Origin of the sequence: Streptomyces sp. SJL17-4 (assembly GCF_036826855.1) — a bacterium.
Taxonomy (GTDB): Bacteria; Actinomycetota; Actinomycetes; order Streptomycetales; family Streptomycetaceae; genus Streptomyces.
Genome location: NZ_CP104578.1, coordinates 8,454,537 through 8,512,207, shown reverse-complemented (window position 1 = coordinate 8,512,207; position 57,671 = coordinate 8,454,537). Strand labels below are relative to the sequence as shown.

At 72.0% G+C, this 57,671-nt stretch carries 5 protein-coding genes (2 of these 5 cut by a window edge); all 5 read right to left on the bottom strand.

Annotated elements, in window-relative coordinates; all coding sequences use genetic code 11:
- A protein-coding gene (locus N5875_RS38060; RefSeq protein WP_338499014.1) for an amino acid adenylation domain-containing protein crosses the window boundary here: on the bottom strand, nucleotides 1-6,150 show its 5' end (the start). Its footprint begins 10,842 nt before the window's first position; only the first 6,150 of its 16,992 coding nucleotides appear in the window; the start codon lies at nucleotides 6,148-6,150; its stop codon lies beyond the left edge, outside the window.
- On the bottom strand, nucleotides 6,150-15,953 hold the full coding sequence (locus tag N5875_RS38055; protein ID WP_338499013.1) for an amino acid adenylation domain-containing protein: 9,804 nt from the start codon (nucleotides 15,951-15,953) through the stop codon (nucleotides 6,150-6,152). The genes N5875_RS38060 and N5875_RS38055 overlap by 1 nt, the downstream gene beginning before the upstream one ends.
- Nucleotides 15,950-35,302 (bottom strand): non-ribosomal peptide synthase/polyketide synthase, encoded by a 19,353-nt coding sequence (locus tag N5875_RS38050; RefSeq protein WP_338499011.1) that lies wholly within the window; start codon nucleotides 35,300-35,302, stop codon nucleotides 15,950-15,952. Before N5875_RS38050 ends, N5875_RS38055 begins: the two co-directional genes overlap by 4 nt.
- Nucleotides 35,303-35,834: 532 nt before the next feature.
- Nucleotides 35,835-55,070, bottom strand: a complete 19,236-nt coding sequence (locus tag N5875_RS38045; protein WP_338499009.1) for a non-ribosomal peptide synthase/polyketide synthase — start codon at nucleotides 55,068-55,070, stop codon at nucleotides 35,835-35,837.
- Nucleotides 55,070-57,671, bottom strand: partial view of an amino acid adenylation domain-containing protein gene (locus N5875_RS38040; RefSeq protein WP_338499008.1) — the final stretch only. It continues 10,298 nt past the right edge of the window; 2,602 of the gene's 12,900 nt are visible here — the last part of the coding sequence; its start codon lies beyond the right edge, outside the window; the stop codon is at nucleotides 55,070-55,072. The genes N5875_RS38045 and N5875_RS38040 overlap by 1 nt, the downstream gene beginning before the upstream one ends.

The following is a 57,671-nucleotide window of genomic DNA, read 5'->3' as shown; positions in this document are numbered from 1 at the left end:
CACGTTCAGCGGCAGCGCGTCGAGGACCACGATCGCCGACGGGACCATGTACGACGGCAGGTCGTTGGCTGCGAAGTCGGCGATACGGGTGGGGAGTTCGGCGGCGGTGGCAGTTGAGGGCGTGGTGTCATTCGGGACGACGTAGGCGACCAGGCGCTTGTCCCCGGGCACGTCCTCGCGGGCGATGACGGCTGCCTGGGCGACCTCGGGGTGCGCGGCGATCGCCGACTGGACCTCTCCGAGCTCGATGCGGAAGCCCCGGATCTTGACCTGCTCGTCCGCGCGACCGAGGTACTCGATCTGACCCTCCGCGTTCCAGCGGACCACGTCACCCGTGCGATAGAGACGACCGCCGTCGGACGAGAACGGGTCGGCCACGAAACGCTCACCCGTCAGCTCGGGACGACCCAGGTAACCGCGGGCCAGGCCCGCACCCGCGATGTACAGCTCACCCACCACACCGGCCGGGACCGGCGACAGGGTGCCGTCCAGGACGTACACGCGGGCATTGGAGATCGGGCGGCCGATCGGGACGATCCCGTCCACCTCGGCGTCCGCGTACCAGGCCGTGGAGTAGACCGTGGCCTCGGTCGGACCATAGATGTTGGCGACCCGGACGCCCGGGATCGCCGTACGGATGCCGGCGACAGCGTCCGCAGTGAGCGCCTCACCCGCCAGGACAACGGTCCTGGGGCGGGCGTGGATCTCGCCCGCAGCCACCATCTGGGCGAAGGCCGACGGAACACCGCTGACCAGACTGACGTCACCGACCGGCGCGTCCGCGTCGGCCAGGGCCAGAAGGTCGCGGACCACTTCCACCGTGCCGCCGGAGACCATCGGGCCGAAGAGCTCGAAGACCGAGACGTCGAAGTTGAAGGACGTGGAGACGAGAACGCGTCGGAAGTCCTCTCCGCCGAACTCCGCCGCCGCCCAGCCGAGGAGCCCCGCCACCGATCGGTGCTCGACCACGACGCCCTTCGGGCGGCCGGTGGAGCCGGAGGTGTAGATGACGTAGGCCGGGTGCTCCGGGCGGATACGCGTCCCCAGGGGGCCGGTCGGGAGGGCGGTCAGGTCCAGCTCGTCGATGGCCACGACGGTCGTCGTGTCCGACTGCGGGATCACGGATGCCATACCCGTCGAGGTCAGGACCACGGTCGGCTTCGCGTCGCCCAGCATGTACGCGATCCGGTCGGCCGGGTAAGCCGGGTCGATCGGGAGGTACGCGCCTCCGGACTTCAGCACCGCGAGCAGCGCCACCACCGTGTCGATGCCACGCTCCAGGCAGACACCGACGAACGACTCCGGACCCACACCCTGAGCCACCAGGTGACGGGCCAGCTGGTTCGCGCGGGCGTCCAGGGACGCGTACGAGACCTCCGCACCGCCCGAGACCACCGCCACCGCCTCCGGCGTCCGTACCACCTGCGCCTCGAACAGCTCAGGCAGCGAACCCGCCGGCATCTCGACCGCCGTGTCGTTCCACTCGGTGAGGACCTGGCGCAGGCCTGCCTCGTCCAGGACCTGGACGGAGCCGAGCGGCACGTCCTCGTCGTGGTCGAGGGCCGATTCGAGGGCCGTGACCAGGTTCTCCGCGGCCGTGCGGACGAACTCGCCGACCACACGGGGGTCGATCGGGGCGACCGCGTCGACGGCCAGCGTGAACAGGTCGCCGTTGTCGTTGACCGAGACCATCAGGGGGAAGTTGGTGCGCTCGCGGGTGAAGACCGCGCGCATGCCCTCCATGCCCTCGTGGCGGCGCTTGTCCGCGCGCTGCTCGGCGCTGCGGCCGGGGTTGTGGCGGAAGTTGAACAGGGCGGTGAACAGCGGCGTGTCGCCGGTGACGCCGCTGGCGCGCTGCGCCACGACGAGCGGGGCGTGCTCGTGCTCGAGGAGCTCGGCGAGCTGGCCGCGCATGGCGGCGACGGCCGCTCGGACGCCGGTGGCGTCGGTGCGGACGCGTACGGGCAGGGTGTTCATGTACGGGCCGGGGACCTGGTCGGCGCCCTCGCCCGCGTTCATGCGGCCGAAGAGGACGGTGCCGAAGACGACGTCTTCGCGGCCGCTGACGGCGGCGAGGACGCGGGACCAGGCGACGTGCATGACGGTCGCGGGGCTCGCGCCGAGCCGACGGGAGACTTCGCGGAGCCGTACCGTCAGCTCCGGATCGAACGGCACCACTTCGCGTATCGCTCCGGCGCCGTCACCACGGACGTCGGCGATGCCGAAGGGGGCGGTGGGCTCGGTGACGTCGCCGAGGAGGTCGGCGAAGTAGCGCTCGTGCTCGGCGCGCGCGACGGCGCCCCGGGTCTGGGCGACGAAGTTCCGGAACGGCATCGGGGCGGCCAGTTCCCGGCCCCGGCCGGCCAGGATCGCCTGGACCTCGTGGAACACGATCTCCAGCGCGGTGTGGTCACGGACGACGTGGTGCGCCCGCAGCAGACCGAGCCAGCGGCCGGTGCCCGGGACCTGCGCCGCGTGCATCCGCAACAGCGGGGCCTGCGTCAGGTCCATGCGCAGACCGCCGGCCGCGAGGAGTTGCTCCGTGGGGTCGCCGCCCTCGGGGTCGAGGACGACGTCGGTGACGGGCAGGGTGGCGTGGCGCCACACGACCTGGACCGGCTCGCGCAGGCCCTCCCAGACGATGGAGGTGCGGTAGATGTCGTGCCGGTCGACGACCTGCTGGAGGGCGTCCGCGAAGGCGTCGAGCCGGTCACGGGCGTCGAACTCGAGGACGGTCGGCATGACGTAGGCGTCGTCGCCGCCGTCGGCGAGGAGGTGGTGGAAGAGCAGACCCTCCTGGAGCGGGGCCAGCGGGTAGATGTCCGCGATGTTGGGCGCTCCGCCGTCGACGGAGGAGACGATGGCGGCCAGTTCATCGGTGGTGAGGTCGACGAGCGGCAGCATGTCGGGGGTGATCGCGGTGATCGCGGTCGCGTCGGCCGGGATCAGGTTGGCCGGGACGGTCACCTGGACCGCGCCCGCCGAGGCGGCGAGGCCGGCCGGGGTCGGAGCCTGGAAGAACGAGCGGACCGAGACGGAGACACCGCGCTTCTGCAGGAGGGCGACGAGGCGGATGGCCAGCAGGGACTGGCCGCCGAGGACGAAGAAGTCCTCGTCCACGCCCACGCTTTCGAGACCGAGGACCTCGGCGAACGCGGCGCAGAGGATCTCCTCGCGGGCGTTCGAGGGACCACGGACCGCCGCGCTCGTGTCGTGCTCCGGAGCGGGCAGTGCCTTGCGGTCGAGCTTGCCGTTCGCGGTCAGCGGCAGCGCGTCCAGAACGACGACCGCCGACGGAACCATGTAATCAGGCAGGCGGTGAGCGGTGAACTCGGTGATGGGGACGGTCGGTTCGTCGGAGACGACGACGTACGCGACCAGGCGGCGGTCGCCGGGAATGTCCTCCCGTACGACCACGGCGGCCTGTGCGACCTGCGGGTGCGCGGCGACCGCTGCCTGGACCTCGCCCAGTTCGATGCGGAAGCCGCGGACCTTGACCTGGTCGTCGGTACGGCCCAGGAAGACCAACTGGCCGTCCGCCGTCCACTTCACCCGGTCGCCCGACCGGTACATCCGCTCGCCCGAGGCCGAGAAGGGGGAGGCGACGAACCGCTCCGCCGTCTGGACCGGACGATTCACGTAACCGCGCGCCAGACCCGTACCCGACACATACAGCTCACCGGCCACACCGACCGGAACCTCACGCAAGGACTCGTCGAGAACGAACACCCGGGCGTTCGGGACCGGCCTGCCGACCACGACGTCCGCGGACGTGGACAGGCGCGCGATCGAGGTGTCGACCGTCGCCTCCGTCGGGCCGTAGAAGTTGAAACCCTCCACACCCTCCAGAGCACGCAACCGCTCCCATAGTGCGGTCGGAGTGGCCTCGCCACCGACGCCGATACGGGAGGGGTGCTGGTCGGCGTCGAACAGGCCCTGGTCCATCAGGACCTGGAGATACGAGGGGGTGATCTCGGTGAAGTCGATACGGGAAGCGGTCATCCAGGCGACCAGACGACCCGCGTCCAGCCACGTGTCCGCGTCCACGACATGCAGCTCATGACCCGAGAACAGCGCCGAGAGCTGGTTCCACGACGCGTCGAAGGAAACCGACGTGGTCAGAGCGACCTTCAGCGGTGCGCCGTCCGTCGTCGCGAACACCGACCGGCCGTGGCTCTCGCACAGACCCACGACACCGCCATGGGTGACGACCACGCCCTTCGGACGGCCCGTCGAACCCGAGGTGTAGATGACGTACGCCGGGTGCTCCGGACGGACCGTCACATCCAGCGGCCCCTCCCCCGCACTCTCCAGCGCCGAGGTGACCTGCGGGTCGTCCAGGAGGACCACTGTCGCGTCCGAGACCGGCAGCACGCCCGCCGTCGCCGACGACGCCAGGACCACGACCGGCGACGCGTCCCCGACCATGTACGCGATCCGCTCCGCCGGATACCCAGGATCCAGCGGCAGATACGCGCCACCAGCCTTCAGCACGGCCAAGAGCGCGACGATCAGATCGGCGCCCCGCTCCAGGCACACACCGACCAGCGACTCCGTACCCACACCGTGAGCGGCGAGGTAACGGGCCAGGCGGCCGGCGCGACGGTCCAGCTCCCCATACGACAGGGACTCCCCCGCCGCCACCACAGCGACCGCGTCCGGCGTCCGCTCCACCTGCACCGCGAACAGCTCCGGCAGCGAACCCGCCACCACCTCCACAGCCGTGTCGTTCCACTCCGCCAGCCGCCGGCGATCGGACACGTCCAGGACCTCGACCTCACTCAGCCGCGACCCCGGAGCCAGCACCAGCATCTCCAGGGCCTTCGCCCAACGCGCCACCAGCCGTTCGGCCGTCTCCACGTCGAACAGGTCCGCCGACGCCACCACCGAACCACGCAGACCCGCCGGCGCACCCGCCCCGTCGAAGACCTCCGTGACAGAGGCGTCCAGGTCGAACTTCGCGGCGGACTCGCTGGTGGCCGGGCCGTTGTGGGTGACGGTTTCGGTCGGAGCCTGTGCGTCGCGGGCCTGGGCCGGGGCGTTGCCGGTGCCCGTGCCGGGCAGGTCGAGGACGGCCTCGCCGGTGTTCTGGACCTTCAGCATCACCTGGAAGAGCGGGTGCCGGGACAGGGAGCGGGCCGGGGCGAGTTCCTCGACGAGCTTCTCGAACGGCACCTCCTGGTGCTCGAAGGCCGCCCAGCCCGCCTTCCGTACCCGGGCGAGGAGTTCGGTGAAGGTCGGGTCGCCCGACACGTCCGTGCGCAGGACGAGGGAGTTGATGAAGAAGCCGACGAGGTCGTCGAGGGCGACGTCCGTACGGCCGGCGACCGTCGTGCCGATCGGGATGTCGGTGCCCGCGCCGAGGCGGGAGAGGACGGCCGCGAGGGCGGCCTGGAGCACCATGAAGGGGGTCACGCCCTCGGCCTTGGCGAGCTCGGCGAGGCGCGCGTGGACCGGGGCGGGCACGGTGAGCGGGACCTTGTGGCCGCGGTGCGAGGGAAGTGCGGGACGGGAGCGGTCGGTGGGGAGCTCCAGATCCTCCGGGATGTCGGCCAGCACGCCGCGCCAGTAGGCCATCTGCGTGGACAGCACGCTGTCCGGGTCGTTCTCGTCGCCGAGCATCTCGCGCTGCCAGAGCGTGTAGTCGGCGTACTGGACCGGCAGCGGCTCCCAGTCGGGGGCCTGGCCGGCGGCGCGGGCCGCGTAGGCGACGGAGAGGTCGCGGGCCAGCGGGCGCTTGGACCAGCCGTCGCTGGCGATGTGGTGCGTCACCAGGACGAGCACCTGCTCGCCGCCGCCGGTGGAGAACAGCGAGGCACGGATCGGTATCTCGGCGGACAGGTCGAAGGTGTGCCCGAGGACGGCGGCGATCGCGCCGTCGAGCTCGGCGGGGGCGACCTCGGCCACCGTCAGCGACCAGTCGAGGTCGGCCGGCTTCAGGATGTGCTGGTACGGCTCGCCGTCGGCGACCCGGTAGACCGTGCGCAGGACCTCGTGGCGGCCGATCACGTCCCGCAGGGCGGCGCCGAGCGCCGTCCCGTCGGTCTCGGCGGACAGGCGCAGCACGACCGGGATGTTGTACGTGGAACTCGGGCCCTCGGACTGGCTGAGGAACCACAACCGCCGCTGCGCGAAGGACAACGGGATCATCAGGACTCCTCCTGGTTACGCATGGGCCGCAACGCCGGCCGTGCTGTCTTCTGGTGGGCTAGTTGTTGTGCGAGTGCTGCCACGGTCGATGCCTCGAGGAGCACGCGGAGCGGGACCTCGACGCCGAGTTCGGCGCGGATCCTGCTGGTCAGGCGGACGGCGAGCAGGGAGTGGCCGCCGAGGGCGAAGAAGTCGTCGTCGACGCCGACTTCGGGGAGCCCCAGGAGTTCGGCGAAGGCCGCGCAGAGGATCTCCTCCTGGCGGTTGGCCGGCCCGCGTCCTGCCGAGGCTGAGTGCTCGGGGGCGGGGAGGTTCTTGCGGTCGAGCTTGCCGTTGGCGGTCAGCGGGAGCGCGTCGAGGACGACGACCGCGGACGGGACCATGTAGTCGGGAAGCCTGCTGCCGACGAACTGTCTTACGGGTTCCGCGAGTTGTTCGGGGACTTCGGGGTCGGTGGGGACGACGTAGGCGACGAGGCGGGTATCTCCCGGGGTGTCCTCCCGGGCGATGACCGCCGCCTGGGCAACCTCGCGATGCGCCGTGACGACGGCTTCGACCTCGCCCGGCTCGATACGGAAACCACGGACCTTGACCTGCTCGTCCGCACGGCCCAGGTACTCCAGGAGACCGTCCTTGGTCCAGCGGGCCATGTCACCCGTGCGGTACATCCGCTCGGCGGGCTCGAAGGGGTTGGCCACGAAACGCTCGGCCGTCAGGGCGGGGCGCTTGACGTAGCCGCGGGCGAGCTGGATGCCGGCGATGTAGAGCTCGCCGGCGACACCCGGGGCGACGGGGCGCATACGCCCGTCGAGGACATACAGGCGGGTGTTGGCGATCGGGCGACCGATCGGCACCGTGTCCCCGACACTCTGACCTGCCGAGATCTCGTACACGCAGCAGCCGACGACCGTCTCCGTCGGACCGTACTCGTTCACGATCACCGACTGCGGAGCCCGGGCCAGCCAGTCACGGACGACCGTGCCCGACAGGGCCTCGCCACCGACGACCCATGTACGGGACGCCTGCGCCGCCTGCTCGGTGGTGAGCATCTCCGAGAGGAGCGGGAGATGGGCCGGGACCGCCTTGACCAGACCGAACGTCTCCGACGCCTTCACCAGACTGGCGAGGCCCTCGGCGCCGCCCTGCTCGTCGGCCACGACCGCCGAGCCGGCGACCAGGGGCACCAGGACACTGGTCACCGTCAGGTCGAACGCGAGCGACGAGTGCAGCGGCGCACCACCGTCGGTGTTGTTCATGCCGTACGCGTCGACTGCCCAGGTCACGTAGTTCGCCAGGCCCTCGTGGGTGACGGCCACGCCCTTCGGGCGGCCCGTCGAACCCGACGTGTAGATCACATACGCGACCGACTCGGGCTGCACCTTGACTTGGGGTGTCTCTGCCGGAGCTGCTGATAGCTGCATGCTCATGAGCGGGCTGTCCAGGGCCACGAAACGGTTCCGGCCCGCCGGGAGATCATCGAGGATCTCCTCCGTCGTCAGCGTCAGGACCGCACCGCTGTCGGCCAGCATGAAACCGATCCGCTCCGCCGGATACTCCGGATCGATCGGCAGATAGGCCGCACCGGCACGCCACGACGCCAGGAACGCGACCACCGCGTCGACCCCACGCGGCAGGCAGACGCCGACCACCGACTCCGCACCGACGCCCTGACCGATCAGGTACTGCGCCAGACGATTCACCCGGACGTCCAGCTCCGCGAACGAAACCCCCGTCCCGTCGGCGACGACAGCCACCGCATCCGGAGTCCTCGCCACCTGCGCCGCGAACAGCTCCGGCACCAACACCGAACCCAGGTCCCTCGCAGTGTCGTTCCACTCCACCAGCACCCGACGACGCTCGTCGGAATCGAGGACGTCGAGGTCGCTGAGGCGGGTCTGGGGTTCGGTGACCAGGTGCCCGAGTGCACGGGTCAGTCGCGCGCTCAGGGACTCGGCCGTGTCCGGGTCGAAGAGGTCGGCCGCTGCGATCACCGAGCCCCGGACGCCCGTCGGGGTGCCGTGGCCGTCGAAGGTCTCGGAGAGCCGGACCTCCAGGTCGAACTTGGCGACCGTCTTCGCGACCGGGAATCCGCCGGCCTGTACGCCGGGGAGGTCGAGGACGGCGTCGGCGTTGTTCTGCAGGTCCAGCTGGACCTGGAACAACGGGTGCCGGGCCATCGAACGGCTCGGCGCCAGCTCCTCCACCAGCCGCTCGAACGGCACCTCCTGATGCGCCAGCGCCGAAAGACTGACCTCCCGCACCCGCCCCAGGACCTCACGGAACGTCGGATCACCCGACAGGTCCGTACGGATCACAAGGGTGTTGATGAAGAAGCCCACCAGGTCGTCCAGGGCCTCATCCGTACGGCCGGCGTTCGCCGAACCGATCGGGATGTCCGTACCCGCACCCAGCTTCGACAGCAGCATCGCGAGAGCGGACTGCAGAACCATGAAGGGAGTCACCCCCTCGGCTCGCGCCACCTCGACCAGACGCGCGTGGACCTCGGCCGGAATCTCCACCGGCACCCGATGCCCACGATGCGACGCCACCGCCGCACGCGAACGGTCGAATGGCAGCTCCAGCTCCTCCGGAGAACCCGCCAACGCGTCACGCCAGTAGATCATCTGACGAGCCATCACACTGTCAGGGTCGTTCTCGTCACCGAGCAGCTCGCGCTGCCACAACGCGTAGTCCGCGTACTGGACCGGCAGCGGCTCCCACGTCGGCGTCTCTCCGGCGCTTCGCGCCGCGTACGCCGTGGACAGGTCCCGGGCCAGCGGAGCTATCGACCATCCGTCACCCGCGATGTGGTGCAGCACCACGACCAGCACCCGCGCATCGGGACCGGCCTCGAAGAGCGTGGCTCCTATGGGGAGCTCACGGGTGAGGTCGAACTCCCGGGCGGTCGCCTTCGCGATGGCCGCGTCGAGATCGTCGGACGCAACGGTGACGCGCTCCAACTGCCATTCGGTGTACGCGGGTTCGACGATGCTCTGGTACGGCTCGCCGTTCTCGGCCGTCGGGAAGACGGTCCGCAGGACCTCGTGCCGGCCGACCACGTCACGGAAGGCCAGAGCGAGCGCATCCCCGTCGATGCCGCCGTCCAGGCGGAGGGCGAACGGGATGTTGTAGGTCGCGCTGGGGCCCTCCAGCCGGCCGATGAACCACAGGCGCTGCTGGGCGAAGGACAGCGGAACCCGTTCCGGCCGCTCCCCCGCCGCCAGCGCGAGCCTGGCACGACCCGCACCGTCGAGACCGGCCGCGAGACCGGCCACCGTCGGCGTGTCGAACAGGGCGCGGAGCGGAACCTCGACACCGAGGACCGTACGCACCCGGCTGATCAGACGAACCGCGAGGAGCGAGTGGCCGCCGAGGGCGAAGAAGTCGTCGTCCACACCGACCTCGGGCAGTCCGAGGACCTGGGCGAAGACTCCGCACAGGAGCTCCTCGCGGAGCGTGGCCGGGCCACGGCCGGCGGTTCCCGTCGCGTACTCGGGGGCTGGGAGGGCCTTGCGGTCGAGTTTGCCGTTGACGTTCAGAGGCAAGGCGTCGAGGACCACGATCGCCGACGGGACCATGTAGGAAGGGAGGCGCCCGCCCGCGAAGTTGGTTATTTGGGTGGGGAGTTCGGCGGCGGTGGTGGTGGCAGTTGAGGGCGTGGTGTCGTTGGGGACGACGTAGGCGACCAGGCGCTTGTCCCCGGGCACGTCCTCGCGGGCGATGACGGCCGTCTGGGCGACCTCGGGGTGCGCGGCGATCGCCGACTGGACCTCTCCGAGTTCGATGCGGAAGCCCCGGATCTTGACCTGCTCGTCCGCGCGACCGAGGTACTCGATCTGACCCTCCGCGTTCCAGCGGACCACGTCACCCGTGCGGTAGAGACGACCGCCGTCGGACGAGAACGGGTCCGCGACGAAACGCTCACCCGTCAGCTCGGGACGACCCAGGTAACCGCGGGCCAGGCCCGCACCCGCGATGTACAGCTCACCCACCACACCGGCCGGGACCGGGGCAAGGGTGCCGTCCAGGACGTAGACCCGAGCGTTGGAGATGGGGCGGCCGATCGGGACCGCGCCTTCGGTGCCCGCGTCCGTACCCGCGTACCAGCCCGTCGTGTAGACCGTGGCCTCGGTGGGGCCGTAGATGTTGGCGACCCGGGCGCCGGGGATGGTCGTGCGGATGCCGGCGACGGTGTCCGCCGTGAGGGCTTCGCCCGCCAGGACAACGGTCCTGGGGCGGGCTTGGATCTCGCCTGCGGCCACCATCTGGGCGAAGGCCGAGGGCACGCCGCTGACCAGGCTGACGTCACCGACCGGGGTGTCGGTGTCGGCCAGGGCGAGGAGGTCGCGGACCACTTCCACCGTGCCGCCGGAGACCAGCGGGCCGAAGAGCTCGAAGACCGAGACGTCGAAGTTGAACGACGTGGAGACCAGGACCCGGCGGAAGTCCTCTCCGCCGAACTCCGCCGCCGCCCAGCCGAGGAGTCCCGCCACCGATCGGTGCTCGACCACGACGCCCTTCGGGCGGCCGGTGGAGCCGGAGGTGTAGATGACGTAGGCCGGGTGCTCCGGGCGGATACGCGTGCCCAGGGGGCCGGTCGGGAGAGTGGTCAGGTCGACCTCGTCCAGGACCACGACGGTCGTCGCGTCCGACTGCGGGATGGCCGCCGACGTGCTCGTCGAGGTCAGCAGCGCCGTCGGCTTGGCGTCCGCGAGCATGTACGCGATGCGGTCGGCCGGGTAAGCCGGGTCGATCGGAAGGTACGCGCCGCCCGACTTCAGCACCGCGAGCAGCGCCACGACCGACTCGATGCCACGCTCCAGGCACACTCCGACGAACGACTCCGGGCCTACGCCCTGGGCTACCAGGTGACGGGCCAGCTGGTTCGCGCGGGCGTCGAGGTCCGCGTACGAGACCTCCGCACCACCCGAGACCACCGCCACCGCCTCCGACGTCCGCGCGACCTGCGCCTCGAAGAGACCGACCACGGTGGCGTCGCCGGGGAAGTCGACCGTCGAGTCGTTCCACTCGGTCAGCACCTGGCGCAGCTTCGTCTCGTCCAGGACCTGGACGGAGCGGAGCGGGACGTCCTCGTCGTGGTCAAGGGCGGATTCGAGGGCGGTGACCAGGTTTCCGGCCGCCGTGCGGACGAACTCGCCGACTCCGCGCGGGTCGATCGGCGCGACCGCGTCCACGGCGACCCAGAGGCCGTCGCCGTTGTCGTCTACCGAGACGAGCAGGGGGTAGTTGGTGCGCTCGTGGGAGAAGACGGTCTTGATGCCGTCGAGCTGCTCGTTGCGCGGGTTCTGGGGCTGCTTCTCGGGATGCGCCTGGTCTTCGGTCGTGCTGTTCGCCTTGTTGTGGCGGTAGTTGAAGAGGGCCGTGAAGAGCGGGGCGCCGGTCGGCATGCCGCTGGCCTGCTGTGCCACGGTGAGCGGGACGTGCTCGTGCTCCAGGAGCTCGGCCAGTTGGCCGCGCATCGCGGTGACGGCCTCGAGAACGCCGAGGCGGTCCGTACGGACCCGGACCGGGAGCGTGTTGAGGAACGGGCCGGGGACCCGGTCGGAGCCGGCGCCGGCGTTCATCCGGCCGAAGAGGATCGTCCCGAAGACGACGTCCTCGCGGCCGCTGACCGCGGCGAGGACGCGCGCCCACGCCAGGTGCAGGAGGGTGGCGGGGCTGGCGCCGAGGCAGCGGGAGACCCGCCGGATCCGGTCCGTCAGCCCGTCGCCGAAGGGGACGACCTGGCGCGTCGAGTCGGCACCGTCGCCTCGTACGTCCGCAACGCCGAAGGCGGCCGTCGGTTCGGTGACGTCACCGAGGAGGTCGGCGAAGTAGCGCTCGTGTTCCGAGCGGTCGGCGGCACCACCGCGTGTCTGCGCCACGAAGGTGCGGAACGGCAGCGGGTCCGGGAGGTCCGCGCCCCGGCCCTCCAGGAACGCCCGCACCTCCTCCATGAGGATGTCGAGAGCTGTGTGGTCGCGGACCATGTGGTGGACCCGCACCAGGGCCAGCCACCGTTCTCCGCCGGGGACGGCGGCCGTGTGGATCCGGATCAGGGGGGCTTCACCGAGGTCCATCGCGTAGCCGCCGGCGGCGACGAGGGCGGCGACCGGGTCGGTGCCGTCCGCGTCGAGAGCGACGTCGGTGACGGGCAGGGTGGCGTGGCGCCACACGACCTGGACCGGCTCGCGCAGGCCCTCCCACACGATCGACGTGCGGAAGATGTCGTGCCGGTCCAGGACGTTCTGCAGCGCGTCGAGGAAGGCGTCGAGCCGGGCGCGGGTGTCGAACTCGGCGACCGTCGGCAGGACGTAGGCGTCGTCCCCGCCCTCGGCGAGGAGGCGGTGGAAGAGCAGGCCTTCCTGGAGCGGGGCCAGCGGGTAGATGTCGGCGATGTTCGCCGCGCCGCCCGTGACCGTGGCGGCCACGGCCGCGATCTCGTCGGGGGTGAGGTCGACGAGCGGCAGCATGCCCGGCGTGATCTCGGTGGCGTCGGCGGGGATGAGGTTCTCGGGGGCGGCGATCTGCTCGGCGCCCGCCGAGGCCGCGAGACCGGCCGGGGTCGGCGTCTGGAACAGCGCCCGCGCGGAGACCGTGACGCCCTGTCGACGCAGCAGCTCGACAAGGCGGATCGCGAGGAGCGAGTGGCCACCGAGGCGGAAGAAGTCGTCGTCCACGCCGACGCCGACGCCGGTTCCGGATCCGGTTCCGGATCCGGTGCCGGTGCCGGTGCCGGTGCCGGTGCCGGTGCCGGTGCCGGTGCCGGCCGCGTCGAGGCCCAGGACCTCGGCGAAGGCCGCGCAGACGATCTCCTCGCGGGCGTTGGACGGGGCGCGTCCGCCGCCGGTGGCGTACTCCGGTGCGGGCAGGGCCTTGCGGTCGAGCTTGCCGTTGGCGGTCAGCGGCAGGGCGTCCAGGACGACGACCGCCGAGGGGACCATGTGGCCGGGCAGTCGCTGCGCCGCGAACTGGCTGATCTTGCGCGAGAGTTCGGCGCGGGAGGCGTCATCGTGGGCGTCGGTTTCGAGGTCGGTCGAGAGGACCACGTAGGCGACGAGGCGGGTGTCGCCGGGGGTGTCCTCGCGGGCGACGACCGCGGCCTGGTCGACCAGCGGGTGGGCGGCGATCACGCCCTGGACCTCGCCGGGTTCGATGCGGTAGCCGCGGATCTTGACCTGGTCGTCGGCGCGGCCGAGGAAGACCACCTGGCCGTCCGCGGTCCACTTCGCGCGGTCGCCCGTGCGGTACATCCGCTCGCCGGTCTCGTACGGGTTGGCGACGAAACGCTCGGCGGTCAGCGCCTCCCGGCCCACGTATCCGCGGGCGAGGCCGGCGCCGGAGACGTACAGGTCCGCAGTCACGCCGACCGGGACCGGCTGGAGACGGGAATCGAGCAGGTAGAAGCGGGTGTTGGCGATCGGTGTGCCGACCGGGACGGTTCCGTCGGCGATCGCCTCGGCGGTGAGCCGGGTGGTCGCGATGCCGATGGTGGTCTCGGTGGGGCCGTAGTGGTTGTGGACCGCGCGCTCGCCCGCTGCGGCGAGCAGCTCGCGCAGCCAGACCGTCGAAGCGGCCTCACCGCCGAGGACCACGGACTGCGCGGGCAGTACGGCCTCGATACCGGAGGCCGTCAGGGCGGCCAGGTGCGAGGGGACGGCCTTGAAGTGGTCGATCTCGTGGTCGGTGAGGTAGGCGGCGACGGCGTGAGGATCGGTGACCGCTGCCTCGTCGAGGATGTGGAGTTCGCCGCCGGTGGTGAGGCTGGCGAAGACGACGGTGTTGCCGAGGTCGGTGGCCTGGGCCTGGAGGAGTGCGTACCGGGCGCCCTCGTCTCCGAAGCCGAGGCGGTCGGGGATGGAGGCGGTGTAGTTGGCCAGGCCGCCGTGGGTGACGGCGACGCCCTTGGGCCGGCCGGTCGAACCCGAGGTGTAGATCACGTACGCCAGGGACCGCGGGTCGACAGGACGCTCGGGGCGGCCGGTCGGGGCGGCGGCGAGCTGCATCTCCACGAACGTTCCGTCGAGGGCCACCAGGCGCGAGCGGCCGGCGGGCAGTTCGTCGAAGAGGTCCTCGGTGGTCAGGACCAGCGCGGCACGGCTGTCGCGAAGGATGTACGCGATCCGGTCCGTGGGCTGCGCCGGGTCGAGGGGCAGGTAGGCGGCTCCTGCCTTCCACGTGCCGAGGATGGTCGCGATCATGTCGGCGCCGCGCGGCAGGCACAGGCCCACGACCGCCTCGGCGCCGATGCCCTGGCCGGTGAGGTAGTGGGCGATGCGGTTGGCCCGGGCGTCCAGTTCGGCGTACGTGATGTCCGTGCCGTCGGCGGTGAGCGCCACGGCGTCGGGGGTGCGGTCCGCCCACTGCTCGAAGAGCTCGTGCACCGGGGTGGCGGGCTCGTCGGAGGAGGTGGCGTTCCAGTCGGTCAGCACCCGGCGGCGCTCGTCCTCGGCGAGGATCCGGATCGAGGCGAGCGTACGGCCGGGGTCGGCGGTCGCCTGGTCGAGGACCTGTCCGAGGCGGGCGGCGAGGCGGGCGGCCGAGGCCACGTCGAACAGGTCGGCGGCGACCGTGAGCGAGCCGCGCAGGCCCGCCGGGGCGCCCTTCGCGTCGTAGAGCTCGCGGACGGAGACGTCGAGGTCGAACTTGGCGGCCCTGGTGCCGGCTTCGCGACCGTCGGCCGTGGTCGTGGCGGCGGGAGCGGCCGTGGTCGTGGCCGGGTCGATGACGGTCCGCTGGTTGTTCTGGACGGTCAGCATGACCTGGAAGAGGGGGTGGCGTGCGAGGGAGCGGGCCGGGGCGAGCTCCTCGACGAGCTTCTCGAACGGCACGTCCTGGTACTTGAAGGCGGACAGGACGGTCCTGCGGACCTGGGCGAGCACCTCGCGGAACGTGGGGTCGCCGGACAGGTCGGTGCGCAGGACGAGGGTATTGACGAAGAAGCCGACGAGGTCGTCCAGGGCCTCGTCCGTACGGCCCGCGACCGCCGTGCCGACGGGGATGTCGGTGCCCGCGCCGAGCTTGGAGAGCAGGGTGGCCAGGGCGGCCTGGAGGACCATGAACGTGGTCACGCCCTCCGCCCGCGCCACCGCGGCGAGCCGCTGGTGCACCTCGGCGGGGACGCTCAGCGGGACGATGTGCCCCCGGTGGGAGGCCACCGGCGGCCGGGGACGGTCCGTGGGGAGCTCCAGCTCCTCGGGAACGTCCGCGAGCGCCTCGCGCCAGTAGGAGGTCTGCCGGGACATCACGCTGTCGGGGTCGTTCCCGTCGCCGAGCAGCTGACGCTGCCAGAGCGCGTAGTCGGCGTACTGGACCGGCAGCGGCTCCCAGGCGGGAGCCCGGCCCGCGGCGCGGGCCTCGTAGGCGGTCGTCAGGTCCCGGGTGAGCGGGCCCTCCGACCAGCCGTCGCTTGCGATGTGGTGCATCACCACGACGAGGACCTGCTCGTCCGGCGTCCGGAACAGCTGTGCCCTGACGGACAGTTCGGCGCCGAGGTCGAACGCGTACCGCCCGGCCTCGTCGATCGCCCCGGACAGCTCCGCCTGGGCGACCTCGGTCACCGTCAGCGCCCAGTCCAGCTCGTCGGGGGTGAGGATCCGCTGGTACGGCTCGCCGTCGACGAGGTCGAAGACGGTGCGCAGGACCTCGTGGCGGCCGATGACGTCCCGCAGGGCGGCGCCGAGCGCGTCGGGGCGCACGTCGGCCGGCAGTCGCAGGACGACCGGGACGTTGTAGGTCGCGCTCGGGCCTTCCAGCCGGCTGATGAACCACAGCCGCCGCTGCGCGAAGGACAACGGGATCATCGGGACTCCTCCTGGTTGCGGCGCATCGGCTGCAACGCCGGGCGGGTTGTTTGCGCGGGTCGGGACTGTTCGGGCCGCTCGGACTGTTCGGCGTGTTCGTCGTGTTCGTCGGGGTGCCCGAGTTGGGCGGCGAGGCCCGCCACCGTGGGCGCGTCGAAGAGCGCGGCGATCTCCACCTCGACGCCGAGCACCGTCCTGATCCGGTTGACCAGGCGGACGGCGAGGAGGGAGTGGCCGCCGAGGGCGAAGAAGTCGTCGTGCACGCCGACCTCAGGGACACCCAGGACCTGGGCGAACGCCTCGCAGAGGACCTCTTCCTCGCGGCTCTCGGGGCCTCGGCCCGAGCCCGCCGCATCGGCGTAGTCCGGTGCGGGGAGGCTCTTGCGGTCGAGCTTGCCGTTGGCGGTCAGCGGGAGCGCGTCGAGGACGACCACCGCGGACGGGACCATGTACTCGGGGAGCCGCTGGGCCGCCGCGTCGCGGACGGCTCGCGCCAGGCCTTCGTCGGTCTCGTCGGGGTCGGTGGGGATGACGTAGGCGACGAGGCGGGTGTCTCCCGGGGTGTCCTCCCGTGCGATGACCGCCGCCTGGGCGACCTCGCGATGCGCCGTGACGACGGCTTCGACCTCGCCCGGCTCGATACGGAAGCCGCGGACCTTGACCTGCTCGTCCGCACGGCCCAGGTATTCCAGGAGGCCGTCCGTGGTCCAGCGGGCCATGTCGCCCGTGCGGTACATCCGCTCGGCGGGCTCGAAGGGGTTGGCCACGAAACGCTCGGCCGTCAGACCGGGGCGCTTGACGTAGCCGCGGGCGAGCTGGGTACCGGCGATGTAGAGCTCGCCGGCGACACCCGGGGCGACCGGACGCATACGGCCGTCGAGGACGTACAGGCGGGTGTTGGCGATCGGCCGGCCGATCGGCACCGTCTCCCCAACACTCTCGCCTGCCGAGATCTCGTGCACGCAGCAGCCGACGACCGTCTCCGTCGGGCCGTACTCGTTCACGATCACCGACTGCGGGGCCCGGGCCAGCCAGTCACGGACGACCGTGCCCGACAGGGCCTCGCCACCGACGACCCAGGTACGAGACGCCTGCGCCGCCTGCTCGGTGGTGAGCATCTCCGCGAGGAGCGGGAGATGGGCCGGGACCGCCTTGACCAGGCCGAACGTCTCCGACGCCTTGACCAGACTGGCGAGGCCCTCGGCGCCGCCCTGCTCGTCGGCCACGACCGCCAAGCCGGCGACCAGGGGCACCAGGACACTGGTCACCGTCAGGTCGAAAGCGAGCGAGGAGTGCAGCGGAGCACCGCCGGTGCCCTCGCGCATCTTGTACGCGTCGACAGCCCAGGTCACATAGTTCGCCAGGCCCTCGTGGGTGACGGCCACGCCCTTCGGACGGCCCGTCGAACCCGACGTGTAGATCACATACGCGACCGACTGGGGGTTGTTGTCCGCGGCAGGTGCGTCCGTCCGCGCAGAACTGAGCTGCATCCGCATCAGCGGGCTGTCCAGGGCCACGAAACGGTTCCGGCCCGCCGGGAGATCATCGAGGATCTCCTCCGTCGTCAGCGTCAGAACCGCACCGCTGTCGGCCAGCATGAAACCGATCCGCTCCGCCGGATACTCCGGATCGATCGGCAGATAGGCCGCACCGGCACGCCACGACGCCAGGAAGCCGACCACCGCGTCGATCCCACGCGGCAGGCAGACGCCGACCACCGACTCCGCACCGACGCCCTGACCGATCAGGTACTGCGCCAGACGATTCACCCGGACATCCAGCTCCGCGAAGGAGACCTCCTCCCCGTCGGCGACGACAGCCACCGCATCCGGAGTCCTCGCCACCTGCGCCGCGAACAGCTCCGGCACCAACACCGAACCGAGATCCGTCTCCGTGTCGTTCCACTCCACCAGCACCCGACGACGCTCGTCGGAATCGAGGACGTCGAGGTCGCTCAGGTGGGTCTGCGGGGCGACGGTCAGCAGGTCCAGGACGCGGACGAACCGTTCGCGCAGGGTGCGGACCGTGTCCGGGTCGAAGAGGTCGGCCGCTGCGACGACCTGGCCGCGTACGCCGGCCGGGGCGCCCAGCTCGTCGTGGGTTTCCGTGAGTCGGATCTCGACGTCGAACTTGGCCACGGCGGTGTCCGCGGACGTGCCGCCCCCTTCGGTTCCGGGGAGGTCGAGGACGGCGTCGGCGTTGTTCTGCAGGTCCAGCTGGACCTGGAACAACGGGTGCCGGGCCATCGAACGACTCGGCGCCAGCTCCTCCACCAGCCGCTCGAACGGCACCTCCTGATGCGCCAGCGCCGAAAGACTGACCTCCCGCACCCGCCCCAGGACCTCACGGAACGTCGGATCACCCGACAGATCCGTACGGATCACCAGCGTGTTGATGAAGAAGCCCACCAGGTCGTCCAGGGCCTCATCCGTACGGCCGGCGTTCGCCGAACCGATCGGGATGTCCGTACCCGCACCCAGCTTCGACAGCAGCATCGCGAGAGCGGACTGCAGAACCATGAAGGGAGTCACCCCCTCGGCTCGCGCCACCTCGACCAGACGCGCGTGGACCTCGGCCGGAATCTCCACCGGCACCCGATGCCCACGATGCGACGCCACCGCCGCACGCGAACGGTCGAATGGCAGCTCCAGCTCCTCCGGAGAACCCGCCAACGCGTCACGCCAGTAGATCATCTGACGAGCCATCACACTGTCAGGGTCGTTCTCGTCACCGAGCAGCTCACGCTGCCACAACGCGTAGTCCGCGTACTGGACCGGCAGCGGCTCCCACCCGGGAGTCCAGCCCTCGGCGCGCGCCGCGTACGCCGTGGACAGGTCCCGGGCCAGCGGAGCTATCGACCATCCGTCACCCGCGATGTGGTGCAGCACCACGACCAGCACCCGCGCATCGGGACCGGCCTCGAAGAGGGTTGCCCGGATCGGCAGTTCGGTGGAGAGGTCGAGGGCGTACGACTCCGCCTCCGCGATCGCGGCGTCGAGCGCCGTGGGCTCCACGTCGACGACGTTGAGCTGCCAGTCGAGGTCGGTGGGCTCGATGACGTTCTGGTACGGCTCGCCGTTCTCGGCCGTCGGGAAGACGGTCCGCAGGACCTCGTGCCGGCCGACCACGTCACGGAAGGCGAGGGCGAGGGCGTCCCGGTCGACCTCATGGGCCATCCGGAGCACGAACGGGATGTTGTAAGTCGCGCTGGGGCCCTCCAGCCGGCCGATGAACCACAGGCGCTGCTGGGCGAAGGACAGCGGAACCCGTTCCGGCCGCTCCCCCGCCGCCAGGGCGAGCCTGGCACGACCCGCACCGTCGAGACCGGCCGCGAGGCCGGCGACGCTCGGGGTGTCGAACAGGGCGCGGAGCGGGACCTCGACGCCGAGGACCGTACGGACCCGGCTGATCAGGCGGACAGCGAGGAGGGAGTGGCCGCCGAGGGCGAAGAAGTCGTCATCCACACCGACCTCGGGCAGTCCGAGGACCTGGGCGAAGACACCGCACAGGAGCTCCTCGCGCAGGTTCGAAGCGCTGCGGCCGGATCCCTCCTTGCCCGCCGAGTAGTCCGGGGCGGGGAGGGCCTTGCGGTCGAGCTTGCCGTTGACGTTCAGCGGCAGGGCGTCGAGGACCACGATCGCCGAGGGGACCATGTAGGACGGCAGGCGGTCGCTCGCGAACTCGGCGACCCGGTGGAGCAGTTCGGTCTCCGGAGTGCTGTCGTTCGGGACGACGTACGCGACCAGGCGCTTGTCCCCGGGCACGTCCTCGCGGGCCACGACCACGGCCTGGGCGACCAGCGGGTGGCCGGCCAGGACGGCCTGGACCTCTCCGAGTTCGATGCGGAAGCCCCGGATCTTGACCTGCTCGTCGGCGCGGCCGAGGTACTCGATCTGACCGTCCGCGTTCCAGCGGACCACGTCACCCGTGCGATAGAGACGACCGCCGTCGGACGAGAACGGGTCCGCGACGAAACGCTCACCCGTCAGCTCGGGACGACCCAGGTAACCGCGGGCCAGGCCCGCACCCGCGATGTACAGCTCACCCACCACACCGGCCGGGACCGGCGACAGGGTGCCGTCCAGGACGTACACGCGGGCATTGGAGATCGGGCGGCCGATCGGGACGATCCCGTCCACCTCGGCGTCCGCGTACCAGGCCGTGGAGTAGACCGTGGCCTCGGTCGGACCATAGATGTTGGCGACCCGGACGCCCGGGATCGCCGTACGGATGCCGGCGACAGCGTCCGCCGTGAGCGCCTCACCCGCCAGGACAACGGTCCTGGGGCGGGCGTGGATCTCGCCCGCAGCCACCATCTGGGCGAAGGCCGACGGAACACCGCTGACCAGACTGACGTCACCGACCGGCGCGTCCGCGTCGGCCAGGGCGAGGAGGTCGCCGACGATCTCGACGCTGCCCCCCGACACCAGCGGGCCGAAGAGCTCGAAGACCGAGACGTCGAAGTTGAAGGACGTGGAGACAAGGACCCGGCGGAAGTCCTCCCCGCCGAACTCCGCCGCCGCCCAGCCCATCAGGCCGGCCACGGAACGGTGCTCCACGACCACGCCCTTCGGGCGGCCCGTCGAACCCGAGGTGTAGATCACGTACGCCGGGTGCTCCGGACGGATCTCCATACCCAGGGGGGCGGCCTCAAGGCCGGCGAGGTCGAGTCCGTCCATGACCAGGACGGTCGTCGTGTCCGACTGCGGGATCACGGATGCCGTGCTCGTCGAGGTCAGGACCGCCGTCGGCTTCGCGTCCGCGAGCATGTACGCGATCCGGTCCGACGGGTAAGCCGGGTCGATCGGCAGATACGCGCCCCCGGACTTCAGCACCGCGAGCAGCGCCACCACCGTGTCGATACCGCGCTCCAGGCAGACACCGACGAACGACTCCGGACCCACACCCTGAGCCACCAGGTGACGGGCCAGCCGGTTCGCGCGGACGTCCAGGGACGCGTACGAGACCTCCGCACCACCCGAGACCACCGCCACCACCCCCGGCGTCCGTACCACCTGCGCCTCGAACAGCTCAGGCAGCGAACCGGCCGGCATCTCGACCGCCGTGCCGTTCCACTCGTCGAGGAGCTGTTCGCGCTCGGTCTCGTCCAGGATGTCCAGGGCGCTCAGGCGGAGCTGCGGGTCTGCGGCGAGCTGCTCGATGGCACGCGCCCAACGCGCCACGAGCCGCTCGGTGGTCTCCGCGTCGAAGAGGTCTGCGGCGGCGACCACGGAGCCGCGCAGGCCTGCCGGGGCTCCGTTCTCGTCGACGGTCTCGACCACCGAGGCGTCCAGGTCGAACTTCGCCACCGAGGTGCCGGTGCCAGTACCGGCACTGGTCGCGATGCCCCCGGTCCGTACACCGTCGAGGTCGAGGACGGCTTCGGCGTTGTTCTGCACCTGGAGCATCACCTGGAACAGCGGGTGCCGGGCCATGGAACGGCTCGGGGCCAGTTCCTCGACGAGCCGCTCGAACGGGACGTCCTGGTGGGCGAAGGCGGACAGGCTCGTCTCGCGGACGCGGCCGAGGACCTCGCGGAAGGTCGGGTCGCCGGACAGGTCCGTACGCAGGACGAGGGTGTTGACGAAGAAGCCGACGAGGTCGTCGAGGGCCTCGTCCGTACGGCCGGCGTTCGCCGAGCCGATCGGGATGTCCGTGCCCGCGCCCAGCTTCGACAGCAGCATCGCCAGGGAAGCCTGCAGGACCATGAACGTGGTCACGCCCTCGGCCCGCGCCACCTCCACGAGGCGGGCGTGCGCGTCGGCGGGCACGGTCAGGGCGGCGTCGTGGCCACGGTGCGAGGGCTCCGGCGGCCGCACGCGGTCGACCGGGAGCTGAAGCTCCTCGGGTGCGTCCGCCAGTGTCCGCCGCCAGTAGGCGACCTGGCGGGAGATGAGGCTGTCCTCGTCGTTCTCGTCGCCGAGCAGCTCGCGCTGCCAGAGCGCGTAGTCGGCGTACTGCACCGGCAGCGGCTCCCACACGGGGGCGCGGCCCTCGCGGCGTGCCGCGTAGGCGGCCGACAGGTCGCGTGCCAGCGGGCGCTTGGACCAGCCGTCGCTGGCGATGTGGTGCATCGCGACGACGAGCACGCGGTCAATGTCCGCGGTGGTGAACAGCGAGGCGCGGAAGGGGATTTCGACCGCGAGGTCGAAGGCGTGTCCGGCCGCCGCGGCGACCGCTCCGGCGAGCTCCTCCGGGGCGACCTCCACCAGGGGAAGGGTCCACTCCAGCTCGTCGACGGAGACGATCCGCTGGTACGGCTCGCCGTCGGAGACCTCGAAGACGGTACGCAGCACCTCGTGGCGCTCGATCACGTCCCGCAGGGCGGCCTCGAGGGCCTCGTGGTCGACGTCGCCGTCGAGGCGCAGGGCCACCGGGACGTTGTAGGCCGCGTTCGGGCCCTCCAGCTGGCCGATGAACCACAGGCGGCGCTGGGCGAAGGAGAGCGGTACGCGGTCGGGGCGCTCCCCCGCCTTCAGGGCCAGCCGGGCCTGCTCGGCACCGGTCAGGCCGGCGGCGAGTCCGGCCACCGTCGGGGCCTCGAAGAGTTCGCGGATTCCGACCTCGACGCCGAGGACGGAACGGATGCGGCTGACGAGGCGGACGGCGAGCAGGGAGTGGCCGCCGAGCTCGAAGAAGTCATCGTCCACGCCGACTTCGGGAAGTCCGAGGACCTCCGCGAAGGCCAGGCAGAGGATCTCCTCCTGAAGCGTCGCGGCCCGCCTGCCACCCGAAGCGAGCGACGAGGAGTAGTCGGGTGCGGGCAGGGCCTTGCGGTCGAGCTTGCCGTTGCCGGTCAGCGGCAGCGCGTCCAGGACGACGACCGCCGACGGGACCATGTGCTCCGGCAGCCGCTGCGCCGCGAACTCCTTGAGGGATCCGTGGAGTTCGTCGTTCGTGTCGTCGATGTCGGTCGGGACGACGTAGGCGACGAGCCTGCGGTCGCCAGGGGTGCCCTCGCGGGCGACGACGGCGGCCTGGTCGACCAGCGGGTGGCCGGTCAGGACGCCCTGCACTTCGCCGGGCTCGATGCGGTAGCCGCGGATCTTCACCTGGTCGTCGGCACGGCCGAGGAAGACCACTTGGCCGTCCGCCGTCCACTTCGCACGGTCGCCCGTGCGGTACATCCGCTCGCCGGTCTCGTACGGGTTGGCGACGAAACGCTCGGCGGTCAGCGCCTCCCGGCCCACGTACCCACGGGCCAGGCCGGCACCGGAGACGTACAGCTCACCGGCGGCACCGGGGACGACCGGGCGGAGGTTCGCGTCGAGGATGTAGAAGCGGGTGTTGGCGATCGGCGTGCCGACCGGGACGGTCCCGCCCGCGATCCCCTCGGCCGTCAGCCGCGTGGTCGCGATGCCGATCGTCGTCTCGGTCGGGCCGTAGTGGTTGTGGACCGCGCGCTCGCCGGCCGCGGTGAGCAGCTCGCGCAGCCAGACCGTCGAAGCGGCCTCACCGCCGAGGACCACGGACTGCGCGGGCAGTACGGCCTCGATACCGGAGGCCGTCAGGGCGGCCAGGTGCGAGGGGACGGCCTTGAAGTGGTCGATCCCGTGCTCGGTGAGGTAGGCGGCGACCAGTCCCGGGTCGGTGACCGCCGCCTCCTCCAGGATGTGGAGTTCGCCGCCGGTGGCCAGGCTGGCGAAGACGACGGTGTTGCCGAGGTCGGTGGCCTGGGCCTGGAGGAGTGCGTACCGGGCGCCCTCGTTTCCGAAGCCGAGACGGTCGGGGACCGAAGCCGTGTAGTTGGCCAGGCCGCCGTGGGTGACGGCGACGCCCTTGGGCCGGCCGGTCGAGCCCGAGGTGTAGATCACGTACGCGAGGGACTGCGGGTCGACGGGACGCTCGGGGCGGTCGGTCGGGGCGGCGGCGAGCTGCATCTCGACGAAGGTGTCGTCGATGGCCACCAGACGCGAGCGGCCGGCCGGGAGCTCGTCGAGGATCTCCTCCGTGGTCAGGGCCAGGGCGGCGCGGCTGTCGCGGAGCATGTACGCGATCCGGTCCGTCGGCTGCGCCGGATCGATGGGCAAATAGCCCGCGCCCGCCTTCCACACGCCGAGGATCGCGGCGATCACGTCCACGCCACGCGGCAGGCACAGGCCCACGACGGACTCGGGGCCGATGCCCTGGCCGATCAGGTAGTGGGCGATGCGGTTGGCCCGCGCGTCCAGTTCGGCGTACGAGACCGACGTTCCGTTGGCGACGATCGCCTTCGCGTCGGGCACGCGGTCCGCCGACTGCTCGAACCGCTCGTGGACCAGGGCCGGTCGGCCCTCGGTCGCCGTGTCGTTCCAGATCGTCAGGACCTGGCGCCGCTCCTCCTCCGGCAGAACGTCGACCCTGCTCAGGCGTACGCCGGTGTCCTGGGAGAGGGTGTCGAGGAGGGTCGTCCAGGCGTCGGCGATGCGGCCCGCCCAGGCGGCGTCGAACAGGTCGGCGGCGACGGTGACCGAGCCGCCCAGACCCGCCGGGGCGCCGTGGGCGTCGAAGACCTCGGCGACCATGACGTCCAGGTCGAACTTCACGGCCGTTCGACCCGACGTCGCCTCGTCGTCCGCGGCTGCCGCGCCCGCCCGTACGCCGGGCAGGTCGAGAACCGCGTCGATGGTGTTCTGGAGGGTGAGGACGGTCTGGAAGAGGGGGTGGCGGGCCATGGAGCGGGCCGGGGCCAGCTCCTCGACGAGCTTCTCGAACGGCACGTCCTGGTGAGCCATCGCCGCCAGGCTCGTCTCCCGTACCCGGTTCAGGACCTCACGGAAGGTCGGGTCGCCGGACAGGTCCGCGCGGACGACCAGGGTGTTGATGAAGAAGCCGACGAGGTCGTCGAGGGCCTCGTCCGTGCGGCCGGCGTTCGCCGAGCCGATCGGGATGTCGGTGCCCGCGCCGAGCTTGGAGAGCAGGGTGGCCAGGGCGGCCTGGAGGACCATGAACGTGGTCACGCCCTCGGTCCGCGCCACCGCGGCGAGCCGCTGGTGCACCTCGGCGGGCACGTTCAGCGGGACACTGTGGCCCAGGTGGGACGCGACCGCGGGGCGCGGCCGGTCGAAGGGCAGGTCCAGCTCCACGGGGGCGTCCGCGAGCGCCTCGCGCCAGTAGGAGACCTGCTGGGAGATGAGGCTGTCCTCGTCGTTCTCGTCACCGAGCAGCTCGCGCTGCCAGAGCGCGTAGTCGGCGTACTGCACCGGCAGCGGCTCCCACTGGGGGGCGCGGCCCTCGCGGCGCGCCGCGTAGGCGACCGAGACGTCACGGGCGAGGGGGCCCATGGACCAGCCGTCTCCGGCGATGTGGTGGACGACGACCACGAGGACCTGCTCGTCGGGGCCGGCGTCGAACAGCCAGGTGCGGATCGGGGCCTCGACCGAGAGGTCGAAGGCGTACTTCTCCGCCTCCCTGATCGCCGCGGGCAGGTCCGCCGGTGTCACCTCGGCGGCCGACAGCTCCCAGGCAAGGTCCTCCAGGTCCAGGATCCGCTGGTAGGGCTGGCCGTCGGCGACCTCGAAGACGGTGCGCAGGACCTCGTGGCGGCCGATCACGTCGCGCAGGGCCGCGCCGAGCGCTTCGCGGTCGACTCCGCCCGAGAGCCGCAGGGAGACGGGCACGTTGTAGGTGGCGCTGGGGCCTTCCAGCTGGCTGATGAACCACAGGCGCTGCTGGGCGGAGGAGAGCGGGATGCGCTCGGGGCGCGTGCCCGGGCGCAGGGCGGGCCGTGCGCTCCTGGCACCGGCCAGCCGGCTCGTGAGGGCGGCGACGGTCGGCGCTTCGAAGAGGATGCGCAGCGGGACCTCGATGTCGAGGACCGTACGGATGCGGCTGATGAGGCGGACGGCGAGGAGGGAGTGGCCGCCGAGGGCGAAGAAGTCGTCATCCACACCCACTTCGGGCAGGCCCAGGACCTGCGCGAAGACACCACACAGGAGCTCTTCGCGCTCCGTCACGGGACGACCGCCCCCACTCACGAACTCCGGCGCCGGCAGCGCCCTCGCATCGAGCTTGCCGTTCACCGTCAGCGGCAGGGCATCGAGGACGACGACAGCCGACGGAACCATGTACGACGGCAGACGCTCCGCCACAAAACCCGTCACCCGAGCCCTCAGCCCGGCCACATCCACGCCGCCATCCACGCCGCTGCCGTCTTCTGCGACCACGTAGGCGACCAGCCGAGGGTCCCCCGCCATGTCCTCACGGACCACGACCGCGGCCTGCGCGACACCCGCGCACCCCGCCACCACCGCACGCACCTCACCAGGCTCGATACGGAAACCCCGCACCTTCACCTGATCATCAGCACGCCCGACAAAGACCAGCTCACCCCCACCGGTCCACCGCACCACATCACCCGTGCGATACAACCGGCCACCACCCACACCGAACGGATCAGCCACAAACCGCTCAGCCGTCAGCCCCGCACGACCCACATAACCCCGCGCAAGCTGAACACCACCCACATACAACTCACCCGCAACACCAGGAGCCACAGGCCGCAAAAACTCATCCAGCACATACATCCGCGTATTGGCCACCGGCCCACCGAACGGCACCACACCCACACCATCCGGATCCACCACACCCACCGCGGAGATCACCGTCGCCTCAGTCGGCCCATACGCATGCACCAACCGACGACCCGACGCCCACACACGCGCCAACGACGGATCAATCCCCTCCGAACCCACCACCATCGACACCACACCGGCCAGATCACCCGGATCCAACACAGCCAGCAACGACGGCACCACACTCGCCGACACCACACCCGCCGACCCCACCAAACCCCGCAACAACACCGGATCAGACCGCTCAGCAGCCGAAGCCACCACCAGCCCACCACCCGACGCCAACGCCACCCCCACATCCAGCACCGACGCGTCAAACCCGAACGAAGCAAACTGCAACACCCGAACCCCACGCCCCACACCCATCAACGGAGCGAACACCGACACCAAATTCGCCAACGCCCCATGCCCCACCCCCACACCCTTCGGACGACCCGTCGAACCCGACGTGTAGATCACGTAGGCCAGGCCGGTGTCCTCGTAGGTGGCCTCGGGGGCCGTGTCCGGTGCGGAGTCGAGTGCGGCCCGCAGCTCGGGGCCGTCCACGACGGCGACCGGCGCGCGGTCCGCGGGGAGGCCGGGCAGGGCCTCTTCGGTGGTGAGCACGAGAGCGGCGCCGCTGTCGGCGATCAGGTACGCCTTGCGGTCGGCAGGGTGCTCGGGGTCGATGGGCAGGTAGGCGGCTCCGGCCTTCCACGTCGCCAGGACGGCGACGATCATCTGCTCGTCGCGGCCGAAGCTGAGGCCGACGACGGATTCGGCGCCGATGCCCCGCTGGATCAGGAAGTGCGCGAGGCGGTTGGCTCGGGCGTCGAGCTCCGCGTACGTGAGCTCGGTGCCGCCCGCGATCACCGCGACCTCGTCCGGGGTGCTCGCGGCGTGGGCCGCGAAGAGCTCCGGCACGGTGGTGGGCGCGACGGTCGTGGCGGTGTCGTTCCAGGCGTTCAGGAGCAGGTCACGCTCGGGTGCGTCGAGTACGTCGACCGCGCTGAGGCGGGTGGCGGGCTCGGCGACCAGGGCGGCGAGGACGCGCGTCCAGCGTTCGGCGATCCGGCCGGCCGAGTCCTGCTCGAACAGGTCGGCGGCGGCCACCACGCTGCCATGCAGTCCGCCGGGGGTTCCGTCGGTGTCGGCGGTCTCGGAGATCTGGAAGGCCAGGTCGAACTTGGCCGCGGCCTCGACGGGGCCGGCCGGTCGCGCGGCGGCCGGCGGGGTGTGCAGGCCGGACAGGTCGAGGACCGCCTCGGCGTTGTTCTCCAGGGAGAGCATGACCTGGAAGAGGGGGTGGCGGGCGAGGGAACGAGCCGGGGCGAGCTCCTCGACGAGCTTCTCGAACGGCACGTCCTGGTTCGCCATCGCCGCCAGGCTCGTCTCGCGTACCCGGTTCAGGACCTCACGGAACGTCGGGTCGCCGGACAGATCCGTCCGCAGGACGAGCGTGTTGACGAAGAAGCCGACCAGGTCGTCGAGTGCTTCGTCGTTGCGGCCGGCGTGGGCCGATCCGATCGGGATGTCGGTGCCCGCGCCAAGCTTCGCGAGGAGTACGGCGCCGGCGGCCTGGAGCACCATGAAGGTGGTGACGCCTTCGGCCTGTGCCAGGTCCCGCAGCTGTGCGTGGACGTCGGCCGGGACGGTCACCGGGATGCGGTGGCCCCGGTTGGTGGAGACGGCGGGGCGGCGGTGGTCGGCGGGGAGCGTCAGCTCCTCCGGGGCACCTGCCAGTGTCTCGCGCCAGAAGGCGACCTGGCGGGATCCGACGCTGTCGGGGTCCGCCGAGTCGCCGAGGAGCTCGCGCTGCCACAGCGCGTAGTCCGCGTACTGCACCGGCAGCGGCTCCCACGCGGGGGCCTCTCCCGCGCACCGCGCCGCGTAGGCGGTGGAGAGGTCCTGGGCGAGCGGACGCTTGGACCAGCCGTCGCTCGCGATGTGGTGCATCACCACGACGAGGACCTGCTCGTCGGTCCCGGCCGAGAACAGCCAGGCACGGAAGGGTATTTCGGCGGAGAGGTCGAAGGCGTACTCGCCCGCCGTGGCGACCGCGTCCGGCAGGTCGTCGGCGGCGACCTCGACGAGCGGCAGCTGCCAGGTCAGCTCCTCCATGGGGATGACCCGCTGGTACGGCTCGCCATCGGTGACGGGGAACACGGTACGCAGGACCTCGTGCCGCTCCAGGACGTCCCGCAGGGCCGCGGCCAGCGCCGTGTGGTCCACGTCCCCGGCCAGGCGGAGCGCGACGGGGACGTTGTAGCCGGTGTTCGAGCCCTCCAACTGGCCAATGAACCAGAGGCGTTGCTGGGCGTACGACAGCGGGGTGCGCTCGGGGCGCGGCATGGGGGCGAGTCCGGTGCGCGCGGCGCCGGCCAGACCCATCCGGGCCGCGAGGCCGGCGACCGTCGGCACCTCGAAGAGCGTCGCCAGGTCCAGTTCGACGCCGAGCGCGGTGCGGACACGGCTGACGAGGCGGACGGCGAGGAGGGAGTGGCCGCCGAGGGTGAAGAAGCTCTCGTCGACGCCGACGTGGTCGAGTCCGAGGACCTGGGCGAAGGCCTCGCAGAGGACCTCTTCCTCACGGCTCTCGGGGCCCCGGCCGGAGCCGCCGGTGTGGGCGTTGTCCGGTGCGGGGAGGTTCTTGCGGTCGAGCTTGCCGTTGGCGGTCAGCGGGAGCGCGTCGAGGACGACGACCGCGGACGGGACCATGTAGTCGGGCAGGCGTCCTCGGGCGAACTCGGCCACGGACGCGGCGAGTTCGTCGTCGGTCTCGTCGGGGTCGGTGGGGACGACGTAGGCGACGAGGCGGGTGTCTCCCGGGGTGTCCTCCCGTGCGATGACCGCCGCCTGGGCAACCTCGCGATGCGCCGTGACGACGGCTTCGACCTCGCCCGGCTCGATACGGAAACCACGGACCTTGACCTGCTCGTCCGCACGGCCCAGGTACTCCAGGAGACCGTCCTTGGTCCAGCGGGCCATGTCACCCGTGCGGTACATCCGCTCGGCGGGCTCGAAGGGGTTGGCCACGAAACGCTCGGCCGTGAGGGCGGGGCGCTTGACGTAGCCGCGGGCGAGCTGGGTGCCGGCGATGTAGAGCTCGCCGGCGACGCCCGGGGCGACCGGACGCATACGGCCGTCGAGGACGTACAGGCGGGTGTTGGCGATCGGCCGGCCGATCGGCACCGTGTCCCCGACACTCTGACCTGCCGAGATCTCGTACACGCAGCAGCCGACGACCGTCTCCGTCGGACCGTACTCGTTCACGATCACCGACTGCGGGGCCCGGGCCAGCCAGTCACGGACGACCGTGCCCGACAGGGCCTCGCCACCGACGACCCATGTACGGGACGCCTGCGCCGCCTGCTCGGTGGTGAGCATCTCCGCGAGGAGCGGGAGATGGGCCGGGACCGCCTTGACCAGGCCGAACGTCTCCGACGCCTTGACCAGACTGGCGAGGCCCTCGGCGCCGCCCTGCTCGTCCGCGACTACCGCCGAGCCGGCGACCAGGGGCACCAGGACACTGGTCACCGTCAGGTCGAAAGCGAGCGACGAGTGCAGCGGCGCACCACCGTCGGTGTTGTTCATGCCGTACGCGTCGACTGCCCAGGTCACATAGTTCGCCAGGCCCCCATGAGTGACGGCCACGCCCTTCGGACGGCCCGTCGAACCCGACGTGTAGATCACATACGCGAGAGAGTGCGGAGCAATGCTTGCTGTCGGTGCGTCCGTCGGTACCGAGGCCAGCTGCATCCGCATCAGGGCGCTGTCCAGGGCCACGAAACGGTTCCGGCCCGCCGGGAGATCATCGAGGATCTCCTCCGTCGTCAGCGTCAAGACCGCACCGCTGTCGGCCAGCATGAAACCGATCCGCTCCGCCGGATACTCCGGATCGATCGGCAGATAGCCGGCACCTGCGCGCCACGACGCCAGGAACGCGACCACCGCGTCGACCCCACGCGGCAGGCAGACGCCGACCACCGACTCCGCACCGACGCCCTGACCGATCAGGTACTGCGCCAGACGATTCACCCGGACATCCAGCTCCGCGAAGGAGACCTCCGCCCCGTCGGCGACGACAGCCACCGCATCCGGAGTCCTCGCCACCTGCGCCGCGAACAGCTCCGGCACCAACACCGAACCGAGATCCGTCTCCGTGTCGTTCCACTCCACCAGCACCCGACGACGCTCGTCGTCGCCGAGGACGTCGAGGGAGGCGAGGGGCAGGTCGGTGCCGTCGGAGAGTGCGGTCTCCACTGCGGAGACCAGGTGCTCGACGGCCCTGTGCACGAGCTCCGTCACGGAGTGCGGGGCGATGGGGACGATGGCGTCGACGACGAGGGTGAGGGTCTCGCCGTTGTCGTTGACGGCCACGGACAGGGGGTAATTGGTGCGGTCGTGGGTCCAAACGGTGCGGATGCCGGTGATCGCGGCCGTGTGCTCGCCATCGGCCTTGCGGCCCGTGTCGTGGCGGTAGTTGAAGAAGGAGGTGAAGACCGGGGTGTCGGCCGGCAGGCCACCGGCCCGCTGGGCCACGGCCAGGGGGGCGTGCTCGTGCTCCATGAGGCGGGCGAGCTGGCCGCGCATGGCCTTGATGGACTCGAGCGCGCCGAGTTCCCCGGTGCGCACCCGGACGGGAAGGGTGTTCATGAAGGGGCCGGGGACGCGGTCGGAGCCGGTGCCCGCGTTCATGCGGCCGGAGAGCACCGTGCCGAAGACGACGTCCTCGCGACCGCTGAGCGCGGCGAGGACGCGTGCCCATGCGACGTGCAGTACGGGGGCGGGGCTGACGCCGAGGCGTCGTGCGACGTCGCGGAGGCGGGTGGTGAGGGCGGGCTGGAACTCCCGTTCTCCTCGGGTGATGCCGGTGCCGTCGCCGCGGACGTCGACCAGGCCGTAGGCGGCGGTGGGCTCGGTGACGTCGCCGAGCAGCTCGGCGAAGTACTGCTCGTGTGCGGCCTCCTCGACGCCGGTACGGGCCTGGGCGACGAAGTTGCGGAAGGGCAGCGGCTCGGGGAGGTCCTGGCCGCGGCCCGTGAGGAAGGCCTGGACCTCGTCGAGAAGGACTTCCTTCGCGGTGTGGTCCTGCACCATGTGGTGCATGCGCAGCAGGGCGAGGCGCTTGCCGTCCGCCGTCGGTGTGACGTGCAGGGTGATCAGGGGGGCGCGGCTCAGGTCCATCGTGGTGCCGCCGGCCGTGACCAGTGCGGCGACGAGGTCGTCGGTGTCCGCGTCGAGGGTCACGTGGGTGACGGGCAGGGCGGCGTGGCGCCGGACGACCTGGACGGGTTCACGCAGGCCGTCCCACATGATCGCCGTGCGCAGGATGTCGTGGCGGTCAACGACGGCCTGGAGCGCGGACAGGAAGCTGTCGAAGCGCTCGGTGGAGTCGAACTCGATGACGGTGGGGAGCGCGTAGGCGTCGTCCCCGCCCTCGTTGAGGAGGTGGTGGAAGAGCAGGCCCTCCTGGAGGGGGGCGAGCGGGTAGATGTCCGCGATGTTGGCGGCGCCGCCGTCGACGGAGGTGACGATCCGGGCCAGTTCGTCGGTCGTCAGGTCGACGAGCGGCAGCATCTCCGGCGTGATCTCGGTGGCGTCGGCCGGGATGAGGTTCTCGGGGACGGCGTTGTGGGCCGTGCTCGTCGCGAGGGCGAGACCGGCCGGGGTCGGGGTCTCGAAGAGTGCGCGTACGGAGACGGACAGGCCGCGCTCGCGGAGCCGTTCGACGAGGCGGACGGCGAGGAGGGAGTGGCCGCCGAGGGCGAAGAAGTCGTCATCCACACCCACTTCGGGCAGGCCCAGGACCTGCGCGAAGACACCACACAGGAGCTCTTCGCGCTCCGTCACGGGACGACCGCCCCCACTCACGAACTCCGGCGCCGGCAGCACCCTCACATCGAGCTTGCCGTTCACCGTCAGCGGCAGGGCATCGAGGACGACAACAGCCGACGGAACCATGTACGACGGCAGACGCTCCGACACGAAACCCGTCACCCGAGCCCTCAGCCCGGCCACATCCACGCCGCCATCCACGCCGCTGCCGTCTTCTGCGACCACGTAGGCGACCAGCCGAGGGTCCCCCGCCATGTCCTCACGGACCACGACCGCGGCCTGCGCGACACCCGCGCACCCCGCCACCACCGCACGCACCTCACCAGGCTCGATACGGAAACCCCGCACCTTCACCTGATCATCAGCACGCCCGACAAAGACCAGCTCACCCCCACCGGTCCACCGCACCACATCACCCGTGCGATACAACCGGCCACCACCCACACCGAACGGATCAGCCACAAACCGCTCAGCCGTCAGCCCCGCACGACCCACATAACCCCGCGCAAGCTGAACACCACCCACATACAACTCACCCGCAACACCAGGAGCCACAGGCCGCAAAAACTCATCCAGCACATACATCCGCGTATTGGCCACCGGCCCACCGAACGGCACCACACCCACACCATCCGGATCCACCACACCCACCGCGGAGATCACCGTCGCCTCAGTCGGCCCATACGCATGCACCAACCGACGACCCGACGCCCACACACGCGCCAACGACGGATCAATCCCCTCCGAACCCACCACCATCGACACCACACCGGCCAGATCACCCGGATCCAACACAGCCAGCAACGACGGCACCACACTCGCCGACACCACACCCGCCGACCCCACCAAACCCCGCAACAACACCGGATCAGACCGCTCAGCAGCCGAAGCCACCACCAGCCCACCACCCGACGCCAACGCCACCCCCACATCCAGCACCGACGCGTCAAACCCGAACGAAGCAAACTGCAACACCCGAACCCCACGCCCCACACCCATCAACGGAGCGAACACCGACACCAAATTCGCCAACGCCCCATGCCCCACCCCCACACCCTTCGGACGACCCGTCGAACCCGACGTGTAGATCACGTAGGCGAGGTTCGCGGGGTTGGTGTGCCGGGAGGGGGCGACGGCGGGCATGCGGTCGAGGCCGGTGAGGGTGGCGGGGTCGTCGAGCCAGACGACGCGTTCGACGCCGAGCCGGGCGGCCGCGCCTTCGGCGGCGTCGCGGGTGCTGACGACGGCACGGGCTCCGCTGTCGCGGAGGATGTAGGACAGCCGCTCCTCGGGGTGCTCCGGGTCCAGCGGTACGTAGGCGCCACCGGCCTTCCAGACGGCGAGGATGCCCACGAGCATGTCGAGGCCGCGGGGAAGGCAGAGGCCGACGACCGATTCGCTGCTGACGCCGAGGCCGAGGAGGTGGTAGGCGAGGCGGTTGGCGCGGGTGTCGAGTTCCTCGTACGTGAGTTCCGTGCCCTCGAAGACGGCGGCGACGGCCTCGGGGGTCAGCTGCGCGTGTGCCTCGAAGAGGTCGGGGACGAGGGCGGCTTCGACGTCGGTCGTGGTGGCGTTCCACTGGTGCAGGAGCAGGTCGCGCTCGGTCTCGGTGAGCACGTCGACGGCGCTGAGGCGGGTGGCGGGGTCGGTGACCAGCGCGGTGAGGGCGCGGGCGAGCCGCTCGGCGAGGTGGGTGGCGGTGTCCTGCTCGAACAGATCGGCGGCGACGATCACGGATCCTTGCAGGCCCGCGGGAGCGCCTTCGGCGTCGACGTGCTCGTCGACGGCGATCTCGAGGTCGAACTTGGCGATCTTCTTGAGGTTGGCGGTCACGTCGTCGGTGGCGACGTCGGCGAGCGAGCCGGCGCGTACCGCTCCGAGGTCGACCTGCGCCCGGGTGGCGTGGTCGACGGAGAGCATGACCTGGAAGAGGGGGTGGCGGGCGAGGGAACGGGCCGGGGCGAGCTCCTCGACGAGCTTCTCGAACGGCACGTCCTGGTTCGCCATCGCCGCCAGGCTCGTCTCGCGTACCCGGTTCAGAACCTCACGGAACGTCGGGTCGCCGGACAGATCCGTCCGCAGGACGAGCGTGTTGACGAAGAAGCCGACCAGGTCTCTGAGGGCGACGTCGGTGCGGCCGGCGACCGCGGTGCCGACGGGGATGTCGGTGCCGGCGCCGAGCTTCGACAGCGTCATCGCGAGGACGGCCTGGACGGCCATGAAGGTGGTGACGCCTTCGGCGCGCGCGAGGTCCCGCAGGCGTGCGTGGACGTCGGCGGGGACGGTGAAGGGGGCGCTGAGTCCCTGGTGGGAGGGGACGGGCGGGCGGGGGTGGTCGAACGGCAGGGCCAGTTCCTCGGGGGCGTCGGCGAGTGCCTCGCGCCAGAAGGCGACCTGGCGGGATCCGACGCTGTCGGGGTCCGCCGAGTCGCCGAGGAGCTCGCGCTGCCACAGCGCGTAGTCCGCGTACTGCACCGGCAGCGGCTCCCACGCGGGGGCCTCGCCCGCGCACCGTGCCGCGTAGGCGGTGGAGAGGTCCTGGGCGAGCGGGCGCTTGGAGTAGCCGTCGCTGGCGATGTGGTGGACGAGCAGCGCGAGGGCGTGCTCGTCGGGTCCGGCCGAGAACAGCCAGGCGCGTACCGGGAGTTCGGTGGAGAGGTCGAAGGTGTGCCCGAAGACTCCGGCGACGGCGCCGGCCAGGTCCGCCGGGGTCGCGGTGTCGGGGAGTTCCACCGTCTGCAGGGCCCAGTCCAGATCGCCCATCTCGTGGATGTGCTGGTGGGGTTCGCCGTCCTCGACGCGGAAGGTGGTGCGCAGGACCTCGTGGCGTGCCAGGACGTCCCGCAGCGCCGCTGCCAGCGCGTCCCGGTCCACCGCGCCGGTCAGGCGGAGGGACACCGGGATGTTGTACGTCGCGCTGGGGCCCTCCAGCTGCTGGATGAACCACAACCGACGCTGCGCGAATGACAACGGAATCATCGGGAACCTTCCTGGCTTCGTCCCTGCCGCAACGCCGGCACAGGCTGACTGTCAAGCGTCTGCCGTCATTCGCCCCGCACGGAGGAAATGTCCCGTGCGGCAGCAACGCCGGCGTGGTGTGCACGTCCCTGCATGCCCCTGGGGAAATCAAGTGCGTGCACCGGGTGAATCTGGTCAATAAAGATCCGCAGGAGCTCTGACGGGCTTCTGCGGAAACTGCTTGCGAAGAACGGGAATTCGCCGGGAACTTTCGATGCGTCGCTCCCCCGTGATGGCGCGAACCACTATGACCCAGCGCCCATCGGCGATCAATCGTCCGCCTTCACGCCGCGATCGACTCGAAGGGCTAGCGGAAAGCCGCATCTCACAGAGGGTTCTCGGTCTCGTTCAACCGCCCCTGGGCGCCAGTTGAACGTCCCCCGCACGCGCTTCGGCCGCCTTATCCGATTTCTCGTACAAGGCGGCCGATTCGCTTGTCAACGCGTATGTGATTGTTCAGCTTGAACGCACTGGATTCCTCGTGCTTTTCGTGTTACGAGGCCCTCCGATCGCGCATCGGTCGCAGGGCCGGTCGGTTCGACTTCCGCGTGCCGAGTTGTGTCGCGAGACCGGCGGGGGTGGGGAAGTTGAACAGGGACCGGATCTCGACGTCGACGTCGAGGGCCGCGCGGACCTGGACGATGAGTTCGGTCGCGAGCAGCGAGTGGCCGCCCAGGGCGAAGAAGTCGTCGTCGACTCCGACCTTGTCCAGCCGCAGCACCTGGGCGAAGGCCTCGCACAGCGCGCGCTCCTCGCGGGTGGCGGGCTCCCGTCCCTGGCTGGAGGGTCCGCCGGAGATGAGGGTGCCGGGTGCGGGCAGGGCCTTGCGGTCGAGCTTGCCGTTGCCGGTCAGCGGCAGTGCGTCCAGGACGACGACCGCCGACGGGACCATGTGCTCCGGCAGCCGCTGCGCCGCGAACTCCTTCAGCGACGTGGTGAGTCCGGCCTTCTCGTCGGGCTCCAGGTCGTCGGCGACGACGTAGGCGACGAGCCTGCGGTCGCCCGTGGTGTCCTCGCGGGCGACGACCGCGGCCTGGTCCACCAGCGGGTGGCCGGCGATCACGCCCTGGACCTCGCCGGGTTCGATGCGGTAGCCGCGGATCTTGACCTGGTCGTCGGCCCGGCCGAGGAACACCACCTGGCCGTCCGCCGTCCACTTCGCGCGGTCGCCCGTGCGGTACATCCGCTGGCCCTGCTCGTACGGGTTGGCGACGAACCGCTCGGCGGTCAGCGCCTCCCGGCCCACGTACCCGCGCGCCAAGCCGGCACCGGAGACGTACAGGTCCGCCGTCACACCGACCGGGACCGGCTGGAGACGGGAATCGAGCAGGTAGAAACGGGTGTTGGCGATCGGCGTGCCGACCGGGACGGTCCCGCCCGCGATCCCCTCGGCCGTCAGCCGCGTGGTCGCGATGCCGATCGTCGTCTCGGTCGGGCCGTAGTGGTTGTGGACCGACCGCTCGCCCGCTGCCGCGAGGAGTTCCCGCAGCCACGGGGTCGACGCGGCCTCGCCGCCGAGGACGAGCGACCGGGCGGGCAGTACGCCCTCCATGCCCGCCGCCGACAGGGCGGCGAGGTGCGAGGGGACCGCCTTGAAGTGGTCGATCCGGTGTTCCGTGAGGTACGCGGACACCACCTTCGGGTCGGTGACCGCACTCTCCTCCAGGATGTGGAGTTCGCCGCCGGTGGTGAGGCTGGCGAAGACGACGGTGTTGCCGAGGTCCGTGGCCTGCGCCTGGAGCAGCGCATAGCGCGCGCCCTCGTCTCCGAAGCCGAGACGGTCGGGGACCGAGGCCGTGTAATTCGCCAGGCCGCCGTGCGTGACCGCCACACCCTTGGGACGGCCGGTCGAACCCGAGGTGTAGATCACGTACGCCAGGGACTGCGAGTCGACAGAACGTCCGGGGCGGTCGGTCGGGGCGGCGGCGAGCTGCATCTCGACGAACGTGTCGTCGATCGCCACCAGACGCGAACGGCCGGCCGGGAGCTCGTCGAGGATCTCCTCCGTGGTCAGGGCCAGGGCGGCGCGGCTGTCACGGAGCATGTACGCGATCCGGTCCGTCGGCTGCGCCGGATCGATGGGCAAGTAGCCCGCGCCCGCCTTCCACACGCCGAGGATCGCGGCGATCACGTCCACGCCACGCGGCAGGCACAGGCCCACGACGGACTCGGGGCCGATGCCCTGGCCGATCAGGTAGTGGGCGATGCGGTTGGCCCGCGCGTCCAGTTCGGCGTACGAGACCGACGTTCCGTTGGCGACGATCGCCGGGGTCTCGGGAGCGGCGCCCGCACGTGCTTCGAACCGCTCGTGGACCAGGGCCGGTCGGCCGTCGGTCGACGTGTCGTTCCAGACGGTCAGGACCTGGCGCCGCTCCTCCTCCGGCAGGATGCCGACGTCGCTCAGGCGGCGGCCCGGGTCCTGGGGCAGCGCCTCCAGGAGGGTCGTCCAGGCGTCGGCGATGCGGCCCGCCCACTGTGGGTCGAACAGGTCGGTGGCCACGGTGACCGAGCCGCCGAGGCCGGCGGGGGCGCCCGTGGTGTCGAAGGTCTCCCCCACCATGACGTCGAGGTCGAACTTCACCGCGCGGTTGCCGGTGGACATGCCGCCGGTCCACGCGACGGCCGCTCCGGCCGCGTCGAGGCCGGACTCCACGGTGTTCTGCTTGGTCAGGACGACCTGGAAGAGCGGGTGGCGGGCCATGGAGCGGGCCGGGGCCAGCTCCTCGACGAGCTTCTCGAACGGCACGTCCTGGTGGGCCATGGCCGCCAGGCTCCGTTCGCGTACCTGGTGCAGCAGGCCCCGTACGGTCGGGTCGCCGGACAGGTCGGAGCGCAGGACCAGGGTGTTGACGAAGAAGCCGACGAGGTCGTCGAGGGCCTCGTCCGTGCGGCCGGCGTTCGCCGAGCCGATCGGGATGTCGGTGCCCGCGCCCAGCTTGGAGAGCAGCATCGCCAGGGCGGCCTGCAGCACCATGAACACGGTGACGTCTTCCTCGCGGGCGAGCCTGACGAGCTCGGCGTGCACGTGCGGGGGGACGGTGAGCGGGACGCTGTGGCCCCGGTGCGAGGCCTCGGCCGGGCGCGGCCGGTCGAAGGGCAGGTCGAGCTCTTCCGGTGCCGCCGCCAGGGCCTCGCGCCAGTAGGCGAGTTGGCGGTTGATGACGCTGTCGGGGTCGTTCTCGTCGCCGAGCAGCTCGCGCTGCCAGAGCGTGTAGTCGGCGTACTGGACCGGCAGCGGCTGCCAGGCGGGGGCCCGGCCCGCGGCGCGTGCCCCGTAGGCGGTGGAGAAGTCCCGGGCGAGGGGTGCCAGGGACCAGCCGTCGCTGGCGATGTGGTGGACCACGACCAGGAGGGCGCGTTCCTGTCCGGTGTCGAAGAGCGTCGCCCGGATCGGGATCTGCGTGGACAGGTCGAAGGCGTGCGCGGAGGCCTTGTCGACGGCGGTGGCCAGGTCCTCGGGTGCGACGGTGCGGATCTCGGCGTGCCAGTCGAGCGTGTCGAGGGGGCGGACGTCCTGGTAGGGCTGGCCGTCGTCCGCCGTCGGGTAGACCGTGCGGAGTACTTCGTGGCGGTCGATGACGTCGCGGAGGGCGGCGTCGAGGGCGTGCGGGTCGACCTCGTCGGTCGTGGTGACGGCGATCGGGCTGTTGTAGGTGGCGCCCGCTCCCTCCAGCTGGCCGATGAACCACAGGCGCTGCTGGGCGAAGGAGAGGGGAACCCGCTGCGGGCGGTCCCCGGCGGTGAGGGTGGGGCGTGTGCCGGCCGCGTCGTCGAGGCGGGCGGCGAGGGCGGAGACGGTCGGGGCGTCGAAGAGCACCCGGATGTCGAGGTCCACGCCGAGGACGGCGCGCACGCGGCTGGCGAGGCGCACGGCGAGCAGGGAGTGGCCGCCGAGGGCGAAGAAGTCGTCGTCGACGCCGACGGACTCGATGCCGAGGACCTGGGCGAACACCCCGCACAGGAGTTGTTCGCGCAGTCCCTGCGGGCCGCGTTCGGCGGGGGTCGCGGTGCCCTGGGTGTGGGGTGCGGGCAGGGCGGCGCGGTCCAGCTTGCGGTTGACGGTCAGGGGCAGGGCGTCGAGGGCGACGACCGCCGACGGGACCATGTAGTCGGGCAGTCGGGCGGCGGCGTGGGCCTGGAGGGCGGCGGTGTCGGACACGGTCCAGACGGTGGCGTCCGGGGCGGGTACGACGTAGGCGACGAGGCGCTTGTCGCCGGGGGTGTCCTCGCGGGCGATCACGGCGGCCTGGGTGACGGTGGGGTGTTCCGCCAGGACGGCGGTCACTTCGCCGGGTTCGATGCGGAAGCCGCGGATCTTGACCTGGTCGTCGGTCCTGCCGACGAAGACGAGCCGGCCGTCCGCCGTCCACTTGGCGCGGTCGCCGGTGCGGTAGAGCCGCGATCCGTCGTCGGAGAGGTGGTTGGCGACGAACCGTTCGGCGGTCAGGCCGGGCCGTCCCAGGTAGCCGCGGGCCAGGCCGACGCCGGTGACGTACAGCTCGCCCGCGACGCCGACCGGGGCCGGTGCCAGGGACTCGTCGAGGACGTACACGCGGGTGTCGAGTACGGGGGTGCCGATGGCGACGTCGTCGGCGAGCGGGTCGCAGCGCCACAGGGTGGCGTCGACGGTCGTCTCGGTGGGTCCGTAGGAGTTGAACAGGGTGTGGGTTCGGGCCCAGCGGGCCATGACGTCGGGCGGGCAGGCCTCTCCGGCGATGACGAGGACGGTGTCCGCGGGGAGGGAGGTCTCGTCGAGTGTGGCGAGGACCGCGGGCGGCAGGGTGGCGTGGGTGACGCGCTGCTCGGTGAGGTGTGCGGGCAGGGCGTCGCCGAGGCGGCGCTCGGGCGGGACGACCACGAGGGTCGCGCCGGAGAGGAGGGCCATGAGCCATTCCCAGCCGAAGGTGTCGAATCCGGCGGAGGCGAACTGGGCGACGCGGGCGCCGGGGCCGACTCCCAGGGACCGGATGTGGCCCTGGACGAGGGCGGCGACGCCGGTGTGCGGGACGAGGACGCCCTTGGGGCGGCCGGTGGAGCCGGAGGTGTAGATGACGTAGGCCGGGTGGGTCGGCAGGAGTGCCGGGGCGCTCGTGGCGTCCGTGCTCGTGCCGGTGGGGTTCGGGTCGGTGGCGAGGGCGCTGCCGAGCAGGGCCGTGTCGGTGTGGGTGGCCTGGATCTTGGCGGCCGTGGTCTCGGAGACGAGGACGAGCGCGGGGGCCGCGTCGCCGAGCATGTAGGTGACACGCTCGGCGGGGTAGTCGGGGTCGAGCGGCATGTAGGCGCCGCCGGCCTTGACCACGCCGAGCAGGGCCGTCATCAGGTCGACGCCCCGGTCCAGGCAGACGGCGACCACGGTCTCGGGGCCCACGCCCCGGCCGGTGAGGTAGCGGGCCAGGCGCTGTGCGCGGGCGTCGAGTTCGGCGTACGTGATCTCCGCGGTGGTGTCGGACACGGCGATCGCGTCCGGGGTGCGGGCGACGTGGGCGGCGAACAGGTCCCCGATCGTGGCGGGTTCGAGGTCGGTGGCCGTGTCGTTCCACTCGACGAGCATGCGGTGCCGCTCGGCCGCGTCGAGGACGGGGACCGCGCTGAGCCGGGTGCCGGGTTCGGCGGTGACCGCGTCGAGCACCTGGGTGAGGCCGTCGACGATACGGCGTACGGTGTCGGGTTCGAACAGTTCGGCCGCGGCGGTGACCTCGCCGCGGACGCCGGCCGGGGCGCCGTCGGCGTCGAACGCCTCGCCGACGATGACGTCGAGGTCGAACTTGGCCTTCGCCGGGCCCGTGCCGAGGGCGCGGACGTCGAGGCCGGGGAGTTCGACGACGGCCTCGGCCGTGTTCTGCAGGGTCAGCATGACCTGGAAGAGGGCGTGCCGTGCCAGGGAGCGGCTGGGCGCGAGCTCTTCGACGAGCCGTTCGAAGGGCACGTCCTGGTGGGCGAAGGCGGCGAGGCTGTTCTCCCGTACGCGGGCGAGGACGTCCCTGAACGTCGGGTCGCCGCTCAGGTCGGTGCGCAGGACGAGGGTGTTGACGAAGGCGCCGACCAGGCCGTCGAGGGCTTCGTCGGTGCGGCCGGCGTGGGGCGAGCCGATCGGGATGTCGGTGCCCGCGCCCAGCTTGGAGAGCAGGATGGCGAGCGTTGCCTGCAGGACCATGAAGGTCGTGACGCCCTCGGCCCGTGCCACGTGCGCGAGGCGCGCGTGGACGTCGGCGGGGATGTCCACCGGCACGCTGTGGCCGCGGTGGGAGGCGACGGCCGGGCGGGTGTGGTCGAACGGCAGCGTGAGCTCTTCGGGGGCTCCGGCGAGCGCCTGGCGCCAGTAGGCGGCCTGGCGTCCGGTCACGCTGTCGCTGTCGCGTTCGTCGCCGAGGAGTTCGCGCTGCCACAGGGCGTAGTCGGCGTACTGGACCGGGAGCGGCTCCCAGGTGGGTGCCTGGCCCGTGGACCGGGCGGCGTAGGCGAGGGACACGTCGTGGGCCAGGGGGCCGGTGGACCAGCCGTCGGTGGCGATGTGGTGCACGACGACGACGAGGACGTGGTCCTCGGGGGCGAGTTCGAGCAGGGAGGCGCGGATGGGGACCTCGTCGGCCAGGTCGAAGACGTGCTGGGCCACCTCGGCGACGGCGTCGGAGAGTTCCTCCGGCCGGACGGTGCGGACGGACGGCTCCCAGACCAGGTCGTCGAGGTCGGCGATCCGCTGGTAGGGCTCGCCGTCGGCGACGGGGAAGCGGGTGCGGAGCACCTCGTGGCGGCCGATGACGTCCCGCAGGGCGGTGATCAGGGCGGGGCGGTCGAGGCGGCCGGTGAGCCGCAGGCCCATGGGGATGTTGTAGGTGGCGCCGGGGCCTTCGAGCTGGCCGATGAACCACAGGCGGCGCTGCGCGAACGACAGCGGGGTGCGTGCGGGGCGCGGCAGGGGCGCCAGGGCGGCGCGTGCCGTCTCCGCGCTGCCGAGTCGGCGCGCGAGCGCGGCGACGGTGGGGGCCTCGAAGAGGGTGCGCAGGGGTACCTCGACGCCGAGGACGGTACGGATGCGGCTGATGAGGCGGACCGCGAGCAGTGAGTGCCCGCCGATGGCGAAGAAGTCGTCGTCGACGCCGACCGCGGGGCGGTCGAGGACGTGGGCGAAGATCCCGGCGAGGATCTCCTCGCGCGGGCCGGCCGGGGCTCGGCCGGGGCTCGTGCCGTCACCGTAGTCGGGGGCGGGCAGGGCCCGGTGGTCGAGCTTGCCGTTGGCGGTCAGGGGCAGGTCGTCGAGGGCGACGACCGCCGACGGGACCATGTAGGACGGCAGACGGTCGGCGGCGTACCGGGCGACCTCGGCCGTGAGCGCCTGGTGGCCGGTCTGGCCGGAGGTTCCGGGCGCCACCACGTAGGCGACGATCCGCCGGTCGCCCGGGCTGTCCTCGCGTACGACGACGGCGGCGCGGTCGACGTCCGGGTGGGCGGCGACGACGGAGCGGATCTCGCCGAGTTCGATGCGGAAGCCGCGGATCTTGACCTGGTCGTCGGCGCGGCCGAGGTACTCGATCCGGCCGTCGTCCTTCCAGCGCACCAGGTCGCCGGTGCGGTAGAGGCGCTCGCCGGCGGTGGAGAACGGGTCGGCGACGAAGCGTTCGCCGGTCTGGGCGGGACGCCCCAGGTAGCCGCGGGCGAGGCCGGGGCCCGCGACGTACAGCTCGCCGGTGGCGCCGACCGGGACCGGTGCGAGGGACCCGTCGAGCACGTAGGCGCGGGTGTGGGCGATCGGTGTGCCGATGGACACGTCCTCGGCGTCCGGCTCGCAGCGCCAGTAGGTCGCGTCGACGGTGGTCTCCGTCGGGCCGTACGTGTTGAACAGGGTGCGGCCGCGCGCCCAGCGTCCGACCAGCTCCGGGGCGCAGGCCTCGCCGCCGATCTCGATGACGAGGTGCGGGGAGACCGCCTCCTCGTCGAGGCCCGCGAGGACGGCGGGCGGCAGGCTGGCGTGGGTGATGCGCTGTTCGGCGAGGAAGTCGGTCAGTTCCTTCCCGAGCCTGCGGTGCGCCGGTACGGGGACGAGGGCGGCACCCGTGGTGAGCGCGAGCGCCCACTCCAGGCAGAAGACGTCGAAGCTGACCGAGGCGAACTGCGCCACCCGCGAGCCGGGCCCGGTGCCGAAGCGTTCCGTGGCGGCCGCGAGGGTGTTGGCGAAGCCGCCGTGGGTGAGCACGACGCCCTTGGGGCGGCCGGTGGATCCCGAGGTGTAGACGACGTACGCGGGATGCTCGGCGCGCAGGACGACGTCGGGGGTCGCGGCCGGCAGCCGGTCGAGGGCGGCGCGGGTGCGGGCGTCGTCGACGAGGAGGACGGCGGCGTCCGTCGCGGGGACCCTGCTCCGGCTGGCGGTGGTGGCGAGGACCGCCATGGGGCGGGCGTCGCCGAGGATGTACGCGACGCGCTCGGCGGGGTAGTCGAGGTCGATCGGCAGGTAGGCGCCGCCGGCCTTGAGGACGGCGAGGAGCGCCGCCATCAGGTCGGGTCCGCGTTCCAGGAACAGCGCGACCACGGACTCGGGTCCGACGCCGTGCTCGGTGAGGTGGTGCGCGAGCCGGTTGGCGCGGGCGTCCAGTTCGCCGTAGGTGAGGTCCCCCGTCTCCGTCACGAGCGCCACCGCGTCGGGCGTGCGGGCGACGCGCTCGGCGAGCAGGTCGAGGACCGGTGCGGCCTCGGTGTGGGCCGTGGTGGTGCTCCACTCGCGCAGGAGCAGGTGCAGTCCTGCCTCGTCGAGTACCTGGACCGCCCCGAGGCGCGGTTCCTCGCCCTGGTCGAGTGCCGTCTCCAGGGCCGCGACGAGGTTGCGCGTGGCGGTCTCGACCAGGCGGCCGACCATGCGCGGGTCCACCGGGGCGACCGCGTCCACGGCCAGGGCGATGCTGTCGCCGTGGTCGTCGACCGAGAGGGCGAGCGGGAAGTTGTCCCGCTCCTGCGCGAACCGCAGCGTGATGCCGTCGAGTTCGCGGGGGGTGTCACGGCCGCCGGACAGGTCGGCGTGGTGGCGGTAGTTGAACAGGGCGGTGAACAGCGGCGTGTTGCCGTCGATGCCGCTGGCGCGTTGCGCCACCGCGAGGGGCGCGTGCTCGTGCTCGAGGAGCTCGGCGAGCTGGCCGCGCATGGCGGCGACGGCGGCGAGGACGCCCGGCCCGTCGGTGCGAACGCGTACGGGCAGGGTGTTCATGTACGGGCCGGGGACCTGGTCGGCGCCCTCGCCCGCGTTCATGCGGCCGAACAGGATCGTGCCGAAGACGACATCGTCGCGGCCGCTGACGGCGGCGAGGACCCGGGCCCAGACGAGGTGCATGACCGTGGCGGGGCTGGCGCCGGCCCGGCGGGACGCCTCGCGCAGACGCGTGGTGAGGGCGGGCGCGAACGGCACCTCGACGCGGACGGACGTGGCGCCGTCGCCGTGGGTGTCGGCGATGCCGAAGGGGGCGGTGGGCTCGGTGACGTCGCCGAGGAGGTCGGCGAAGTAGCGCTCGTGCTCGGCGCGCGCGACGGCGCCCCGGGTCTGGGCGACGAAGTTCCGGAACGGCATCGGGGCGGCCAGCTCCCGGCCCCGGCCGGCGAGGATCGCCTGGACCTCGTGGAACACGATCTCCAGCGCGGTGTGGTCACGGACGACGTGGTGCGCCCGCAGCAGACCGAGCCAGCGGCCGGTGCCGGGGACCTGGGCCGCGTGCATCCGCAGCAGCGGGGCCTGCGTCAGGTCCATCCAGTTGCCGACGGTGGTCAGGAGCTGTCGCACCGGGTCGCCCTGGCCGTCGAGGGTGACCTCGGTGACGGGCAGGGTGCCGCGGCGCCGGACCACCTGGACGGGCTCGCGCAGGCCCTCCCAGACGATGGAGGTGCGGTAGATGTCGTGGCGGTCGACCACCTGCTGGAGGGCGTCCGCGAAGGCGTCGAGACGCTCGCGCGAGTCGAACTCGAGGACCGTCGGCAGGACGTAGGCGTCGTCGTCACCCTCGGCGAGCAGGTGGTGGAAGAGCAGACCCTCCTGCAGGGGGGCGAGGGGGTAGATGTCGGCGATGGCGGCCGCGCCGCCGTCGACAGTGGCGGCGATCCGCGCGATCTCCTCGGTGGTGAGGTCGACGAGCGGCAGCATGTCGGGGGTGATCGCGGTCGCGTCGGCCGGGATCAGATTGGCCGGGACGGCGACCTGCTCGGCGCCCGCCGAGGCGGCCAGGCCGGCCGGTGTCGGGTCCTGGAAGAAGGCCCGCACCGACACGTCGACGCCCTGGTTACGAAGCAGGGCGACGAGCCGGATGACCAGCAGGGACTGGCCGCCGAGGACGAAGAAGTCCTCGTCCACGCCCACGCTTTCGAGACCGAGAACCTCGGCGAACGCGGCGCAGAGGATCTCCTCGCGGGCGTTCGAGGGACCACGGACCGCCGCGCTCGTGTCGTGCTCCGGAGCCGGCAGGGCCTTGCGGTCGAGCTTGCCGTTCGCGGTCAGCGGCAGCGCGTCCAGAACGACGACCGCCGACGGAACCATGTACTCGGGCAGACTGCGTGCGGCGAACTCGCCTATCGGGTGCGTGAGTTCACCGGTGGTGACGACGTAGGCGACGAGGCGACGGTCGCCGGGGACGTCCTCCCGTACGACCACGGCCGCCTGTGCGACCTGCGGGTGCGCGGCGACGGCTGCCTGGACCTCGCCCAGTTCGATACGGAAGCCGCGGACCTTGACCTGCTCGTCCGCACGGCCCAGGAAGACCAACTGGCCCTCCGCCGTCCACTTCACCCGATCGCCCGACCGGTACATCCGCTCGCCCGAGGCCGAGAAGGGGGACGCAACGAACCGCTCCGCCGTCTGGACCGGACGATTCACGTAACCACGCGCCAGACCCGTACCCGACACGTACAGCTCACCGGCCACACCGACCGGAACCTCACGCAGGGACTCGTCGAGAACGAACACCCGGGCGTTCGGGACCGGGCTGCCGACCACCACATCCGCGGACATGGACAGGCGCGCGATCGAGGTGTCGACCGTCGCCTCCGTCGGGCCGTAGAAGTTGAAACCTTCCACACCCTCCAGAGCACGCAACCGCTCCCACAGGGCGGTCGGAGTGGCCTCGCCACCGACACCGATACGGGCGGGACAGTGATCTCCTTCGAAGAGGCCCTCGTCAAGGAGAAGTTGCAGGTAGGAGGGGGTGATCTCGGCGAAGTCGATACGGGAAGCGCGCATCCAGGCGACCAGACGACCCGCGTCCAGCCACGTGTCCGCGTCCACGACATGCAGCTCATGGCCCGAGAACAGGGCGGAGAGCTGGTTCCACGACGCGTCGAAGGAAACCGACGTGGTCAGAGCGACCTTCAGCGGAGCACCGTCCGTCGTCGCGAACACCGACCGGCCGTGGCTCTCGCACAGACCCACGACACCGCCATGGGTGACGACCACGCCCTTCGGACGGCCCGTCGAACCCGAGGTGTAGATGACGTACGCCGGGTGCTCCGGACGGATACGCGTGTCCAGGGGGCCGGTCGCGAGGCCGTCAACGGCTGCCACGGTCTGCGCATCGTCCAGGAGGACGACCGACGCGTCCGAGACCGGCGGCACGACCGCCGTCGCCGACGACGCCAGGACCACGACCGGCGACGCGTCCCCGACCATGTACGCGATCCGCTCCGCCGGATACCCAGGATCCAGCGGCAGATACGCGCCACCAGCCTTCAGCACGGCCAAGAGCGCGACGATCAGATCGGCGCCCCGCTCCAGGCACACACCCACCAGCGACTCCGGGCCTACCCCCTGGGCCACCAGGTGACGGGCCAGCTGGTTCGCGCGGGCGTCCAGCTCCGCGTACGACAGGGACTGCCCCGCCGCCACCACGGCGACCGCGTCCGGCGTCCGTGTCACCTGCGCCGCGAACAGCTCCGGCAGCGAACCGGCCGCCACTGCCGCGGCCGTGTCGTTCCACTCCGCCAGCCGCCGGCGATCGGACACGTCCAGGACCTCGACCTCACTCAGCCGCGACCCCGGAGCCAGCACCAGCATCTCCAGGGCCTTCGCCCAACGCGCCACCAGCCGTTCGGCCGTCTCCACGTCGAACAGATCCGCCGACGCCACCACCGAACCACGCAGACCCGCGGGCGCGCCCGTCTCGTCGAAGACCTCCGTGACGGAGGCGTCCAGGTCGAACTTGGCGCTTGAGGTGCCGGCCGGGAGTCCGGCGGTGCGCAGGTCCGGCAGGTCGAGGACGGCTTCGGCGGTGTTCTGGACCTTCAGCATCACCTGGAAGAGCGGGTGCCGGGACAGGGAGCGGGCCGGGGCGAGTTCCTCGACGAGCTTCTCGAACGGCACCTCCTGGTGGGCGAAGGCGGACAGGCTCGTCTCGCGGACGCGGCCGAGGACCTCGCGGAAGGTCGGGTCGCCGGACAGGTCGGTGCGGATGACGAGGGTGTTGATGAAGAAGCCGACGAGGTCGTCGAGGGCCTCGTCCGTGCGGCCGGCGTTCGCCGAGCCGATCGGGATGTCCGTACCCGCGCCCAGCTTCGACAGGAGCATCGCGAGGGAGGCCTGCAGCACCATGAAGGGGGTGACGCCTTCGGCGCGGGCCACCTGGACGAGGTGGGCGTGGACCGGTGCGGGAACGGTCAGGGGGATGTTGTGGCCGCGGTGCGAGGGTTCGGCGGGTCGCGGCCGGTCCACCGGGAGTTCGAGTTCCTCGGGAGCGTCCGCGAGGGCAGTGCGCCAGTGGGTGACCTGGCGGGAGATCAGGCTGTCGGGGTCGGACTCCTCGCCGAGGAGGTCCCGCTGCCACAGCGCGTAGTCGGCGTACTGGACCGGCAGCGGCTGCCACGCGGGCGTGTCGCCGGCGCGGCGGGCGGTGTAGGCGGCGGACAGGTCGCGTGCGAGGGGTTCCATCGACCAGCCGTCGCCTGCGATGTGGTGCACGGCGAGGACGAGGGCGTGCTCGTCGGGGGCTGTGGTGAACAGCCAGGCCCTGACGGGGATGTCGGTGGTGAGGTCGAAGGGCTGGGCGAGTGCGTCGGTGATGGCGCGGTCGAGCTCCTCGGGGGCGACGTCGGTGACGGTCGGTGCCCAGTCGAGGCCGGCCGGGTCCAGGATCCGCTGGTAGGGCTCTCCGTCGGCGGTGTCGAACACCGTCCGCAGGACCTCGTGGCGGCCGATGACGTCGCGGAGGGCGGCGTCGAGTGCGGCGTGGTCGAGGGCGCCGGAGAGGCGCAGGGCGACGGGGATGGTGTACGTGGCGCCGGGGCCGTCGAGTTGGCCGACGAACCACAGGCGGCGCTGGGCGGAGGAGAGTGGGATCCGTGCGGGGCGGTGGGCCGGGGCGAGGGCGGTGCGCGCTGTGCCGGCGGTGTCGAGTGCGGCCGCGAGGCGGGCGGGTGTGGGCCGGTCGAAGAGGGTGCGCAGGGTCGTCTCGGTGCCGAGGACCGTACGGATGCGGCTGACGAGCCGGGTGGCGAGCAGGGAGTGGCCGCCGAGGGCGAAGAAGTCGTCGTCGGGTCCGACCTGTTCGAGGCCGAGGACGTCGGCGAAGACGCCGCAGAGGAGTTCTTCGCGGAGGGTGGCGGGTCGTCGTGCGGCGCCGGTGGTGTAGTCGGGTGCGGGCAGGGCTGCGCGGTCGAGCTTGCCGCTGGGTGACTGGGGCAGGGCGTCCATCATGACGACGGCCGCGGGCACCATGTGGGCCGGCAGGCGGGTGGCGATGAAGTCGCGTATGTCGGCGGGGGTCGCGGTGTGCGGTGGTGCGGGGACGACGTAGGCGATCAGGCGCCGGTCTCCGGGGGTGTCCTCGCGGGCGACGACGGCCGCCTGGGCGATGGCGGGGTGGGCGGTGGCCGCGGCTTCGATCTCGCCGGGTTCGATGCGGTAGCCGCGGATCTTGACCTGGTCGTCGGCGCGGCCGAGGTAGGTGAAGCGGCCGTCGGTGTCCTGGCGTACCAGGTCGCCGGTGCGGTACATCCGCTCGCCCTGTTCGTACGGGTTGGCGACGAACCGTTCGGCGGTGAGGGCGGGGCGGTTCGCGTAGCCGCGTGCGAGGCCTGCGCCCGACACGTAGAGCTCTCCGGGGACGCCGGGGGGCACGGGGGCGAGGCGGTGGTCGAGGACGTACGCCCGGGTGTTGGGCAGGGGGCGGCCGATGAGGGGGCGTTCGCCGTGGGTGGCCTGGGCGGTGTCGTGGCACAGGACGTGCACGGTGGCCTCGGTGGGGCCGTAGAAGTTGAGGCCGAGGGTGTCCGGTGCGTCGTGGAGCCGCTGCCAGAGGGTGGTGCCGACGGCGTCGCCGCCGAGGAGGAGGGCGCGGGGGCGGTGGGTGGCGGTGTCGAGGAGGCCTTCGTCGAGGAGTTGTTCGGCCTGGACGGGGGTGAGGGCCATCAGGTCGACGCGCCGGGTGTCGGCGTAGCGGGCGAGTGCGGTGCTGTCGCGTCGTATGTCGTCGGGGACGATGTCGAGTTCGTGTCCGGCGACCATCCAGAGGAGCAGTTCCCAGGAGGCGTCGAAGGAGAGGGAGTAGGTGAGTGCCACGCGCATGCGCGGTCCGGGGCGGTTGATCGGGCCGGTGCGCTGGAAGGCGGCGAGGTTGGAGAGGCCGCGGTGCGGGACGGTGACGCCCTTGGGGCGGCCGGTGGAGCCGGAGGTGTAGATGACGTACGCGGCCTGCTCGGGCCGGATGTCGACGTTCAGGGGGCTGTCGTCGGGGGCGTGGTGGTCGTCGGGGTCGCCGGGGCCACCGAGGTCGCCGAGGCCGTCGGCGGCGGTGTCGTCGAGGAGGACGACGGGGGTGTCGGTGGCGGGCAGGACGTGGGCGGTGCCGGGGGCGGCGACCAGGACGGCGGGGGCCGCGTCCCGGACCATGTGGGCGATGCGGTCGGCGGGGTAGGCGGGGTCGACGGGCAGGTGGGCGCCGCCGGCCTTGAGGACGGCGAGGAGGGCCACGACGGGGGCGGTGCCGCGTTCGAGGCAGACGCCGACGACGGATTCGGGTCCGACGCCCTGGTGGGCGAGCAGGCGGGCCAGGCGGTCGGCGCGGGCGTCGAGTTCGGCGAAGGTGAGGCTGTGGCCGTCGGCGGTGAGGGCGGTCGCGTCGGGGGTGCGGGCGGCCTGGGCCGCGAACAGGTCGGGGACCGTGGCGGGGGCGACGTCGGTGGTGGTGCCGTTCCAGTCGTTCACGATCCGGCGTCGGCGGTCCTCGTCGAGGACGTCGATCGCGGAGAGGGGCAGGTCGTCGGCGCCTTCGGCGGTCGCGGTCAGGGCGTCGAGGATGCGGTCGAGTGCGGTCCGCAGGAGGGCGGTCACCTCGTGGGGGTCGACGTCGGTGTGCGCGTCGACGGCGAGGGACAGGGTGGTGCCGTCGTCGTCGACGGACACGGCCAGGGGGTAGTTGGAGCGCTCCTGGGCGAAGAGGGTGCGGATGCCGCCGATGCCGGTGTCCTGGCCGGTGGTGGCGCGGCGGTAGTTGAACAGCGAGCTGAACAGGGGGGTGTCGCTGGTGGTGCCGGCGGCCCGCTGGGCGGTGGTGAGGGGTGCGTGTTCGTGTTCCAGGAGGGTGGTGAGCTGGTCGCGCAGGGTGTGGAGGGCGGCGAGGGTATGGCGGCCGGTGTGGACCCGTACGGGGAGGGTGTTGATGTACGGGCCGGGGGCCGGGCGCGTGGTGTCGGCGGTGCTGAGGCGTCCGGACAGGACGGTGCCGAAGACGACGTCGTCGCGGCCGCTGACGGCGGCGAGGACCCGGGCCCAGGCGAGGTGGAGGAGGGTGGCGGGGCCGGTGCCGTGCTGGTGGGCGAGGCGGCGCAGGCGGTCGGTGAGTTCGGGGGCGAGGTCGGTGCGGGCGCGGGTGGACGCGGAGCCGTCGCCGTGGACGTCGGTGAGTCCGTAGGGGGCGGTGGGTTCGGTGACGTCGCCGAGGAGTGCGGTGAAGTACCGCTCGTGGTCGTGGTGCGCGGCGCCGGATCTGGCGCGGGCGACGAAGTCGCGGAAGGGGGCGGGTTCGGGCAGGTCGGCGCCGTGGCCATCGAGGATGGCCCGTACTTCGTTCAGGACGGTCCGCAGGGCTTCGTGGTCCTGCACCATGTGGTGGGCGCGGACGAGGGCGAGCGGGCGCGGGTGCGCCGGGCCGTCGGCGATGGTCAGGTCGAGGAGCGGGGCGCGGGTCAGGTCGGTGGTGGTGCCGGCGGCGGTAAGGAGCTGTCGTACGGGGTCGCCGGCCTCGGGGTCCGGGGTGATCTCGGTGACGGGCAGGGTGGCGTGGCGCCACACGACCTGGACGGGTTCGCGGAGTCCTTCCCAGACGAGGGCGGTGCGCAGGATGTCGTGGCGTGCGAGGACCTGGCGGAGGGCGTCGGTGAAGGCGTCGAGGAGGGCACGGGAGGCGAATTCCAGAACGGTGGGCTGCATGTAGGCGTCCTGGCCGCCGTCGGCGAGCAGGTGGTGGAAGAGGAGGCCCTCCTGGAGGGGGGCGAGGGGGTAGACGTCGGCGATGTTGGCGGCGCCGCCGTCGACGGAGGCGGCCACGGTGGCGAGTTCCTCGGTGGTGAGGTCGACCAGCGGGAGCATCTCGGGGGTGACGGCGGTGGCGTCGGCCGGGATCGCGTTGGCGGGGATCTCGGTGCGGGTGGTGCCGGCGGCCGCGGCGAGGCCGGCGGGGGTGGGGGTGTGGAACAGGGCGCGGACGGTGAGGTCGGTGCCGAGGGCGGCACGGGCGCGGCCCATGAGTTCGACGGCGAGCAGGGAGTGGCCGCCGAGGGCGAAGAAGTCGTCGTCGGGTCCGACCTGTTCGAGGCCGAGGACGTCGGCGAAGACGCCGCACAGGAGTTCATCGCGCGGGCCCGCGGGTGTCCTGCCGGGGGTGGCGGTGTGGGTGGGTGCGGGCAGGGCGTTGCGGTCGAGCTTGCCGTTCGCCGTCAGCGGCAGTGCGTCCAGCACCAGAATCGCAGCTGGCACCATGTGACCCGGCAGGCTCGCGGCCAGGTGGGCGCGTAGCTCCGCGGCATCGGTCGTCTCCTGTCCGTGGGTGGGTGTCGTGTAGGCCACGAGCCGCGGGTCGCCGGGGGTGTCCTCGCGGACGACGACCGCGGCGCGGGCGACGTGGGCGTGGCGTTCGAGGGCGGCTTCGATCTCGCCGGTCTCGATGCGGAAGCCGCGGATCTTGACCTGGCCGTCGGTGCGGCCGAGGCAGGTGAGGACGCCGTCGGGGCGCTGTCGGGCCAGGTCGCCGGTGCGGTAGAGGCGCTGGCCGGGGGTGAAGGGCGAGGCGACGAACCGTTCGGCGGTGAGGGCGGGGCGTCCGAGGTATCCGCGGGCGAGTTGGTCGCCGGCGAGGTAGAGCTCTCCCGTGGTGCCGGGTGCGACGGGTCGCAGTCGCTCGTCGAGGACGTAGGCGCGGGTGTGGGCGAAGGGCCGGCCGATGACGACGGGGCCTTCGGTGATCTGGGCGGCGGTGGCCCAGACGGTGGCCTCGGTGGGTCCGTACAGGTTGACGGCGGGGATGCCGAGGGCGTGCAGTCGTGCGGCGAGTTCGCCGGGGAGGGCTTCGCCGCCGACGAGGGCGCGTACGGAGGCGGGCAGGGTGCCGGTGTCGAGGAGGGCACGCCACAGGGAGGGGACGGCCTGGAGGGCGGTGGCTCCGCTGGTGCGGACGAGGTCGAGGAGGGCGTGGGGGTCGCGGACGGTGTCGCGGTCGGCGAGGACGACGGCGGCGCCGTTGACCAGGGGCAGGAACAGTTCGAGGGCCGCGATGTCGAAGGAGACCGTGGTCACGGCGACGAGCCGGTCGTCGGTGGTGAGCGGGACGTGTGCGGCGACGGCGTGCAGGTGGTGGACGAGCGCGTGGTGGTCGACGACGACGCCCTTGGGGCGGCCGGTGGAGCCCGAGGTGTGGATGACGTACGCGGGGTGCCGGGGCAGGAGGGCGGCGCGGCCGGGGAGCTGCCCGGTGCGGGGGCTGGCGGGGGTGGTGCGGGCGGGGTCGTCGACGGTGACGACGGGGGTGCCGGCGAGTGCCGCGGCGGCGGTGTGCGCGGTGGTGGTCAGGACACAGACCGGTCGGGCGTCGTTCAGCATGTACGCGATGCGGTCGTGCGGGTAGTCGGGGTCGAGCGGCAGGTAGGCGCCGCCGGCCTTGGTGACGGCGAGGAGGGCGGCGACGAGGTCGGCGCCGCGTTCCATCAGGACGGCGACGACGGTCTCGGGGCCGACGCCGTGGCCGGCGATCAGATGGGCCAGTTCTTCGGCGCGCGCGTCGAGTTCGGCGTAGGTCAGGGTGGTGTCGCCGTCGGCGAGGGCGGTCGCGTCGGGGGTGCGGGCCGCCTGGGCTTCGAAGAGGTCGGGCAGGGTCACGGCGGGGACGTCGGCCGTCGTGTCGTTCCAGGTGTGCAGGATGCGGTGGAGTTCGGTGTCGTCGAGGAGCGGTACGTCGCCGACGCGGGTATGGGGGGCGTCGGCGAGGAGCTCGGCGACGCGGGCGAAGCGCCGGGTGAGCGTACGGGCCGTGTCGGCGTCGAACAGGTCGGCGGCGGCGATGAGGGTGCCGTGCAGGCCGGCGGGCGTGCCGTCAGCGGCGAAGGTCTCGCCGAGGGTGAACTCCAGGTCGAACTTGGCGGCGGAGTCGCCGACGGGCAGCGCTTCGGCGTGGACGCCGCGCAGTCGCAGGGCCGCTTCGCCGGTGTTCTGCAGCATGAGCATGACCTGGAACAGCGGGTGCCGGGCCAGGGAGCGGGTGGGGGCGAGGTCCTCGACGAGCTTCTCGAAGGGGACGTCCTGGTGTTCGCGGGCCGCGAGGGCCGTCTCCTGTGCCCGGGCGAGCAGTTCGCGGAAGGTCGGGTCGCCGGACAGGTCGGTGCGCAGCACGAGGGTGCTGACGAAGAAACCGACCAGGTCGTCGAGGGCCTCGTCGCCGCGTCCGGCGTCGACGGTCCCGATCGGGATGTCGGTGCCGGCGCCGAGCCGGTGCAGCGTGACGGCGAGGGCGGCCTGGACCACGGTGAAGAGGGTGACGCCTTCGGCGAGGGCGAGACGCGCGAGGCGGGCGTGCGTCTCGGCGGGCAGCCGGAAGGGGACGGTGTGGCCCGTGTGGCCGAGCGCGGCGGGGCGCGTGCGGTCGTAGGGCAGGGCGAGTTCCTCCGGCAGGTCCGCCAGGGTGGTGCGCCAGTGGGCGCTCTGGCGGGCGAAGAGGCTCTCGGGGTCGTCCTGTGCGCCGAGGAGCTCGCGCTGCCACAGGGCGTAGTCGGCGTACTGGATCGGCAGCGGCTCCCAGGCGGGGGCAGTGCCCGCGGTGCGGGCCGCGTAGGCGGTGGACAGGTCGCGGCCGAGGGGGCCCATGGACCAGCCGTCGCCGGCGATGTGGTGGACGGCCATGACGAGGACGTGGTCGTCGGGGCCGGTCGACAGCAGGCGGGCCTTGAGGGGGAGTTCGGTGGCGAGGTCGAAGGCGTGGCCGACGACGTCGGCGGTCTCCCGGTCGAGCGCGGTGGGGTCGGCGGGGTCGACGTCGCGGGTCTCCAGGTGCCAGTCCTGTTCGGCGGCCGGCAGGACCCGCTGGTGGGGCTCGCCGGCGGTGACGCCGTAGACGGTGCGCAGGATCTCGTGGCGTCCGATCACGTCCCGCAGGGCCGCCTGGAGCGCGTCGCGGTCCACGGGGCCGCGGAGCCGCTGCGCGACCCGGATGTTGTAGACCGCGCTCGGGCCCTCGAGCTGGGAGATCAGCCACAGCCGACGCTGCGCGAAGGACAACGGGATCATCAGGACTCCTCCTGGTTACGCATCGGCCGCAGCGCGGGCCTAGCAGAGCTCACATTTCCAAGCTGTCGTACGAGGCCGGACACGGTCCGTGCCGTGAGGAGCACCCGCAGGGGCACCTCGATGCCGAGCGCCGCGCGCAGGCGGCTGGTGAGGCGTGCGGCGAGCAGGGAGTGCCCGCCGAGGGCGAAGAAGTCGTCGTCGACGCCGACCTGTTCCAGGCCGAGGACCTCGGCGAAGGCGGCGCACAGGGCCTTCTCCCGCTCGGTGACCGGTGCGCGGCCGGTGCCGGGGGCCGGGCCGTCGTCGGGCAGGGCGGCGCGGTCGAGCTTGCCGTTGGGCGTCAGCGGCAGGGCGTCCAGCAGGACGACGGCGGACGGCACCATGTGCTCGGGCAGCCGCTCCCTGACGAAGGCGCGCAGGTCCTCGGCGAGTGTCGCGCCGGCCTGGCCGTTGGGGACGGCGTAGCCGACGAGCCGCTTGCCGCCGGGAGTGTCGTCGCGGACGACGACGGCGGCCTGGGTGACGGCGGGGTGGGCGGCCAGGACGGCGCGGACCTCACCGGGTTCGACGCGGAAGCCGCGGATCTTGACCTGGTCGTCGACGCGGCTGGCGAAGACCAGCCGGCCCTGGGGCGTCCAGCGGACCCGGTCGCCGGTGCGGTAGAGCCGCGCGCCCGCCCCGTCGAAGGGGGAGGCAACGAAGCGCTGCGCGGTCAGGCCGGGGCGCCCGACGTAGGCGCGGGCCAGGCCGGCGCCCGCGATGTACAGCTCGCCGTCGACGCCGACCGGGACCGGGGCGAGGCTGCTGTCGAGGACGTACACACGGGAGTTGGTGATGGGGGCGCCGATGGAGGGTGTGCCGTCGTCCGTGGTCAGCGGGTCGGACATCGTCGCGCACACGGTGGTCTCGGTCGGACCGTACGCGTTGACGAAGCGGCGGCCTCGTGACCAGCGGGCGACGAGTTCGCCGCCGAGAGCCTCGCCCGCGGAGACCAGGGTGGTGACGGGGGCGAGGTCCTCGGGCGCGAGGACGGACAGCACGGCGGGCGGCAGGGTGGCGTGGGTGACGCCGTGACGGGCGACGAGGGCGGCGAGTCCGCCGTCGGGCAGCAGGGTCTCGGCGGGGGCGACGACGAGGCGGGCGCCGGAGCACAGGGCCATGACGAGTTCCCAGGTCGCCGCGTCGAAGCCCGGCGAGGCGAACTGCAGGACGCGGCTGTCGGCCCCGACGTCGAAGTGCTCGATCTGGGCCGCGACCAGGCTGGCCACGCCCTCGTGGGTGACGACCACGCCCTTGGGGCGGCCCGTCGAACCCGAGGTGAAGATCATGTACGCGGGGTGGGCGGGGCGCAGGCGTGTTCCGGTCACCGGTGCGGCGTCCAGCGCCTCGATCCGTGCCGCGAGCGGCTCCTCGTCGAGGACGAGGACCGGCACGCCGGTCCCGGCCGGTACGGCGGGCGCGCACAGGGCCGAGGCGAGGACGGTCCGCGCGCCGGACTCGGCCAGCATGAACGCGATGCGTTCGGCCGGGTGGGCGGGGTCGACCGGCAGGTAGGCGCCGCCGGCCTTGAGGACGCCGAGGAGGGTGACGATCAGGTCGATGCCGCGTTCGCGCACGACGGCGACCACGGACTCGGGGCCGACGCCCCGGCCGGTGAGGAACCGGGCGAGGCGGTTGGCCCGCGCGTCGAGTTCGGCGTACGTGAGCTCGGCGTCGTCCGCCGCGACGGCGATGGCGTCGGGGGTGTGGCGCACGCGGGCCGCGAACAGCTCGGGCACGGTCGCGGCCGGCACGTCGGCGGCCGTGTCGTTCCAGTCGGCGAGCACCTGGTGGCGCTGGTGCGCGTCGAGGACCCGCACGGTGCCGAGCGGCCGGTCGGGAGCGCCGTCCAGGGCCTTCCCTGCGGCGTCCACCAGTTCGTCGAGGGCGGTGCGCACCAGGGCGACGACCTCCTGCGGGTCGACCGGGGCGACGGCGTCGACCATGAGCTCGAGCCCGTCCTGGGCTTCGTCGACGAGCAACGCCAGCGGGTAGTTGGTGCGTTCGCGGGTGAACAGCAGACGGGTGCCCGGCAGGGAGGTGTTCCAGCGCGTGTCGGAGTCCTCGCCCGTGCTGCGCCGGTAGTTGAGGCAGGCGGTGAACAGCGGGGCGTCGCCGTCGATGGCGGCCGCCCGCTGGGCCACGGTCAGAGGTGCATGTTCGTGCTCCATGAGGCGGGCGAGCTGGCCGCGCATGGCGGTGATCGCCTCCAGCGCGGCGGACCGGTCGGTGCGCACCCGTACGGGCAGGGTGTTGATGAACGGTCCCGGGACCCGGTCGGCGCCCGCGCCGGCGTTCATCCGCCCGAACAGGACGGTGCCGAACACGACGTCCTCGCGGCCGCTGACCGCGGCGAGCACCCGGGCCCAGGCCACGTGCAGCACGGTCGCGGTGCTCACGCCCGCGCGCCGCGCCACTTCGCGCAGCCGTACGGTGAGGTCGGGTCCGGCGGCCAGCCGCGCCCGGGTCAGGGTGGCCCCGTCGCCGTGGGCGTCCGCCAGGCCGTACGGGGCGGTGGTCTCGCCGACGTCGCCGAGGAACTCGGCGAAGTACCGCTCGTGC

Coding starts and splice junctions, on each gene's coding strand:
- N5875_RS38055 (WP_338499013.1), bottom strand. CDS start 15,953: ATGATCCCGTTGTCCTTCGCGCAGCGGCGGCTGTGGTTCATCAGCCGG.
- N5875_RS38050 (WP_338499011.1), bottom strand. CDS start 35,302: ATGATTCCGTTGTCATTCGCGCAGCGTCGGTTGTGGTTCATCCAGCAG.
- N5875_RS38045 (WP_338499009.1), bottom strand. CDS start 55,070: ATGATCCCGTTGTCCTTCGCGCAGCGTCGGCTGTGGCTGATCTCCCAG.